The following is a 55795-nucleotide window of genomic DNA, read 5'->3' on the forward strand; positions in this document are numbered from 1 at the left end:
TTTTTATATTTTAAATTAGAACAATCTAAAACTTTTAAAAAAGAATTTTTAATGAATATATTCATATAGAAAAGAGTAAATTGTAAAAAATTTATATAAATTATAAATCATTATATATTAGTTATTTTTGAAGTTTTAGATAATAAGTGCAAATTATAAGAATATTTTACTGAATATGTTAAAAATAAGAAAATTTTAAGAAATTGTTAAGGGAAAGTTATATTAATTGGTCTACAATAAAGATATATGATTAAAAATATGTAACCTAGGGGGAATAGTAATGAAGTCGTTTTTAAAAAAGAGCATGATAATTACTTTTATAGCTTTAATAGTTATAAGTTTTTCTTTTACTAATATAACAGTAAATGCTAAAACTAGCGAATCAGAAGCTTATGAAATGAAAGTTAGTTATGGAATACAAGGTAAGTATAGAGCTATGAAATATATACCTGTAACTGTAGAAGTTAATAGCTTAGAAAGAGATTTTACAGGTGAAATAGAAATAAGAGTAGCTAGTTCAAATATGGGAACTTATGATGCTTATAGTAAAGAAGTTTCATTAACTAAAGGTGAGACAAGTAAAGTTATAATACCTGTAAAGGTATTAGAAAATTCAAGTAAAATGACAGTTAATATTGTTGAAAATGGAAAAGTTTTATCTCAAAAGAAAACATTAGTATCGAGTGGAAGAGTGACAGAAACAAATGTATTTACAGGAGTTTTAACTGATGATGCTACTTCTCTTGGATATATTGGTAATGTAAAGTTTGATTCAAGTAGAGGATTTGAAGGAACAATTGAAAACGTATATCTTGATGAAAACATAATAGGAGAAAATAATTTAAACATAGATGGATTAGATGCAATTATAATAAATAACTATAATATGTCTAATTTAAAAAAAGAGCAGTATGATGCAATAAATTCATGGATTAATAAAGGTGGAACTTTAATATTAGGTGCAGGTGCTAATGAATCAAAAACAATAGGAAGTATTGATAAAGACTTTTTACAAGTAAAATCTAATGGGGTTAAAGAAGAAAATTTAACTTTAGTAGAAGATAATTTAAAACTTATAACTTCTAATTTAGAAGTTAAAGATGCAAAAATTAAAAATGGGACATCAGAAAAGCCATTAGTTTATTCTATCGAAAAAGGTAGAGGTGAAATACTAATAACAACTTTTGATTTAGGGCTAGAACCATTAATATCATCAAAAGATGCAAGTAAATTCTTAAGTTTAATTCTTACAGATGCAGCAAATGGTATTTTTGATAAGAATATGAATGGTGGATATATGGGACAGGGGTATTACAGAGCAAGAGAGCTTATGCAAAGTATCCCGATAAATGAAATAGTAGGAACTAAGTCATTAATAGTAGTATTTGGTTTATATGCATTAATTATAGGTGTTGTACTTTATATAGTTTTAAAGAAGTTAAATAAAAGAGATTTAACTTGGATAGCTATTCCAGCAATATCAATTGTATTTGCCTTAGTTATTTATTTTATGGGTTCATCAACAAGAGTTAATGATGTAATTTTAAATCAAAACAATATAGTTTCAGTAGATAAAGAGGGAAAAGGAGTAGCTAAGGGATATATAGGAATAGGAACAAAATATAAGGAAGATGTAATTATAGAAAAGCCAGAAGATGTAACTATGAATTATATTACACAAGATACGCACTATTATGGTAATCCAGAAGAAGAAATAAAAGATAGATTAAGAGTAAAAACAACCTATAAGGGAAATAATTCTTATTTTACATTTGCTGATAGCGATGCATTAGATATGAAAACTTTTGAAGTTATAGGCAAGGAACAAGTTATTCCTAAGATTGATTCAAACTTTAATTTATCTGATGGGAATTTAAATGGATCTGTAAAAAACAATTTAGATAAAAACATAAATAAATTAATTTTAGTTGCCGGACAAAATGTATGGGATCTTGGAGAGTTACCTAAAGGTGAGGAAAAGGCTATAGAAGGAGCAGCTACATCTGGAGGTGCTGGGCTTCAAGCTTATTCAGATACCTTGAATCAAAAATATTATGATGCAAGATGGAATGATAAAGAAAAGTTAAAGACTGAAGAGTATAAAAATATTTTAAGAACATCAAGTTTATTAGCGTCAGTTTCTGATGAATTATATATAAATAAAGAAATAAAACTTATTGCCATTACTGATTTACCTATAGAATACGGAATAGATTTTGGTAAAAAGTCTATATCAAAATTTGATACAACGGCAATAATCCAAGATGTAGATATCGATTTTAAGAGTAAGGATGGTACTTTAAACTTCCCTGATGGATTCTTCTCATATAAAGTTGATTCAGTTAACTCATCTTCAAATGTTCATTTAGATGAATACAGTGGATATATATATGGTCAAGGTGATATTATATTTGATTATAAAATTGATGATAACATTAATGTAACAGAAGTTATAGTAAAATCTGGTGTTGATAGATATGGTTATAATGGTGGAGAAAATGGAGAGAAGTTTATATATAATTATAAAACTAGTGATTATGAAAAGATAACATTATCTCAAGGTTTTGAAAAGATAAAGGATATTGAAAACTATATTGAAAACAATACTGTGAAAATAAAGGTAACTGTTGATGAGATGAAAGGCCAATCAATGGTTCCAAGAATAACTGTTAAGGGGAGGGAAAAATAATGCTAGTTATAAAGAACCTTGAAAAATCTTATGGGAAGTTTAAAGCTTTAAATGGATTAAACTTAGAAATAGAAAAAGGTGAGATATTTGGATTTATAGGTCCAAATGGAGCAGGAAAAAGTACTACAATGAAAATAGTATCTGGACTTCTTTCCCCAGATAGTGGTGAAGTTTATGTAGATGGAATAGATGCAATAAAAAATAATAAGGAATTAAAAGATAAAATAGGATATATGCCAGATTTCTTTGGAGTTTATGATAATTTAAGAGCAATAGAATACCTAGAATTTTATGCTTCTATATATGGAATTGTTGGTGAAGAAGCAAGAAAATTATCTATGGATTTACTAGAACTTGTTAACCTGCAAGATAAGTGGGATGCAAATGTAGATGGTTTATCAAGAGGGATGAAACAAAGATTATGTTTAGCGAGATGTTTAGTTCATAATCCAGAATTATTAATATTAGATGAGCCAGCTTCAGGTATGGATCCAAGAGCAAGATTTGAAATGAAGGGAATATTAAAAAATCTTAAAGAAATGGGAAAGACAATTATAGTTTCTTCTCATATACTTTCTGAACTTGGAGAAATATGTACTAAAATCGGAATAATTAAAAATGGATCTATAGTATGTGAAGGAACTGTAGAAGAAGTTATGCTTAGAGCATCAGGGGCAGCCCCTATTAATATAACTGTTATGGAGGAGCCTGAAAAAGCAATACAAGTTCTAAAACAAATACCAGATGTTAAAGAGATTTCTTTAGATGGAAATAAAATTACAGCAAATGTAGCTGGAGGAGATAAGGAAGCTAAGGAAGTATTAAAAGACTTAGTTATACAAGATGTATCAGTTATAGGTTTTGCCAAAGCAGTAGGTAATTTAGAAGATGTATTTATACAAATAACAGAGGATGATAATTAGAGGGGGGAGTTAAAATGAGATTGAATCCAGTTTTAAGAAATGAAAGCAGATTAACTGTAAGAACACCTAGATTTACAATTATGTTGCTTATTTATATATCTATTTTATCAGCAGGGACATTATTATTTTACAATACTTATAGTAATGAGATTTATGCAAGTGGATTGAATATGCAAGGTTCAATAATACTTTATATAGGTATGGCAGTTGCTCAAGCTGTACTTTTAATGTTTATAGTACCATCATTAACAGCAACTTCAATATGTTCAGAAAGAGAAAAGCAAACATTAGATATACTGCTATCAACTAGATTAAGTCCATTTCAAATAATAATTGGTAAGCTATTAGCATCATCACTTAAGGTAATAATGTTAATAGTATGTACGATACCTTTATATGCAATTTGTGCTTTAATTGGTGGAGTGAAAATAAGTAATATATTAGTACTTATATTATCATTTATTATTAATACAATATTTGTTGGGGCAATAGGAGTATTTGTTTCAACATATGCTAAGACATCAAAAGTTGCAACAGCTTTAACCTATGCAATAGTATTATTTATATTTATAGGTACTATAGTTATAGCTTATGTAATTTGGATGATTACTATGTTGAGGTTAAGTGGAGGCCCAATTACTACACCTCCAACAATATCACCTATAGTATACTTAAGCCCAGCAGTTGGATTTTTAAGCATGCTTTCAAATCAAGTAGGACTTGGAAATGATTTTCTTTATATGCTTACAGAAATAGGAATTTCAAAATATGCTGAATATATTTCTATAGGAATTCAAGGAATATTAACTTTTATATTCTTATATTTAGCAGCTAGAAGGTTAAATCCACTAAATAGAAAAAGAAATAAGAAGGTAAAGATTAAGACAAAGAATAAAGTAAAGGAGTAAAGCTATGAATTCTTTAAATAATGAAATATTAACCTTTATAAAAAAGGCATCAAAAAGAATTAGGGCGAACTTCATAATAAACTTGAGCATAGTAGGTTTAAAATACCTACTATGCTTAATATTATGCTTATTATTAATATCTTTATTTATAACATTTCCATATGTAGAAGAAGTTTCTCTTAGCGTTTTAGCTTTAGGATTAATTTCAATAATAATATATGGTTTTGTAAAAGCACCTGATAAAAAAAGTGTTGCTTTAATAGTTGATTCAAAAGGGTTAAATGAAAGAGTTACAACTTCTTTAGAATTAATAAATGAAGAAGATAATATTTCAATTGCTCAAAAGAAAGATACTGTATCTTTTATTAAAAATTTTAGCATAAAAGATAATTTGAAAATAACTGTAGATAAAAAGCAAATATTTATGGCTTTAGGATTAATAATAATGTGTTCTATAACTTTATTTATAGATACTTCAGCTAAAAAGGAAGCTAATTCAATTAGAGAATTTAATAAATACCAGCAGGATTTTATTAAAAAGATTGAAGAAGAAAAGAAGTTAGTTGAGAAATCAAAAGAGTTAACTGAAGAAGAAAAAGAGGCTATAAAAAAGATATTAGAAGATGCCAAAAAGGAATTAAAGGAAAGCGAAAAGAAGCTTGATATAAATAAAACTTTAGAAAGAATGGAAAAAAAGCTAGAAGATAAAAAGAATGAAGCTAAAAATGATAAAAGTAAAGCTGCTATAGAAAAAACTCAAAAAAATTTATTAGATGAGTTTAATAAGGAGAAAGAAGAAGGAGCAAAGAAGGATTTAAATAAATTGACTAATGAGCTTATGAAAAAGAAGGAAGGGAAAGAGCTTGCAGATGCAATATTGTCTAAGGATAAGGAAAAATTAGAAAAGGCATTAGGAGACTTGAAAAAATCCCTGGGAAATATGAGCAGTAGTGAGTTAAATAATTTATCAAAAGCTCTTGCAAATGCTGCTAATAGTGTAAGCGATGAAAATCTTTCAGAAGCCTTAAGTGAAGCTTCAAATTCAGTTTTAGATGGAAAGCTTGATGCAGAAAGTTTAAAGGAGGCTATTCAAAATTCACAAAATAATAGTAGTGGAAAGAAGCCTGGAGATAAAGAAGGCGAAGGACAAGGCGAAGGACAAGGCGAAGGACAAGGCGAAGGACAAGGCGAAGGACAAGGCGAAGGAGAGGGCGAAGGACAAGGCGAAGGCGAAGGAAATGGATCAGGTAGTGGAAGTGGAAATGGAAGTGGAACTGGCTGGAATATGGGAAGTGATGAAGGCAAAGAAAATGATTTAGATAATAAAAAAGGAGAGCAAATATATATTCCAGGAAGAGAAGTTGGAAATGATGAAAATCTAACTGGAAATAAAAATCAAGAGGGAAATTCTCAAAGTATAGAAACTGAAAATGGATTCAATTTAGATGGAAATAAAATAAATTATGATAAGGTAATAGGAGATTATACTAACAGTGCATTAGAAGGTGCAAATAATAGTAATCTTCCAGAGAGTTTAAAGGATCTTATAAAAGATTATTTTGAAGGATTAAACTAAGAGGTGAGAAAGATGGAAATAAGTGAAAAAGAAATTATAGAAGTTTCAGGGAAAATAAGAATATGCGAAGAAGAAATATCAAAAGGGATAATAGGACAAAAGGATATAATCAGAAATGTTTTAATTGCTATTTTTGCAGATGGTAATGTGCTTTTAGAAGGTATGCCTGGAATGGGAAAAACTCAATTAGTAAAGACAATTGGAAAGGTATTAAACTTAAGTTTTTCTAGAATACAGTTTACACCAGACTTGATGCCAGCAGATGTAGTTGGAACAAATATAGTAGTTAAAGAAAATGATAAAACTTTATTTAAATTTGAAAAAGGACCTGTATTTACAAATTTACTATTAGCAGATGAAATAAATAGAGCAACTCCTAAAACTCAATCTGCTTTACTTGAAGCTATGGGAGAAAAAACAGTAACAGTTGGTAAGACAACTTATGAAATGGCAAAACCATTTATGGTGCTTGCAACTCAAAATCCAATAGAACAAGAAGGAACATATCCACTTCCAGAAGCACAATTAGATAGATTCTTATTTAAGTTAAATGTAGATTTTCCAAATCTTCAAGAGCTTAAAGAAATTATGGATTTAACATTAACTAATAATAAAGTTCAAATTGATGCTGTTCTTGAAGGCGATGAAATATTAAAGATAAGAGAAATAATTAGAGAAATAAAACTTGCAGAAGCAGTTAAGGAATTTGCATTAAAGCTTATTTTAGCAACACATCCAGAAATTCCAGAAGCTTCAGAGTTTATTAAGAGATATGTAGAAGCAGGAGCAAGTCCAAGAGCTGCACAAGGTATTATTAGTGGGGCAAAAGTAAGAGCAGTTATGGAAGGTAGATTAAATGTATCATTTGAGGATATTAAGGCTTTAGCTTATCCAGTTTTAAGGCACAGAATAATACTAAATTTTGATGCTATAACAGAAGGTTTAACAGAAGAAAGTATTATAGATAAGATACTAGAAGATTTAAAGGTTGTGTAAAAATGAGTGAAAGGATATTTAATGAGGACTTTTTTAAAAAGCTAAATAAAATAAATATGCATATAAATTTTAAGCTTTCCTCAGGAACACAAGGAGGAAGAAAGTCAAAAGCAAAAGGAGTTTCTGTAGAGTTTTCTGATTATAGAGAATATGCTCCAGGAGATGATTTTAGACGAATAGATTGGAATGCATATGGTAGATTTGATAAGTTTTTTATAAAGGTTTTTATGGAAGAAAGAGAAGGTGTTTTTAATTTCTTTGTTGATAAAAGTAAGTCAATGGATTATGGAAATGAAAACAAAAAAGATACAGCATTGAAAGTTGTTGCTGCTCTAAGCTATATTGCCTTAAATAATCTAGATAGAGTAAATATAAGTACTATGGATAATGGTGATATACAAAGTATAAAATCAGCAGCTGGAAACAAAGCCTTTCAGAGAATATTAAAAGAGTTAGAAAATATTGAATTTGATGGTAAAACAGATATTACAAGTAGTATAAAAAAGAGACCATTAACTCCTAGAGGTGTATCTGTAGTGGTATCTGATTTTTTAAATAATGATGGATTAAAAGATTTAGAAGATGCTCTTAAGTATTTAGCTTTTAAAAAGCAAGATATAATACTAGTTCAAATATTATCAAATGAAGAAATTGATCCAGAGTTTAATAATGAAATTACCTTTATAGATAGCGAAACAGGAGAAAATGTAAAAATGAGCTTAACTCCAAGTTTGATAAAAGAGTATAAAAATACTTTAAAATCTTATAAAAAATCTATTGAGGATATTACAAGAAAATATGGTGGTAAATTTATAAGTGTAAATTCATCTATGGAAATAGAAGAGATAATATTAGGTGAGTTTAGCAAGAAAAGAGTATTGTATTAGGAGGATTATGTTATGGGATTTACAAATTTATGGCCCTTATTCTTATTAATAACAATTCCTCTTTTAATAATGCTTTATATATTAAAAAGAAAGTATAAAGAAGAGGTTATATCTTCAACACTTTTGTGGAATGAAGTTTATAAAAATACTAGAGCAAATACTCCATGGGAAAAGCTAAGAAAAAATATTATGTTACTTTTACAAATAATAATATTACTTTTACTTATTTTTAGTTTAATGAGACCTTTTTTAAACTTTGGAGGTAAGAGTTATAAAAATATTATTTTAGTATTAGATAATACTGCAAGCATGAGTGCTGAATATGGAAATAATACTAGGCTTGATGAAAGCAAAGCCCTTGCTAAGGAGTTTTTACAATCAACAAAGGATGATACTAATACTTTTATAATAAGCTTTGATGGAAGTAGTAACTTACTTCAAAATGGAGATTTTAATAAAGAAGTTTCTAATGAAATAATTGATTCAATATCTCAAAGCTATAATACTGGAGATATAAATGATACTTTATCATTTATAAAGGCAATAGGCCAAGGAATTGAAGAAGAATATGAAGTTATAGCTTTTACAGATAAAGAACTTTCGTTAGGTGATGTAAATGGAAAGGTTGTATCATTAGCAAATTCAGGGGTAAATGCATCTGTAGACAATGTATCTCATAAATTCCTAGAGGATAAGGTAAGAGTTATAGCAACTATAACAAATAGAGGAACAGGAGTTTATGAAGGAGATTTTTCGCTTTATGATGGAGAAGAACTTGCTGCTATTGAAAGCTTGCAATTACAAGAAGGAGAAAATAAAACATTAACTTTTGATTTACCTAAAATAAATGGTGAAGTCTTAAAGGGAGAATTATCTAGAAAAGATATGATTTTAGGGGACAATACTTATAGCCATGTTGTAGGAAAGAAAAAGGTAAATAAGGTTCTTATAGTTACAGAACAAAATGTATTTTTAGAAAGAGCCTTTGGTAGTATTGAAAATACAGAAGTATATAAGACTAATGATGAATCAAACTTAACAAGTGCAGATGCATATGATTTATATGTATTTGATAATATTACTCCGGATATAATGCCATCGAAAGGAAGCATACTATTTATTAATCCAGCTTCAAATGAATTCTTTAATGTTGTTTCAGGTGGCGAAGGGGGAGAGGCTAAAGCTGTTATAGGAGAACTTTCAAAGTACTTAGAAGATACAACATTTACTGCTGCTAAGTATAATGCAATAGAAATTCCTTATTACGGAAGAGGTTTTTTAAATATAGATGATAATTATATAGGTTTTAAGGGAGAAGTTGATGGAAGAAAAATAGCTGCTTTATCTTTTGATCTTCACAATAGTGATTTTGCACTTAAAAAGGAATTTCCTGTATTAATGTATGAATTAGGAGAAAATTTAATATCAAGTGGAATGGTGTATAAAAGCAACTTTAAAGCTGGAGAAAAAATAATAGCTAAAGGTGTATCCTTAGATAATAATATTACTTTAACATATCCAAGTGGAAATACATTAGAAATAAAATCAGGTGATGAGATAAAAGAAGAGAGTGAACTTGGGATTTATAAGCTAAATGTTTTAGAAGAAAAAGAATTATTTTCAGTTAATTTTCCATCAGAAAAGGAAAGTAACACTAATATAAATAATATTGGTGAAAGTGAAAATATAAGTGATGCAAAGGCTGATTTGAAAAGAGGTTTAAATCTTTCTCCATTACTTGTAATATTAGCTATTTCAGTAGTAGCTTTTGAATGGATTATGTATAAGAGAGGAAATTAGGAGGCAAAGAAGAGATGAAAATAGAAATAGGAAATTTATACTTTTTAATATTGATTCCAATAATTTTTGCCTTTATGTATTATAGCTTTAAAAAATATAAACCATGGAGTAAAAATGAAATTGCAATATTTATAAGTAGAATAGTAGTTTTTACGCTTTTAATATTAGCATTTGGAAATATAACTATAAATTTAAAAGGTAGAAATATATCAACTGTATTCTTATTGGATGTATCAGAGAGTGCAAGTGACTTTGAAGAATCAGGGAAAGATTTTATATCTACAGCTATAGAGTCAATGCCAAGAGGAAATAAAGCAGGAGTAGTTTTGTTTGGAGATAATTCAAAAATTGATAAAGTTCTAAATAAGAAAAAGGAATATAAATCTATAGACGAAAAGCCAGTGGTTACAGCAACAAATATTCAAGAAGCAGTAGAAAGTGCTTTAGGATTATTTGAAAGAGGTGGGTCTAAAAGAATAGTCTTAATAACCGATGGTGAAGAAAATCAAGGTGATATATTAAAGTCTACACCATTAATAAATGAACAAAAAATAGATTTTAAAGTATATAAAATTACAGGAGAAAAAGGCGAAGAAATTTACGTTGATAATGTTAAGGTACCAGATAATATATCAGTAGGAGAGGAGTTTTCGGTTTCTATTGATATAAAATCAAATTATGCAACAAAGGCAAAGCTTACATTATTTTCAGGAAGAAATAAAGTAGGTGAGCAGCAGGTACAAATACAAAAAGGAAAGAACTCCTTTGTATTTAAAGATAAGCAAAGCTCAGGTGGATTTAAGGGCTATAGAGTTTTAGTAGAAGCAGAGGGAGATACAAATAAAGTTAATAATGAATTTAGTACTTTTACAAACGTAATGGATAAGCCTAATATTCTTCTTATTAATGGAGTTAAAGGCGATTCGGAAGCTTTAGAAGGAATATTATCAAATTCAGGTGCTAATATTAAAAAAATAGCTCCAAGTGCATCACCAAGTACTTTAAATGAATTATTAGAATATAAATCAATAGTTTTAAATGATGTCCATAGAGATGATTTGAGCAATGGCTTTATGGATAATATAGAAGCTTATGTAAAAGACTATGGTGGTGGATTAATAACCTTTGGCGGTGAAGATTCTTATGCTCTTGGAGGATATAAAGATACTTCACTTGAAAAAGTATTGCCTGTTTATATGGATAAGAGAGGAAAAAATGAAGTTCCTGCAATAAGTATCAACTTAATAATAGATAAATCAGGTAGTATGAGTGCTGAAGGTGGTGGAGTTAGTAAGTTAACTTTAGCTAAGGAAGCTGCAATGAAGGCATTAGAAAACTTAAGAGAAGTAGATGAAATATCAGTAATAGCCTTTGATGATACTTATGATGAGGTTGTACCATTGCAAAAGGTTGGAGATAAAGAAGCTATAAAGGAACTTATTTCAGGGATTCAAATAAGAGGAGGAACATCAATTTATCCTGCTCTTGAACAAGGTTATAATATGCAAATGCAAAGTAGTGCTAAAATAAAGCACACAATATTATTAACTGATGGTCAAGATGGATATGGATTAGATAATTATGCTACTCTTCTTCAAAACTTTATTGATAATAATATTACTCTTTCAACAGTGGCAGTTGGTGAAGGGGCTAATGCAGGTCTTTTAAATCAACTGGCTTCAATAGGAAAAGGAAGAAGTTATTATACAGATATATATACAGATATTCCTAGAATATTTGCAAAGGAAGTTCTTTTATCAGCAGGGACATATATAATAAATGAAGAATTTACTCCTAAGATATTAAGTAACCATGAAATATTAGCAGGAGTAAGAACATCAGATGGAATCCCAAGTTTACTTGGATATATAGGAACATCTATAAAAGAAAATGCAGTTGAAATATTAAGCTCTAATCATGACGAACCAATACTTGCAGCTATGCAATATGGAATAGGGAGAACAGTAAGTTTTACATCAGATGTTAGTGGACAATGGAGTAAAAACTATTTAGCTTGGGAGTATGGACCACAACTTATAAAAAATATGGTTTACTTTACTATTCCAAAGTATGGCGAAGAAGGAAAGCTTAATATTAGCCAAGAAGGAAATGAAGCAAAAGTAGAATTTTACAATGATAAGATATCTAAGGATGCAAAGGTTAAAGGGATATACAATGGAGAAAATGGCGAAGAAGGGGAATTCGAATTAAGCCAAGTTGAACCAGGAAAATTTGAAGCTAGTATTCCACTAGACTCATTAGGATTTTATAATTTTAGTATAAGAGAAGAGGAAAGTGGAGAGGTAAAAAATAATTATAAAGGAGCATTTGCTCTTCAATATTCAGATGAATATAAATTTAATACTAATGGAGAAAAGTTAGATGTAGTAGTTAAAGAAACAAAGGGAAGTTTTATAAACAAGCCAGAAGAAGTTTTTGAAGGAAAGCTTCAAAGAGAATATAAAAAGATAAATTTAACAACTCCATTAATAGTAATAAGTATTTTATTATTTATGCTTGATATAGCTTATAGAAGATTAAATATAGATTTAGTTAGATTCTTTAAGAAGAGAAAAGATAAAGTTAAAAAAGAAAAAATAGCTAAAAATACTAATTCTATAAAAAATAATGAAGTTAAGATAAAAGAAGAAAAGAAAGCTATTAAAGAAAATATCATATCACCAGAAAATAGTAAGGGAAAAAATAAAATTAACACTAAAATAAGTGTTGAGGCTGATGAGCAAAATTTAAATAAAGAAAATGAAAACAAAGGAAAAATAATTAAAGAAAAAGGAAGCAAAAGATCAAAGAAAAATCTAGAGAAAGAAGTTCCAAAGAAAGAATCATTAGATACAAGTGCTCTTCTTAAGAAAAAAAGCGATAGAAAGAAGATATAGTGATAAAGTAGCTATTGCATATTTAAAAATTTATATCTTATATTAAAGGAGCTGTCTACGACAGCTTCTTTATTTTATATATTAATGAAATTTATAAAATTATTGGGACGTGAGTTTTACTATAAAAGGTAATAATTATTTTTTACTAATGAGAATATTAAAGAAAAGTTAAAAAAATAGACGTTATTGAATTTAGTATTTTATTGTGATAGTATTTTTTCTTGTATGTAAAAAAGGAGAGGATGCTTATGAGAAAAAAAATAATAACAAACACAATAATATTTGTATCTATAATTTTATTTGTTACTATTTTTAAGTCTTTGTTTGGTGAAGGAAACACTTTAGTAGGAGTAACAATAATAACAACTGCATTAACATTTATGGAAAAAGATTTAACAGCAGCACCTTTTAAAAACTTTACAAAAATATTAACAGTAAATTTATTTACTTTGCTTTTTTCATTTTTAGCAATTCAAAATATATGGATAGGTATTTTGGTTAACTTCTTAGCACTTTTTATAATAGGATATTTGTTTAGCTATAATTTAAAAAGATCTCTAGTAGTACCATTTGGACTTCAATACTTTTTCATGTTATTTTATCCAGCAGAAGGAGAAGTACTATTTAATAGATTTTTATCATTAATTTTTGGCTCTGTTTTTATAATGTTGATTCAATTTATATTTAATAAGGATAAGGTGTTTAAAGCTGGTAGTAGAATATTAGATAGTATTAGTGACAATATTTTACTTAAAATTAAAGCAATACAAGAAGATAGGAATTTTGACGAGGAAAATATAAATATTATCGGGTTAATAAATTCATTAAAAGGTATAATATTTGATAAAAGAGTAGATGAATATTACTTAACTAATGATGCAACTATAAGCACTGATATATTATGGGCTTTAGAGAGAATTAATATCTTATTAGATTCTATAAATGAATTAGAAAATAAAGACATATATAAAGAGTTATTAGATGATGTATATAATGAAGTCATAATTATAAAAAATAGAGATTTTGAATCAAGTAATATAGAAATTCTTAAAAATCATATATACAATGATGAAATAGATAAAGCTTATATAAATGAATTTATAGATTTAATAAATATTCTTATAAGAGAAGTTAGAGAAATAAATATATTAAGCAAAAAAGAAAAGGATTATGTAAAAAAGGATTATGATATTCCACATCATTTTCATAAAATAACGGTTTTAAAAAGAAATTTCAATATAGATTCAGCAAAGGTTAGATATTCAATAAAACTTGGTATAGTCGGTGCATTTACAGTGTTTTTAGCACAATATCTTAATTTATCAGAAGGTAGGTGGATGAGCTTTACTATATTTTCATTAATACAACCTTATTCAGAAGTTTCTTATACAAGGGTTAAAGATAGAATTAAAGCAACATTAATTGGTGGATTAATAGTATTAATAGCTTTTGGATTAGTTAAGAATCAAACTGCCAGAAGTGCTATTATATTATTAGCAGGTTATTTAGATCCTTTTACAAAGAACTATAGAGGAAAAATGATTTGTGTTACAGTATCTGCCGTTGCCTCTGCAGCTATAGTTGGAGGAACTACTCATATGGTATTTAATAGAGTACTATTTGTTATTATAGGAGCGATACTAACACTTCTTGCCAATAAATATATATTGCCATATAAAATTAAAGACATGCATAAATACTTAGTTGAAATATATGATTCACTAATAAATCAAATGAAAGAAGATATTTCAAAAGAACATAATGATTATAGTATAAGAAATCTTTATTTAATAACTGGCTTTATTGAAGATAAGATGAAATTTTCAAGTAATGAAAATGATAGGATGCAAATAAGAGAGCTTTTTAATAGTAAAAGAAAAGAAGTAAATGAGCTGTATAATAGCTATATAAATTTCAGGGATAGAAGTAGATAAAAGTAAAGTATATTAATTAGTGAATTTAGACTTAGAAAAATATAAAAATGAGAACAACATCTATGTTAACTTAAAGATATAACATGGATGTTGTTCTTATTTTTTAGAATATTTAATTAATTAAATATTAAATTTTATATTTATGTAGCAAAACGCTATAGAGATAAATACTTATATAGTAACAATAATTTAATAGGAGAAAACCATATGCAAATGATGGATATGCTTTTTAGAGGGCTTATGGGAGGCGGAATGCCTAACATGGGTGGAGGTGGAAATCCACTAGGAGGGTTAGGTGGAGGAAATCCACTTATGAATATGCTATTAGGTTCTATGATGGGTGGACCTATGGGTGGCCAAAATCAAATGAATGGAGGCAATAATAACCCGTTATCTATGCTGATGAATGGAATGGGAGGCATGAATGGTGCCGGTAATGGAATGAATGGTCAGGGAAATGGTATGAACCAATTGTTAAGTATGCTTATGGGCGGAAATGGTATGAATATGCCAAATCAAAATATGGGCAACGCTAATAATAGAAATAATGGCAATAGTAGAAATAATAGTAATAATAGAAGTAATAATGCAAATGATCCTTTGGCATCGATTATGAATGGACTGGGAATGAATGGAGCAAATCCAGGTGCTCAGCAAGGGAACTCAGGTAATGGTAGTATAGATATGAACCAGTTAATGAGTATGTTAATGGGTGGAGGCAGTCAAACTAATGCTTCTTCAAATAATAATGCTAGCAATATGAATAATAATGGAAACTCACAAATGGATCCATTAGGTATGCTTTTTAATGCTATGAATGGTGGCGGTATGAATAATAATGTTAATTCAAATTCAAGCTCAAATAACGGTAGAAGACGTTCTTCAAGCAGTAAACGCCATAGAAGTAGAAGATAATTTAATATTTAAGCATTAAAGTAAGTATTAGCTCATCGAGTTAATACTTACTTTAATTTACTTAACATAATGTAAAAGTTTATAAAAGAAATATTTTATATAGAAAATTTAAAATGCTTTATAATTCTTAGGAAAGATGGTATCCTATATAATCGAGAATAAATTTATAGGAGATTAGTAAAGTTATGGCAAGAAATATGACAAAGGATATGACGACTGGAAATCCAGTTAAATTAATACTATTATTTTCAATACCACTACTTATAGGAAATATATTTCAACAATTTTATAGCATGGTAGATACTATCATAGTCGGTAGGTTTATAGGGGTAGATGCATTAGCAGCAGTTGGATCTACAGGGTCTATGTCATTTTTAATAAATGGTTTTGTTGTTGGCTTAACTAGTGGATTTGCTGTTTTAGTATCTCAAAAATTTGGAGCAAAAGATGAAGAAGGTTTGAAAAAGTCCGTAGCAAGTGCATTAGTGTTATCATTAATAGCAACAGGTGTAGTTACTTTAGTAAGTGTTTTATTAGCAAAGCCTATGCTTCATTTGATGAATACTCCAGATAATATAATAGATGATGCAAATGCTTATATAATAATAATTTATGCTGGAACTATAGCTACTGTAGTTTACAATATAATAGCAGGTATATTAAGAGCCCTAGGAGATAGTAAAACTCCTTTATATTTCTTAATAGTGGCTTCTATATTAAATATAGTTTTAGATATAATATTTATAGTTAATTTTTCAATGGGAGTAGCTGGAGCTGCATGGGCAACAATTATTTCCCAAGGAGTTTCAGGATTATTATGCATAATTTATACTTATAAAAAATATAAGATTTTAAGATTGAAAAAGGAAGACTTTAAAGTTAAGAGTAGAGTTTACAAAAAGCATTTAAAAATTGGAATACCAATGGCCCTACAATTTTCTATAACAGCTATTGGTATTATGACTGTTCAAGGAGCTTTAAATGTTTTTGGCTCTTCAGCAATCGCAGCATATACAGCAGCATCAAAAGTATTACAAATAGTAATGCAACCAGCTATAACATTTGGTGTTACTATGGCAACATATTGTGGACAAAACCTAGGAGCAAAAAATTACATACGTATTAAAGAAGGTGTAAAGAAATGTACTGAAATATCTGTAATTACAAGTATTATTGCAGGTATTATACTAGTATTTGGAGGTAAATTCTTCGTAGGATTATTTATTGAAAATCCAGATGCAAGCATTTTAGCATATGCTCAAGAATGTCTTAACTATTCTGCTATATTCTTTATACCATTAGGACTAATATTTATATATAGAAATGCACTTCAAGGTATGGGAGAATCTTTTGTGCCAATGATTGCAGGGGCTTTCGAGCTTATAGCAAGAGCAGTTGTTGCTTTCACATTACCTAGTTTTATAGGATATACAGGAATATGTTTAGCTGACCCAGTTGCATGGCTTTCAGCAGCAATTCCACTAGGAATTTATTATTTTAAGAAAATGAAGTCTATAGATATAATAAATTGAATTTTAAAAACTCCGTAAGGAGTTTTTTCCTTAATTGTCCATTATCAATTAAAAAAAGCTGTCTTACGACAGCTTTTTTTAGAAGCCTCTTTTTTTGGCTTCAACTCCACTTTCATTAAGAGCTGGTTCTTCAACTGTAAAGTTATATGAACTATTTGCTTGTTGATTTTGAGTTTTTGTACCATTTCTTAGAACATTTTCTTTTGAATGAGTTCTTTTATTATCATTTTTCATAAGTTTTTCCCTCCTAAAATAATATTACCTTTATAGTATTAGGAGATTAATAAAAATTATTAGTTCATTAAGATAAGAAGAAATAAATTTAATATTATCCATATTTTGATTTGCAAAGGGTATCACGTTTTGTTATATACTTTTAAATTATTGAATTTAATACGTTTGATAGATTTTGAAAGGAGATTTTTATCTATTACTTATATAGCAAAAAGCTAAAAAATATAAGATTTGTAATAAAAGTTTACAAAAAAAATAGATGATTCAATTGCTTTACTTTTCAAGTAAATATATGTAAGTTACGGCGAGCTACGTTGAAGGTGTAATTAAGGAGAACTTAATATATGCATTTTCCTATAAGAATTATTCCATATAATGTATAATGATTGTATATAAATTTTATTTTATACACGGAGGGAATATGATTAAGATATTATTTTTAGAAGATGAACCTAATATATTAGATGTTACAACTGAGTATATGAAGATGCAAGGATATGAAGTTACCTGTGTATGTAATGGTGAAGAAGCAATAGAGCAATTAAAGAAAGAGGATTTTAATTTAGCTATTTTAGATATAATGGTTCCTAAAGTTACTGGGCTAGAAGTACTTGAATATATAAATCAAAGCAAGAAGAATATAGCAACAATTATGTTAACAGCCCTTGGAGATGAACAAACACAACTTAAGGCTTTTAATTTGAAAACGGATGATTATGTTATTAAGCCTTTCTCACCTTTATTACTATTAAAGAGGATTGAAGCTGTTTTAAGAAGAAGCCTTACTGAGAAAATATCAGATAACTATAATAATGAATTTTATATAGATGATAAAACATACCAAGCCTATTATAATGGACAAAGTTTAAATTTAACTCTAAGTGAGTTTTTATTATTACAAACATTAATGAAAGAGCCTAATAGAGTCTTTAATAGAGAACAATTAATAATGAAAATATTTAATGAAGATTATATCTCAAATGACAGAATAATAGATGCTCATGTTAAAAACTTAAGAAAAAAGTTACCTCATAATTATATTAAAACTGTAATTGGTGTAGGGTATCAGTTTAATAAGGAGGTCGTTTGATGAATTTATCTAAAAAAACATTCATCTATAGTTTTATACTTTCAGGAGGAATTGTAACTTTAATAATAATTTATTTTGTAGTTATGTTACCTTCATTATATATTGATTATTTAAGTAAAAGTCATTATCAATCTATAAAAAAAATTCAAGAAAATTATATTAAGGATAAAAATTATAATAATATATATTCACCGAATCCTTCAGGAACAGTAAGTGTAAGAATACCATCAGATGGTAATAGTATATATGCATCAAATAGTTTTGGAACATCTAAAATCACTATAAAAGATATTGATTTAGTAAATCTATTAGATGATGTTAGATATTACACTAAAAATATTGATGAAGCCAAGGAAGTTGAAAAGTATGAAAGTAAATTTTTTGACACTATAAAGAAAAGTTTTAATAAAAATACTTTTATTAAAGAACTTCCTGTGGAATTTAAATTTATTGAAAGTAATAATAAGAATCCATTTAATGAGTCATCATACAAGATGAATGTTGTTTCTGATGATACTATTATATATGAGTTTAATAGTTTTGATGGTATAAATTATTATACATTTTATTCCGCTATAACAATTAGTAATGAAGACATTATTTTATCATTACTTTCTGTAATGACACCTAAAATAGAAGAAATCACATCAATAGTATTTCAAAGCTTACCTATGATAGTATCAGTTCTTATATTAATAATATTGGTTTCAACATATTATTTTTCAAGAAAAATAATAATTCCGATAAAGAAGCTAGCGAATCATGCTGAGTTTATGAAAAATAATAATATAAGTAATGTTTATCTTATTGAAATTAAGGGAGAAGATGAGATATCAGTTTTAGGTAATACATTAAATGAACTTTATATTAAATTGAATGAAAGTTTTAAAAGTTTAGAAGAAAAAAATAAATTATTAATTGCTGAAAATAAGAGACAAGATGTATTCTTAAGAGCATCTTCACATCAATTAAAGACACCAGTTGCAGCTTCACTTTTACTTATTGAAAGTATGATAGATGAAGTTGGTAAATATAAAAATACTAAAGAGCATTTACCTAAGGTTAAGGTTCAACTTCAAGCAATAAGGAAGATTATTGATGAAATACTAAATCTTAATAATAAAGATTTAAATAAAAAAATGATAGATATAAAGGATTTAATAGATGAAATAATAAATCAACATGAAATTCAAATAAAAGAAAAATTCATTAATGTAGAAAGCAAAATAAATAACATTACTTTAGATACAGATTATCATTTGATGTATAAAATTATAGATAACATGATTACTAATGCTATTAACTACACAAGTGAAAAAAATGATATAAAAATAATATTAAGTGATGACAGTTTAAAAATAATAAATTACGGATCACATATAGATGAAGAACTTTTACCTAATATATTTGATGCTTTTGTATCAAGTAATTCAGAAAGTAGGGGGAATGGGTTAGGGCTTTATATAGCATATTATTATTCAAACTTATTAGGATATAAGATAGAAATTAATAATATAAGTAATGGAGTAGAGGCTATATTAAGTTTTATCTAAATATGAATTAAAGCTACAGAAAATTTGCATATTAAATTCATAGGAAATTCATACCAGGATAATATACTTATAGTATAGAAGTTAGGAAAAAGAGGGAGCAATAATGATTACTATAAATAATTTAGAAGTTAAATATGGAAAAGAAGTAGCTTTATTAATAAAATCTCCTATTAAATTTGAAGCAGGGGATAGAATTGGAATAATAGGTTCAAATGGTGCTGGTAAGACTACTTTGGTAAAATCAATTTTAGGACTTATTAACTATAATGGATCTATTAATACAAATATAAAACCAGAGCAAATGTCTGCACATATGCAAAGTAATAATTATGTAGATACGATGGCAGTGAAGCATATAATAGAAGCTATTTTAGATACAAGAATTAAGAAGAATAAGAAGCTACAAGAATTAATCAATTTCTTTAATTTTAATGATTGTTTAAATAAAAAGTATAGTGTACTTTCTGGGGGACAAAAGCAAAGGCTTACAATAATACTAGTTTTAATTCAGGATACACCTTTAGCTTTCTTTGATGAAGTTACTTCTGGGCTTGATTTTGAAACAAGGCAACAATTAATGAGTAAAATTGAAGAATGGTATAGAAATAAAAACACAACAATTTGTATAGTATCTCATTATTATGAAGAGTTGGAGCAATTAACTAACAAAATATTAATATTAGAAAAGGGAAGAGTTATTGATTTTGGAAATAAAGAAGAATTATTTAAAAAGTATTGTGGGAAATCAATAATAATTTTAGCTAATACAAAAGAAAATGTTGAAATTACAAAAGGCTTTAGAAAAATAAAATCACCAAAGCACTTAATAGCGGTGTCTTGTTTAAGTATAGAGGAAGAAATAGAAGTATCGAAGATTCTAATTGAAAAAGATATAAGTTTTAAAAGAAGTAATTCTGATATAGAAATAATGAGTATTAACGCAAAGAATAAAAATGATATTTATAGAGAGGAAGGTGAAAAAGTTGAAAGTAAAATTAGTTAGGTATAATTTAGTGAAATATGAGTTTAGAAATTTAGTAGGAAATATATTTGCAGTAATATTTGGAGTTATATTTCCAATATTTATGTCTATTTTTTTAGGAAATATAATTGGTGGAAAAGCTCCAGAAGAATTTAGAGAAGTTATAATGACTAATATTTTTATAAGTAATAGTTTAATGATTCCATTAGCTACGGTATTTATAGGGTATTCAGCAACATTTTCACAAGAACTTGAAAAAAGTATTCCTCTTCGTTTTAGGTTATTTGGATATAGTGAAAAAACACTTATTGTTTCTAAAGTATTAGCCTATTTAATTTTTATGACAATAGCATTGGTTATTTATGTAATAGCATCATTTTCAGCATTAAAAGTACAAGTTCCATCCTTTAGTTCAGCTACGATTTTAATAGTTTCATTATATTTTCTTGCTACAATATTTTTTGCATTAGCTCATGGAATATCTTTATTTTTTAAAAAGTTTGGTCCAACCTATGCCATAACAATGACACTATATTTTGCAATAATGATACTAAGTGGAATGTTTGGAGTTCAAGCAAAGGATTTTCCAGAACCATTAATGAAGGTTGCATATTTATTTCCAACAACCTATATATGTGGAGAATTTATTGATTTTTGGAAAAGTGGGAGTTATAACTTTATGCCATATATACAATCTTTAATGCTATTTACTGCAATAGCATTTATAGTCTTATTTTTAGCTATAAATCATGATTCTAGATATAGTCATGGTGATAAAGTTTCAGTGAGTAAGTAGTGAAACTTTTTACAGATAATGACTATATTCCTATAGTAATATAAATATAGACTTATAAGAATTTACATTTATTCAACAGATATAAATACAAGTTATGTTAATAAAGTTTAAAAGGAGGTGGATAATTATTTTAATTATCTACTTTTTTATTTATGAATTCAATATTTAAATGCTAATTCTAGTAATATTATGTAAATCAATAAAATATGAAAAAATAAATGATTTAATTGCTTTAAAATGTTATAATCATTAGACGTAATGTTAATATTGATATGTAGAGGATAAATGCGAAGATTTCAAGTATCAATTGTCAATTTTAAAAAAGTGGGTGTTTAAATGTCAAATAACAGATTTTTACCAATCAGTAAAGAAGATATGCAAGAACGTGGATGGGAACAATGTGATTTCATTATAGTAACAGGGGATGCCTATATAGATCATCATAGTTTTGGAACAGCAATTATTTCAAGAGTATTAGAAGATGCAGGATATAAAGTTGGTATAATCCCACAGCCAGATTGGCATAGTACAGACGATTTTATGAAGCTTGGAAGACCAAGGCTTGCTTTCTTAGTTAATGGTGGGAATATGGACCCTATGGTTAACCACTATACTGTAAGCAAGAGAAGAAGGGAAAAAGATCTTTATACTCCTGGTGGAAAAATGGGAGCAAGACCAGATAGAGCCACAATAGTTTATTGTAATAAAATAAGAGAAGCTTATAAAAATATAAATATTGTTATAGGTGGACTTGAAGCAAGTTTAAGAAGATTAGCTCACTATGATTATTGGGATAATAATGTAAGAAATTCAATACTTATAGATAGTGGAGCAGATCTTATAACATATGGAATGAGTGAAAAGCAAATTGTAGAAGTTGCAAATGCTTTAAATGATGGATTTGAAGCAAAATACATAAGACATATAAATGGAACTACATATACTATAGATTCATTAGATGAAATTTATGGTGATTATAAGTTGTTACCTTCAAGAGAAGAAGTTACAAAAGATAAAATGAAATATGCAGAGGCTTTTAAAATACAATATGAAGAACAAGATCCTGTAAGAGGAAAAGTTTTAGTACAAAAGCATGGTGATAGATATGTAGTTTGTAATACTCCAGAAATGCCTCTTACAAGAGAAGAGTTAGATAAGGTTTATGGACTTCCATATACTAAAGAATGTCATCCTATATATGATGAATTTGGTGGAATTGCAGCTTTAGAAGAAGTAAAATTTAGTATAGTAAGCTCAAGAGGATGTTTTGGTAATTGTTCATTTTGTGCAATTACATTCCATCAAGGAAGAGCAGTTCAAAGTAGAAGTGAATCATCTATATTAGATGAAGCTGTTGAAATAACTAATCTTAAAGATTTTAAGGGATATATACATGATGTTGGAGGTCCAACTGCAAACTTTAGAAAACCAGCTTGTAAAACACAGCTTACTATAGGTGCATGTAAGAGTAAACAATGTTTAACTCCAAAGCCATGTAAAAACTTAATAGTAGATCATAGTGAATTCTTAGGATTACTTAGAAAAATAAGAAAGCTTCCTAAAGTAAAGAAAGCATTTGTTCGTTCAGGATTAAGATATGACTACATAATGGCGGACAAAGATGATACTTTCTTTAGAGAACTTGTTGAACATCATGTAAGTGGACAATTAAAAGTTGCTCCAGAGCATGTTGCAGCTAATACTTTAAAATATATGGGTAAGCCTTCAGGTGATACTTATGATAGATTTAGAGAAAAGTTCTTTAAGATTAACAAGCAATTAGGTAAGGAACAATACTTAATTCCATACCTAATGTCAAGCCATCCAGGTAGTGGATTAAATGAAGCTATAGAATTAGCTGAATATTTAAGAGATACAAAATATCAACCAGAGCAAGTTCAAGACTTTTATCCAACACCAGGAACATTATCAACAGCTATGTTCTATACAGGAGTAGACCCTATAACTGGTAAAGAAGTATATGTTCCAAAGACAAGAGAAGAAAAAGCTATGCAAAGAGCACTTCTTCAATTTAAAAATCCTAAGAATTACAATTTAGTTCATGATGCATTAGTTAAAGCAGGAAGAGAAGACTTAATAGGAAATGGTCCTAAGTGCTTAATAAAATCAAAAGCAGATAGGTATATAGCTAAGATGAAAAAGGAAGAAGCAATAGCTAGAGGTAGTTCTAATAGAGGTAAACAAGGATCTAAGTCAAAATCAGCTTCAAAAATGAATAATAAATCAAATTCAAAGTCTACAAATAACAAATGTGCGGCAAAAGAAAAATTTGGAGATTTTAAAGGTAAAGGACCAAAGTCAAGAAGTAGCAAGAGCAATAGTAGAAAAGGTAGATAAAATTAAACTACTACAATAATCCTATAGCCAAAGGGGAAGAAGTAAATGAAAAAGAGTTTTAGGATAGATGAATTCATATTAAAATATCCACAGGTAGAAGAGATAATAAAAGAAAATAATATAGACATCGAAGTTTTAAAAGATATTTATAATGATTTCGTAGATTATGAAGTTTCTTATGAGAATCAAGCAGACTTTATATCTAATATTTTACGTTCTCAGCCAATGATTCATTCAGTGAAATCAAGAATAAAAGATCCAGATAGATTAATTGAAAAAATCATAAGAAAAACTGAAGATAGAAAATTAAAATATGGTGAAGACTTTCAATTTACTTTAGATAATTATAAAAATGAAATAAATGATTTAATTGGAATTAGAGTTATACACATATTTAAAGATCAGTGGCAGGATATTCATGAATTTATCACTAAGACTTGGAAGGTTATAGAGGTTACTGCAAATGTTAGAGAAGGAGATAATACTAAGAAGTTTGAAGAATTAGATATTGAGGTTAGATCAAGAATATCAGGATATAGATCGGTCCATTACCTAGTTGAGTTTTATCCAACTAACGAAAAAGTTATAGCTGAAATTCAAGTTAGAACAATATTTGAAGAAGGTTATGGTGAAATAGATCATAGACTTAGATATTCTCACGTAGAAATACCAGAAATATTAAAGTCAAATCTCCTTTTATTTAATAGAATTGCAGGAAGTGCTGATGAAATGGCTTCTTTGATAAATGATTTAAGTAAAGAATGGTTTAATAAAGAAGAAGAATTTTTAAATGTAATAAAAAAGCAACAGGAAGAAATAGAAAGATTAAAAAGTTTAAAATAGAAAAGGGGCAGATTTAATAATTCAAATCTGCCTTTTTTGAAATAGAAGAAGATTTTTTTCTTAATTTTTTCATTCTTTCACCATTTTGCTTCGTAAAATATTACAGATTATATATTGACTAAACATAGATAATAATCTATATTTAAATGTGTTATAAATAGATAAGTATCTATATATTATATAAATTATATATAGATACTTGTCTATGTAAGGAGGGTGTAATGATTAAAAACTATGAGAAGAATATAAAAATATTTAAAGCACTAGGTGAAATAAATAGAGTTAAGATAGTAGATATGTTATCTACAGGGGAAAAATGTGCTTGTATAATCTTAGAAAATTTTCATTTTACCCAACCAACATTATCACATCATATGAAGGTTTTGATGGATTGTGGAGTAGTGAAATGTAGAAAAGAAGGAACATGGATGTATTATAGTTTGGATATAGAATCATGTGACGAACTTATGAGATTTTTGAATAGTATTTTAACTAATAATCAAAGATGTATATGTAGTTCAAAGTGCATTGATAAGAATGAATAATTTTTAATATGGAGAGAAATATGAAAAAGGTTGATTTAACTAAAGGTAATGTGTTAAAGGTATTAATAGCCTTAGCAATACCTATAATAGGTAGTTCTCTATTACAATTTACTTATAACTTAATAGATATGTTATGGGTAGGGGGATTAGGTAGTGATGCAGTAGCAAGTATAGGATCTTCTAGCTTTTTTATTGGACTTGGATATTCAATTAATGCTTTTGTTATCATAGGGACAGGAATAAAGGTTGCACACTCTATAGGGAAAAAAGATAATAAAGCGGTAGAAGAGTATATATCTAATGGAGTAATATTAAATGGAGCTGTCAGCTTAATATATTGTTTAGTATTAATCTTTTTTGGAAAGAACTTTATACAGTTTTTAAATTTAGGTAATACTATAGTTGAAAAACAAGCATATATTTATTTAGCTATAAGTTCGCCAATGCTTTTCTTTTCATTTTTCAATACATTATATATCAGAATTTTTAATAGTTTTGGTGTTAATAAAAGTGCTCTTAATATAAGTGCAGTAGGAGTAGTTATAAATATGATTCTAGATCCTCTATTTATATATGGTATTGATCTAGGAGTTACAGGTGCTGCTCTTGGAACATTAATAGCAAATGGAATTATGTTTATATTATTTATAATAAAGGCAAGGAACTTATTTAGTATTAATTTTAGAAATGGATTGGATTATAAGAAGATTAAAGAAATAACTATTTTAGGACTTCCTATGTCTTTTCAAAGAGTATTATTTACTTTAGTAAATATAATTTTAGCTAGATTAATAGGAGGATTTGGTTCAGATGCAATAGCAGCTCAAAAAATAGGTCTACAAATAGAATCTATAGTTTATATGGTTGTAGGTGGATTAAATGGAGCTATTGCTGGTTTTGTTGGACAAAATTACGGAGCTAAAAAGTATACCAGAATAAACAAAGGATATAATACTGCAATAGGAATAGGGATGATTTATGCTTTATTTGTAAGTATAATATTTATATTTGTTCCAGAGGTATTAGTAAAGATATTTATTAGAGAAAATAATACTATTGTAATTGCAAGTGATTATTTAAGAATAATAGGATTTTCACAAATATTTGCAACTATAGAAATGATATCTAACGGTGTGTTTACAGGGCTTGGAGTTCCTAAAATACCAGCGCTTATAAGTATAATTTTTACTATACTTAGAATTCCACTAGCATTAGTGCTTACAAGATATATAGGAGTAAGTGGAATATGGTGGGGAATATCAATATCAAGTATTTTAAAAGGTTCTACAGCCTATATCATTTATAAATTTAGCATATGGAAGGAGTATAAAGATGTTAGATGTGATTAAATCACTTGAATATAGAAATAAATTATTAAGAGGAAATTTTGGAGTCGAGCGTGAGACATTAAGAGTAAATGAAAATGGTGGATTAGCTTTAACTAAGCATCCAGAAGTATTTGAATGCAAGATAAGTCATCCATATATAACTACTGATTTTTCAGAAAGTCAAATTGAGCTTATAACACCAACTTTAAATACTTTAGAAGAGGTTTATAGCTTTTTAAACTCTCTTTATGATATTACAGCATTAGAACTTAAGGATGAATATCTTTGGCCACAATCTATGCCATGTGATATTCCAGATGATGATTTAATACCTGTTGCAGATTATGGAAAGTGTGATACTGGCAAGGGAGCAAGTGATTATAGAAAAAAACTTTTGAAAAAGTATGGTGGAAAAAAGCAATTAATATCTGGAATACATTATAATTTTTCATTTAATGAAGAATTAATAAAAGATTTATACAAAGTGATTGGCAAAGAAGAAAGTTATAGAGATTTTAGAGATAATATCTATTTAAAGGTAGTTAGAAATTATCTAAGATACAGGTGGTTACTTATATATCTTTTAGGTGGAACAACTATTATGCATAAGACATTTGGAGAAAAATGTGTAGTAGATTTAAATAAGATAACAAATGATAGTTTTACTAATGATGGAGCCATATCTTATAGAAATAGTGAATGTGGGTACAAGAATCCTATAGATTTATATCCAGAATATACTTCAGTTAAGGATTATGTTTCAAGCGTATATAGATTTATAGATGATAAGCTTATAGATAGTCATAAAGAGTTATATACACAAATAAGACTAAAAGCAATAGATAACACTAGATTTTTAGATTCATTATTAGATGATGGTATAAATTATCTTGAGATAAGAAGTATAGATATAAATCCATTTAATAAGGCTGGAATATCATTAGATGATTTAAACTTTATAAATATATTTACTATATACTTACTTGTTAAAGAAGAAAGTGATTATAAGAACTGGCAAGAAGAAGCTCAAAATAATCAAAATATAATTTCTATGTATGGACAAATGGATGTAACTTTATATAAAGATGGGAAAACTATATCTAAAAATGATTGGGCTATTCAAATATTAAATGAAATTAAAAATATGAATAATGAGCTATGCTTAGGAAAAGAAGAAATAATTAATAGCATGATAGAAAAAGTATTAGATCCTAAATTAACTTATGCGGCCAGAATTTCTGAAATGGTAAAGGAAGAAGGATTTATAGAAAGTCATTTAAAATTAGCTAAAGAATATCGAGAAGATGCTTATAAAAATAGATTTAAATTAGAAGGATTTGAAGACTTAGAGCTTTCAACTCAAATATTGATGAAGGAAGCTATGAAAAGAGGAATAAAGGTTGATGTAATAGATAGAAGTGAAAACTTTATTTCATTAAAGAAAGGTAATCATATTGAATATGTAAAGCAAGCAACTAAAACTTCAAAAGATAGCTATATAACAGTTTTAATGATGGAAAATAAAGTTGTTACAAAGGAAATTTTAAATAGAAATAATATAAAAGTTCCAAGTGGGTTTGAGTTCTTTTCTTTAGAAGATGCTATAGAAAATATTAAAAGATTTGTTGATAAACCTATAGTAGTAAAACCAAAGTCAACTAACTTCGGAATTGGTATATCAATATTTAAGGATGGAGCAAAGGAAGAAGATATCAAAGAGGCTTTTGAAATAGCTTTTGCAAGTGACAATACAGTTTTAGTTGAAGAATTTATTAAAGGAAAAGAATATAGATTTTTAGTAATAGGAGATAAAGTGCCTGGAATTCTTCATAGAGTGCCAGCAAATGTTATTGGAAATGGCAAAAGTACAATTAAAGAACTTGTTGAAGAAAAAAATAAAAGTTCACTTAGAGGAAAGGGCTATAAAACTCCATTAGAAAAAATAAATTTAGATGATCATGCAAAGTTATTCTTAAAACAAGAAGGAAAAGACTTTGACTATATTCCTAATGAAGATGAAATTGTATATCTAAGAGAAAACTCAAATATTAGTACAGGTGGAGATAGTATAGATTATACAGATTTAATACCACAAAGGTTTAAAGATATAGCTGTAGAATCAGCAAAATCAGTTGGTGCGAATATTTGTGGTGTTGATATGATGATAGAAGACTATAGTGATGAAAATTCAAGCTATGCAATAATTGAACTTAATTTTAATCCTGCAATTCATATACATTCATATCCTTATAAAGGAGAAGAAAGAGAAATTGCAAAGGAAATACTAAATACTCTTGAATTATTAAATAAATAGATATCAAATAAAAAGAACTTTTCTTAACTAAATTGTTGTAGAGAAGTTTTTTTATTTATTTTGGTACATTTACAAAAATATTAACTAGTTATTGTAGATTACTTTGACAACTGCAAAATATTTCATTAATGGATACATATAGATTGTTAGTCTTTGAGTAATGTATATAAGAATAGATATATTAAAGAATAATATTAAATAGATTAATGGTAATATTAGAAAGAGAAAGTATGTATAAATATTATATAAATATGGAAATACAATAAGAAAATATAGTAAAATAAACTGATAGAGAATATTTATTTTACTTTATATCTCCAAGGTTTAAATGATAGATTTAAGCGATATAAAAGGAATGAGGAGTGATAATGATGCAATATAGTATTAATAAAGAATACGTATTAAATACTGCTAAAAGAATATTGGAGTTTGATAGTCCAACAGGATTTTGTTTTGATATTATTAAGGTGATTGAGGAAATTTCAAAGAGTTTTGGATATAAGTTTGAAACAACGAACAAGGGATGTGGAATAATAACAATACCAGGAAAAAGTAATGATAAAGTTATAGGACTTGCAGCTCATGTAGATACATTAGGAGCAATGGTTAGGTCTATTACTAATAATGGAACACTAAAGTTCACTTTGTTAGGAGGTCCAATTCCCCCAACTTTAGATAGTGAATATTGTAAGATAAGAACTAGAGATGGAAGAATATATACAGGAACATTTTTAAGTACAAGTCCAGCAGCTCATGTTTATCCGGATAGTAAGGAAAAGAAACGTGATCCAGAAAATATGGAAGTTAGAATTGATGAAAAGGTGCTTTCAAAAAAGGATGTTGAAGAGCTTGGAATATGTCCTGGAGATTTTATTTTTATAGATCCTAAAACAACAATAACTGAAAGTGGATTTATAAAATCAAGATTTATAGATGATAAAGGTAGCGTAGCTGCATTAATGGGATTATTAGAAATCTTTAATAGAGAAAAAATAACTCCTAAGTACACAACAAAGTTATTTGTTTCTATATATGAGGAAGTTGGGCATGGAGCCTCATATATTCCAAAGGATATAACTGAAATGATAGCAGTAGATATGGGATGTATTGGAGATGATTTAAGTTGTACTGAATATGATGTATCAATTTGTGCGAAAGACTCCGGTGGACCTTATGATTATAATATGGTTACATCTCTTATAGAATTGGCTAAAGAAAATGATATAAAATATGCAGTAGACATTTATCCTATGTATGGATCAGATGTAGGAGCTGCCTTAAGAGGAGGAAATGATATAAGGGGAGCACTTATAGGACCAGGGGTTCATGCTTCACATGGAATGGAAAGAACACACTATGAAGGATTAGAAAATACAATAAAGTTACTTGTAGCATATTTAATGAACTAAATAATATAAAAGTATAATTAAGTAAAAATTAAGGAAAACAATATTTAATTTTAAGAAAGATAGGGTAAAATAAAAGTCATCAACATATATAGCTTGGAGTGTAGATGAAATGGATAATATTCAAATAGTAATAGAATATTTTGCAAGATATGGCTTAATATTTTTATTTATAATTATATTTTTAGAATACTTAAATTTTCCGGGATTAGGAGCTGCTATAATAATGCCAGCTATAGGGATAGCTGTGGCAAAGTCAGGAATTAACTTTTTTGTAGCATTAGCAATATCTGTTTTGGCAGGTGCGTTAGCAAGCTACGTTTTATTTGGTATATCTTATTGGTTTGGAAAACCAATATTAACTAAGGTATACAATAAGTTTCCAAAGGCTCGGAAATCTATTGATAAGGTATGCTTTTACATAGAAAATTATGGGGACAAGGGAGTTTTAATAACTAGACTAATTCCAGTAGGAAGAACGTTAATACCTTTCGTTGCTGGAATGTTTAGAATGAATATAATAAATTTTTCTATTTATTCAACTATTGGTATAGCAATATGGAATGCAGTATTCATATATGCAGGATACGCTTTTGGAAGTTGGTTTATGTAAAGAAATAAAAGGTTGCTATAAAAAGAACATTTTACATAAGAGTGAATATATTATATTATAAATTAGCTTAAGGAGTGAGATATATGGTTTCAAGCGAACCAAATGAAAAAGCTTCGAAAAATGAGCTAGAAGAAAATGCAGAAGATAAAGTAGAAGTAAAGTGTTGTAATGATAATATATGTTTTATAGTTAATCCTTCTGATCCATTTACAATTCCCAAATTCATAGATAAATTGCTGATTCCTGAAACAGCAAAGCCTATATATGATACTAATAATGAGTATAAAGATAATGAAAAACATTATCATATTACTATGAAAGAAGCAGAACATTATTTTTCATCATATTTTCCACCAACCAAGATATGGGGATATAATGGATTATATCCTGGTCCAACAATAGAGGCATTTAAGAATATAAGTACCAATGTATTATGGGATAATAAATTGCCTGATAAGCATTTTTTGCCCTATGATACAACCTTGCATGGAACAGTAGATGACCCAGAAGGTAAAACTGTTGTTCATTTACACGGCGCAAAGGTTGAAAGTAGTAGTGATGGACATCCAGAAGCTTGGTTCACTAATGGATTTAAAGTTACAGGACCTGAGTTTACTAGAAAAGTTTACGAATATACAAATTATCAATCAGGGACTACACTATGGTATCATGATCATGCCATGGGACAAACAAGATTAAATGTATATGCAGGTCTTGCAGGTTTTTATATCCTTAGAGATTTATTAGAAGAAAGATTAAATTTGCCTAAGGGGAAATATGAAGTTCCTCTTTTAGTACAAGATAAATCATTTACTGAAGAAGGAGAATTATTTTATCCAGCAGCTCCACCATTTCCAGTTAGTGTATTTCCGTCAATAGTACCTGGATTCTTTGGGGATACAATAGTAGTAAATGGTAAAGTTTGGCCGTATTTAGATGTTGAGCCTCGTAAGTATAGATTCAGAATTTTAAATGCTTCAAATAGACGTCAATATATTATGAGACTTTCTAATAATGAAGAATTTATTCAAATAGGTACTGATGGAGGATTAATAGAAGAACCTGTTAACCTAACATCATTTAAGTTAATGCCAGCTGAAAGAATTGATATTATAATAGATTTTTCACAACATGTTGGAGAAAGAATTATATTAATGAATGACGATACTAATGCTGATATATCAGGAACTAATATGATTATGAGATTTAATGTTGTAAAGCCATTACAAGGCGAAGATACAAGCGTTGTTCCAAGTACTCTTAGAGTGGTACACCCACTAAATAAAGATTTAGTAAGAAGAAAAAGAAAAGTATCTTTTGGAGCTATGACTGATCGTTATGGTAGGCCTATGCTTATGATTGATAATATGACTTGGAGTGATCCTGTTACTGAGAAACCTGAACTTGATAGTATTGAAATATGGAATTTAATAAATCCAATGCCTCTGCCTCATCCAATTCACATCCATTTAATTCAATTTAAAATTCTTTGGAGAAGACCTTTTGATGTTGAGGCTTATAATAATACAGGTGAAGTAATTTATACTGGACCAAAAGAAGAGCCTCATGATTATGAAAGAGGATTCAAAGATACAGTAGATTCTGAGGCAGGAAAAGTAACTAGAATTATAATGCAATTTAAAGGTTATGCAGGTAATTATGTATGGCATTGTCATTTCTTAGAGCATGAAGACTATGAAATGATGAGACCTTTAAAAGTTGTAGAATGTAATTGTGTAAAATGATATAATAATGTTATCTAAAATAATTGGACAGTAGGTAGAGTATCTATCTACTGTTTTTTATAAAGTAAAGATAATGGGAGGATATATGTATACGAATATAATTTTTGATATTGGAAATGTATTATTAAGTTTCAATCCAAAAGAATATTTAAAAGAAAAGATAACAGAGGAAAAAATAGAGGATTTATATAGGGAAATTTTTCAAAGTGAAGAATGGGTTATGTTAGATAGAGGTACTATAACAGAAAATGAAGCAATTAATAAAATAATTGATAGGAATAGTAAGTATGGAGATGATATTAAATTAGTTTTTGAAGATTGGTATAATATATTAAAACCTATTGAAGAAACTATAGAAATTCTAAAAGATTTAAAGAATAATGGATATAAGATATTTTATTTATCTAATTTTCATTATTTAGCTTTTAAAGATGTGAAAAGGAAAAATAATTTTTTTGAGTTATTTGATGGTGGAGTAGTATCTTACGAAGAAAAGTTGATTAAGCCTGAAGAAGAAATATATAAGCTAATATTAAAAAGATATAATTTAATAGCAGAAGAATCTATATTTATTGATGATACAAAATTAAACATAGAGGGAGCAGAGAAACTTAGTATTAATACTTTATTATTTGAAACTCCACAAAAACTGAGAAGTGATTTAAAGAATTTAAATATAAATATTTAATAGGAACGATAGAAACTATATTTAAAGTTATTTTTAAGAATAGTTTCTATTTTTTATTTCTTTAGTTTAAAGTAATTATATAAATTTACGTTTATTAGGAGAAAAGTAATGAAATAATAAAAACTATATGTACTTACTTTTTTTAGGTTGTTTTCAAAACATCTTATTATAAATAACTAGCATTGTTAAAATTAGTGCTATGGGGTAAAATAAATAATACTATTTAATAACAGTAAATAGGTTTATTAGGAAATATATTTAAATAACAGTATTAAAAAAAGTGAGGTATTTTAATGAAGATAGATAAATTTGAGAATATGAATTTAAGTGAAGAAATTCTTAAGGCATTAAAGAATTTAGGATTTGAAAAGCCATCTGAAGTTCAACAAGAAGTTATTCCATATATATTAGATAAAAAGGATTTAGTAGTAAAATCTCAAACAGGAAGTGGAAAAACAGCAAGCTTTGGTATTCCTTTATGTGAATTAGTAAATGTGGAAGAAAATAAGGTGAAAGCTTTAATATTAGTCCCAACAAGAGAACTTGCAATTCAAGTAAAAGAAGATATATCAAATATAGGGAGATTGAAAAAAGTTAGGTGTGCGGCCATTTTTGGAAAACAGCCTTTTAATGAACAAATAAGAGAGCTGAAGCAAAGAGTACATATAGTATGTGGAACTCCTGGAAGGGTTATAGATCATATTGAAAGAGGAAATTTAAATACAAATGATATAGATTTTGTAATAATAGATGAAGCTGATAAAATGCTAAATATGGGATTTATAGATCAAATTAGAGATGTATTAGATAAGCTACCACAATCAAAAAATACAGCATTATTTTCAGCTACAATTCCAAAGGAGATAGAGGGATTATATTCAAATTATATGAATAATCCAGCTGTACTTAATATAAAATCAAAGGTATTTAACAGAGATAAAATTTCTGAAAAATATTTAAATGTAGATAGAGAAGAAAAGTTTAAGTATTTATTAAAATCACTTTATGCATTTACAGATGAATCAGCAATAATTTTCTGTAATACTAAGGATTCAGTTAGAAATTTAAGTTCTTTATTGAAGAAAGAAAAAATTAGTGTTAAGGAACTACATGGAGATATGGATCAAAAAGATAGATTAGCAACTATGGAGAATTTCAAAAATAAAGAATTTAAAGTACTTGTAGCTACTGATGTTGCAGCAAGGGGAATACATATAAACCATATAACTAATGTATTCAATTATGAAGTTCCAATGGAAAAAGAAAGTTATGTACATAGAATAGGAAGAAGTGGAAGAGGTGATAAAAAAGGACTTGCAATATCTTTAGTATCTAAAGGAGAAAGAAGATTTTTAAATGAAATCGAAGAATATATAAATTACAGCATAGAAGAAGCTAATCTTCCCGAATATGAAGAAATAATAGAAGGAAGAAAAAGATTTTTTGAAAGTCAAAAAAATGATTATAATAATAAAACAAATGTTAAGAAGAATATTCACAATGAAGTTACTAAGATACATATAACAGCAGGAAAAAAGAAGAAAATAAGAAATATTGATATAGTAGGTGCCTTTAGTAATCTAGAAGAATTAACAGGAGAAGATATTGGAATAATAGATGTTCAAGAGGGGCATTCTTTTGTTGATATTTTAAATGGTAAAGGTAATTTAATATTAAAAAGATATAAGGAAATAAAATTAAAGGGAAAAGTTGCTAAGTTAAGCAAAGCTAAAAATTAAAAGATATAATTCTTAATATTTATGTATATAAGAGAATGATTTGTAAAAGTTTAAAAAGCCTTTACGAGTCATTCCTTTATTTTATATTAGAATCAATGGTATTTGTAATTTATTAAAAATCTAATATAGTTTTAATTAAATAAGTTGTATCTAATATCTTTAAATATAAATTTAAAAAACTTGAATGGTATACACGAAAAATTGTATAATTATAGTAAGAAAAAATAATGAATTGGGATGTGAACAAATTGAAGCTTTCGAGAAAAATAGCAACACTGTTATTCTATTCCACATTATTACTATCAATTATTATTAGTTCAATATTCATATTTATAGTTTATAAACTAAAGGAAAATTCAGCAGAAATAATTATAAATTATAGATTAACACTATTTTTAATATTATTCTTATTAACATTAATAAATATAGGACTTTATCTGTTTTTTAATAAAAACATAATAAAAAGATTAGAATTAATAGAAAAATCCATGGGAAAATTGATAAGAACAACAGATAAAAAAAATAATAATTTTAAAGATGATGAAATAAGTAAGTTGGATGATGAAATCAATATAGTATTAGATAAGCTTATAAATACAGAAATTCATTTGCAGGAAGAGGAAAAAAATTATACAAATATATTAAATGCAATGTCTAATTCATTTTTCCATTTAAAAGCAATAATGAATAATGAAGGAGAGTATATAGATGGAGTTATTATAGATGTTAATTTTGCTGGAACAGAGCTATTAGGTCTTTCACAGGAAGATATCATAAATAATAAATTATCTGTTATATATCAAAATTTTTCTAGAGATAAAGATAAAATATTAGAAATTCTAACAAGAATAAAGGATTCAAAATCAGAGTGTATTGCACAAGAGATAAACATAGTAGATGATAAGTGGGGAGTTGTATCGGTGTACTCACTTAATAAGGGATATTTTTCAATAATAGTAAACGATGTTACTCAGATAAAAAAATATGCTGAGGATATGACTTATTTAGCTAATTATGATACTTTGACAAATTTATTAAATAGGCATAACTTGCTTGAATATTTAATAGAGTTAATAAGTAGAGATGAGAAGTTCAGCATTTATTTTATAGACCTGGATGACTTTAAAAATATAAATGATACTTTAGGACATAATACAGGAGATGAGATTTTAAGGGTTATAGCTGATAGATTAACAGGTTTATATTCTGATGATATAACTGTTGGTAGACTAGGCGGAGATGAATTTATAGTGGTTAAAAGAGGAGAAAGTTATTTAGATAATATAAATGACATAGCAGAGGAGACATTAAAACTTTTAAATAAAAATATTCAATTTAATAAATATAATTTTAGTTTAAAAGCAAGTATAGGAATAAGCTGCTATCCAGATCATGCTGAAGATGTATTTACTTTATTAAAGTATGCTGACATATCTATGTATAAAGGAAAACAAGAAGGTGGAAATAAATATAAGATATTTTCAGAAGAAATGTTAGAAGATTTAAATCTCGAAAGTAGATTGAGTAAGGCTATAGACAATAATGAATTTGAAGTGTATTACCAACCAATATATGATGTTAAATCTAAAAAGATAGTAGGCGCTGAAGCTTTAAGTAGATGGATTAGTCCTACTGGAATAATTTCACCAACAAAATTTATACCATTAGCTAAAAAAAATGGGGATATAATTAGGATAGATGAATTTGTATTAAAAGAATCATGTGAATTTTGTGAAAAAATGAGAAGCTTAACTGAAGAAGATTTTAAAGTTTCGGTAAATATATCATATACTGCTTTAAAGCAAATTAACTTTTTAGAAAGAGTTATGAGTATAGTAAATGAAAGTAATGTAAATCCTAATTTCATAAAGATAGAAATTACTGAAGATGAAATAATAGATAATATTGAGTCTACTGTAAAGATATTAAATAAATTAAGAAAACTTGGCTTTAATATAGCTTTAGATGACTTTGGAGTAGGATATTCTTCTTTTAATTATATAAAAACTTTACCATTAGATACTCTAAAGATAGATAGAAGTTTACTGATAAGTGTAGAAAATGACAAAAAAACATTTGCTATTATTAAAACTCTAATTAACTTAGCACATACTTTAGGTTTAGATGTTGTTTGTGAAGGAGTTGAAATGAAAAACCAGTTTGAATTACTTAAAAATATAGAGTGTGATAAAATTCAAGGGTATTATATAAGTAAACCTTTGAATTTAAATGATTTTTATAAACTTATATCAAATATTAATAATATAGAAACTTGTTTTAAAGAGGTAGCAGTGACAAATTAAATTTAAGTTTTAATTAAGTTAAAATTAATTTATTATAGAAAGAAGGTTCTTTATGAATATAGTAAAAAAAGATGGAAGAATTGAAAAATTTAATATTAGAAAAGTTAAAACTAGTATAGAAAATGCTGCAAGAGATTCTGGAACAATGGTAAACGAATCAGATTTAAACATACTAGTAAATGATGTTGAAAAAGTATTATTAAAGGTTAGAAAAGATTCCTTAGTTACTTCTAGTTATGAAGTAATAGGTACAATTTTTGAAATTTTAAAAAGAGATGGTTTTAATTCTATTTTAAGGGCTTATGTTGAATTTGATAAATAAAATATAACAGAGAAGAATTTAAGATGAATATAATAAATTCATTTATAGTTATTGTTATGATATAATTCAATTAACTTTAATTATAAACGGAGGATTACAAATGTATAAGTTAGTAGCTATGGATATGGATGGAACTTTACTTAGAGAAGATAAAAGTATATCTGACAGAACTAAGAAAGCTATCCAAGAAGCAAGAGACAAGGGAGTTACAGTAGTTTTAGCAACTGGAAGACCAATAGAAGGTGTTTCAAGATATTTAGAAGAATTAGATATGTTAACAGAAAAAGATTATGTGCTTAGCTATAATGGAGCTCTAGTTCAAAAAACAAAAAATAAAGAAGCAATAAATAAAGTAGCATTAAATGGTTCTGATTTACATTACTTAAAAAATTTAAGTGATGAATTAGGTGTAAATATTCATGCTTTCTGGGAAAAGAAAGGATTAATTACTCCTAAGAGTAGCAAATATACAGAAGTAGAAGCTCAAATTAATAATATAGAAATTCATGAAATGAATATAGATTCTATAGCAGATGATGAAGTTATGATAAAAATCATGATGATAGATGAACCTGAGATATTAGGACCAGCTATAGAAAAATTACCAAAAGAAGTATATGAAAAATATACTGTTGTAAGAAGTACACCATACTTCCTAGAATTCTTAAACAAAGATGCTAATAAAGGCCTAGGTGTAGAATTATTAGCAAAACATCTAGGAATAAAGAGAGAAGAAATAATAACATTAGGCGATGCAGGAAACGATGTTCATATGATAGAATATGCAGGACTTGGTGTAGCTATGGGCAATTCCTTTGATGAACTAAAAAAAATTGCAGATTATATTACAGACACAAACGAAAATGATGGAGTTGCAAAAGTAATAGAAAAGTTCATACTAGAGAATAATTAAAGAATTAAAGAATGAAAAAATTGTTGAAATAATCTAGCGGTAGCTAGATTATAAAATAAGAAGATTCTTAGGATTTTATCCTAAGAATTTTTTGTTTCTTATAATTAAGCTTTGCTGAATTATTTCCTTAACTCTTTCATTCCTTCATTTTTTCATTCCTCATGTTCTTTCATTATTTCATTTTTCCTCCGTATTTTTAACGAACTATTGTAAAACATAATCATATAACTATATATAATAGACAAATACAGAAAGAAGGATGATTATGTGTGGAATAACAGGATTTGTGAATTTTAAGGAAAACATTAAAGAGAATATTGGAACCTTAAAGGCTATGACAGATACACTAATTCACAGGGGACCGAATGCTGGAGGTACTTATATATCCAATAATATAATGTTTGGACATAGAAGACTTATTGTAGTTGATCCAGAGGGTGGAAAGCAGCCTATGAAAAAGGTTGTTAATGGAAAAGAATATGTACTTGTGTATAATGGAGAACTATATAATACCGAAGATTTAAGAAAAGAATTAATAAATGATGGATATATTTTTGAAGGATATTCAGACACTGAGGTATTACTTACTTCATACATTAGATGGGGATTGGATTGTATTAAAAAATTTAATGGAATATTTGCATTTGCAATTTATGATGAAAATGAAAAGAGAGTTGTACTTGCAAGAGATGTTATGGGAGTTAAGCCATTATTTTATACAATGAAAAATGGCACATTTATATTTGGTTCAGAAATAAAAGCTTTATTTAAGCATCCATATGTGGAACCAGTAGTAGACAAAGATGGTTTAACAGAACTATTTGCACTTGGACCAGCGGTAATACCAGGAACAACAGTATATAAAAATATTGAAGAAGTTAAACCAGCACAATATATAATTGTAAATGAAGATGGAATTAAGAAAGATATGTATTGGGAATTAAAAGCTGAAGAATTTAATGAAAGTGAAGAAGAAGCAGTAGAACATGTTAGAAGTTTACTTATTGATTCAATTGATAGACAATTAGTTGGGGATGTTCCACTTTGTACTTTCTTATCAGGTGGCTTAGATTCCTCAGCTATATCAGCAATAGCTGCAAAGGAATATAAGAAGAGAAATAAAACACTTACAACTTATTCAATAGATTATGAAGATAATGAGAAGTACTTTAAATCATCATTATTCCAACCAACATCTGACCAGCATTTTGCAGAGGTGATGGCTGAGTATATTGGTAGTGACCATAGAACTGTTGTATTAAATCATAGAGATTTAGTAAATGCATTAGATGATGCAGTGTTTGGAAGAGACTTACCAGGAATGGCAGATGTGGATTCGTCTTTATATTTATTTTGTAAAGAAGTTAAAAAAGATTTTGTTATAGCCTTATCTGGAGAATGTGCTGATGAATTATTTGGAGGATATCCATGGTTTACAAATGAAGAGATGATAAATTCCAATACCTTCCCTTGGTCTAGATTTATAGGCGAAAGAAAAGCAATATTAAGTCCAGATTTAAAGAATTTAAAGATAGAAGAAGTTGCACAAACTGCTTATAATGACACTTTAAAAGAAGTTCCTCATTTGAGTGGAGAAAGTAAGTTAGAGCATAGAATGAGGGAACTATTTTACTTAAATTTAAGATGGTTTATGGTTAATTTATTAAATAGAAAAGATAGAATGAGTATGGCAAATAGTTTAGAAGTTAGAGTTCCTTTTGCGGATTATAGATTAGTAGAATATGCATTTAATATACCATCAAATATAAAATTATTAGAGGGTAGGGAAAAAGGTTTGTTAAGAAAATCATTAGAAGGAATATTACCTGAATCTATAATATATAGAAAGAAGAGTCCATATCCTAAGACTCATAATCCAATATATACAGAGATGGTTTGTAATAAAATGACTAAAATATTGAATGATAAATCTTCACCTATTTTAGATATAATAGATAAAACAAAGGTAAAAGAAATAGTTGATACGCAAGGATCATCATATAAGACACCTTGGTATGGACAATTAATGACAGGACCACAAATGATAGCATATTTAATACAAGTGAATAATTGGTTAAAATCTTATAATGTAAAATTAATGTAATTTTATAAGAAGCAAAGACTATTTTAGGTTACTTAACAAAGATTAGGCATAAAATTAATATGTTTCATTAGTAACCATATAAAAGATAGAATTTTTAAATAGCAATTTATATAACTTAAAGTAAGCATCTTCCAAATTTAGTGTTGGGAGATGCTTATTATTTTTTATCTTTAATATTCTTGGGTTTTTATTAATTATATAAACAATCTGAAATGTTACTTTTATATATTAATTTAGCGTTTATTAAATTAATATAGAAATATTTAATTTTTTTGTTTCTTTTTCTAATTTATTTATAAATATATACGTAGTAAAATTTAATAAGGAATAGAAGGGGGAGAGATAATGGATAAGAAATTGAATTTAATTTTAGAGGAAATAATAAGTGACTTCAAAGATATAAAAGAGGTAGCAGCAATAAGTTTTGCAGGTTCTTCCACAGCAAAAAGAAATGATAATTTATCAGATATAGATATTGATATATTTACTTATTCTGATATTCCAATTGAAATAAGAGAAAAAATAGTTAGTAAGTATGCAAGCTATAAAGAAGTTGGAAATGATTATTGGGGGCAAGGAGATGAATTTATATTAAGGTATAATAATATTCCAATAGATATAGCTTATTTTGGAATGCCTTGGATAGAAGATGTAATAAATAATATATTAGTTAAAAATAATGCATCTGTAGGATATAGTACTTGTTTTTGGCATAATATTAAAAATTCAAATATAATTTTTGATAGAGAGGGAAGATTAAGTAAATTAAAAGAAAGTACAAAGTGTAAATATCCTAGTAAGCTTAAAGAAAATATTATAGAAAAGAATTATCCTTTATTAAAAAACAATATATCTTCTTACTATAACCAAATAAGTAAGGCGATAAAAAGAGGGGATTTAAATAGCATTAATCATAGATTATCAGGATTTTTAGCAAGCTATTTTGATATAATATTTGCAATTAATGAAATTCCACATCCAGGAGAAAAACGGTTAATAAATATAATTAAAAATACATGTGATAAGATACCTAGAAATTTTGAAGAGGATATAAATAATATTTTAAAATTATCTGGAAGCATAGATAATGATTTATTATTGTATTTAGATTCACTTATAAATAATTTAGATAACATTATATAAGAATAAATAAATATACTTGATAAAAATAATATTGAATAATAGATTTTTATACACATTATAAAAAATACTTGGATAAACTAAATTAGGTATTCAAGTATTTTTTTGTATAAATTTGTATATGAATATAAAAATCAAGGAAATAATGAAATAAATATTAAAATATAGTTATAAAAATGTAAGTGAGGGCAAGATGAAAAACTTAAAATTTATATTTTTATTTATTATTCCATTTTTTACTTCTACAGCATGTGACGTAAAAATGAAAGAACTTGAAGAAATAGATATTTATTTCTTTAATGTTGGTAAGGCAGATAGTATTCTAATTAAAAGTAATGAAGTTAATATTTTAATTGATACAGCAAGAGATGAAAATGGAGAATATATAGTAAAAAGATTAAAGGATTTAGACGTTAAAAAATTAGATTATATGATAATAACACATATTGATAAAGATCATGTTGGTGGAGCAGATAAAATATTAGAAAAAATAGAAACAGAGAAAATTTATACATCTTATATAAATGAAGAAAAAAAACAGTATAGAGAAATGGTAAATGTGGCAAATAAAAAAAGTATAGAAATAAAAAAGGTTGAATTAGAAGAAAAAATATTTGATGGCGATTTAAAAGTAAAAGTTATAGCTCCAAAGAAGAATTATTTCAATGAAAATGATAACTCCATAGTTCTAAGTGTAAAGTATGGAAAAAATAAATTTCTATTTGCAGGTGACATAGAAGAAAGCTCTACAGAAGATCTACTAAATGATTCAGAAATTAAGAATTATGATTTATTAAAAATTCCTCATCATGGTAGAAATAATGATTTTATGGCTGATTTTTTAGCTAAAGTTAAGCCTAATACTTCTATAATAACAACTGATAATGTTGAGCATAAGCCGAGTAAAAAGCTTAAAGAATCATTAAAGAATATAAAAAGTAATGTGCTAATTACAGGAGATGGAGAAATTCATGTTAATAGTAATGGTATTAAAATAAATGTATATAAAGAGGAAAGGGACTGATTTTAAATAGTCCCTTTTACATTAAATATCTAATTCCTATAGTTTTGTAATCTTTTATATATATTCTTGGAGCTCTTCTACCAATAAGACAAAGCACTTCATAACTTATTGTATTTGTTAATTTAGCAATATCATCTGCATCAAATTTAACATTTCCATCAGAGCCTAGTAATATAACTTCATTTCCAAGGGGAACATTTTCTATATCAGTAATATCAACCATAAATTGATCCATACAAACATTACCTATAATAGGGGCTAGTTGACCGTTTATAATGACTTTTCCTTTATTAGAAAGCCCTCTAGAATAACCATCTGCATAACCAACTGGTAAAGTTGCAACTACAGTTTTTCTACTAGTTTTAAAAGTTTGGCCATAACCTATATATTCATTTTCTTCAACTTCTTTTATATGAATGATTTTAGTTTTCCATGTTAAAACATGCTTTATATCAAAATGATTTTTATCAACTTCATCTGAAGGATAATAACCATATTGAATTATTCCAGGTCTTACATAATCATAATGGCTTTCTGGTAAATCAATTATAGCAGCACTATTAGATAAATTCTTTTTATTTATATAAACCCCAGCTTCTTGAAGTTTATCCAAGAAAGTATTATATATTTCAAGTTGCCTCAAAGAATAACTTTTGTCTTTAGAATCAGCAGTAGAAAAATGAGAAAAAATACTTTCAATTTTGAGATTACTTAATTTAGAAATGTTTATTATATCTTCTAAACCTTTATCATTTTTTCTAAAACCAATTCTACCCATTCCAGAATCCATAGCTATATGAATATAAACAGTTTTATTTAAAGCTTTTGCTTTATTATTAAGATTCATAGCAAATTCATAAGTTGATATTGTTGGTTCAACATCATATTCAAGTAGTGCATCTATTGCATAATCTTCACTAATTCCAAGGAGCATTATAGGAGCTTTAATTTCATTTTCTCTAAGCTCAATTGCTTCAACTATATTAGCAACTGCAAGCCTATTAATGCCGTGATTAAGTAAAACTTTTGATATTTCTACTGCACCATGCCCATATGCATTTGCCTTTACGACTCCAATTATTTCACTATTACTAGATTTTTTCTTTATTTGATTTATGTTATATATTAAATTATTTAAATTAATTTCTGCCCAAATTGGATGTAATAAATTCATATCTAAATCCTCGCTATCATTGACTTATTAGTAATACCACTGATACTATTATATACATAAACTGATTCTTTGATAAGTGTCAGTTTAGATTAATTTAGCAAGGTCAGTTTTATAAATATAAAAGGAGATAATATGGAATTTATTAATATTAATTTAGATCAAAACAGTAGAGTTCCTTTATATATACAATTATATGATTTTATAAAAAAGGAAATTCAAAGTGGTAGGTTAGAATCAAATAGCAAGCTACCATCAAAGAGAAAGCTTTCTAAGCATTTAGAAATTAGCCAAAATACAATAGAATCAGCATATGAACAACTTATTACAGAAGGATATATAATATCAAAACCTAAAAGAGGATATTATGTATCAGAGCTTCAAGGAGTAATAAATATTAGCCAAATTAATGATAAAGATGATAATAAAAAAGTAGTTAGAAAAAAGTATAAATATGAGTTTTTTTCAAGTAGAGTGGATTTAGAAAGCTTTCCTTATGCAACATGGAGAAAAATAAATAAAGATATAATAAATGAGGAAAATAAAAATTTATTACAAATAGGCCATTCTCAAGGAGATAGAAATTTAAGGGAAGCTATTTCTAATTATTTAAGGTTTTCTAGGGGAGTTAATTCAACTGCTGATAATATAGTTATTGGAGCAGGAACAGAGTATTTAGTTCAAATATTAATAAATATTTTAGGTAGTGATAAGAGTTATGGTATGGAAGAGCCAGGTTATTATAAAATAAGAAAAATATTAAAGACACATAAAATAGAAGCTAACCCTATAAATATAGATGGTCAGGGTATAAGTATAGAAAATCTTAATAATAGCAATGTAGATATAATTCATATAACACCATCTCATCAATTTCCTACAGGAGCTATAATGCCAATAAGTAGAAGAATGCAACTTTTATCTTGGGCAAATGAAAAAAGTAATAGATATATAATTGAAGATGATTATGATAGTGAGTTTAGATTTGAAGGTAAACCAATACCTGCACTTCAAAGTTTAGATACTATGGAGAAGGTCATATATTTAGGAACTTTTTCTAAATGCTTTGCACCTTCAATTAGAATAGGATATATGGTTTTACCTAATGAATTAATTAAAATATATAGAAAGAATTTTAGTTTTCTTACTTGCACAGTTTCAAGGATAGATCAACAATCTTTATTTAGATTTATGGAGGATGGGTATTTTGAAAGACATCTAAACAAAATGAGAAATATATATAAGAAAAAAAGAGAGCTTTTAGTGTCATTAATAAAAAAATATCTTAAAGGAACTGAAATAATAGGTACTAACTCAGGTTTACATTTATTGTTAAAGGTTAATAATGGAATGACAGAAGAGCAATTAATTGAAAAAGCAGATAAGAAAGAAATAAAGATATTAGGTTTATCTAATTCATATTCTAATATGAAAATTAATACAAGTGTAGTTTTTTTAGGGTATGCTAGTTTAACTAATAAAGAAATAGAAGAAGCAGTAATATTATTAAAAGAAGCCTGGGAACTATAATAAATAAGTGATTAATAAAATAATATATAGACATAATAATATAAGCGGATAAAATACTCATTTGTAAGGAGCATGTATTATGTCTTATATTAATTTTAAAGAAGAAGTATATAAAGCTAAAATACAATTCGAAAATAGAACTAAAAATAATGAGAGATTATTTAATCAAATTAAGAAAGATAAAAATATATCTAGTAATTATATTCCAAATGAAAAGTATAGTTTTAAAGAGTTTAATAGCAGTATTTTAGGTGGAGGGCATCCTAAAAGTGAAGATGAATTTCAGGAGATAAGTTATACAGATATAATTTGTACAAAATTTATAAATTGCAAATTTTCCAATATAAAATTTAAGGGATGTAAGTTTATAGGATGCTATTTTATAAATTGCGACTTCATAGGTGGGGGTGCAGTTTTTGATGAATGTATTTTTATTAAGCAAGAAAGTGATACGACACCTAATCTAAATAAGGAAGATAATTTTTCGTGTGAATTTAATGAATGTAATGTATATGCAAAATTCTTAAACTGTGATATAGGACATATCATTTTTAATAAGTGCAATTTAAGAAATACTAATTTTGAATTAAATGATATGACAAGTGGAATGATATTTAATTGTGATTTAAAGAAAATAATAATAATAGATACTGATTTATCTGGTGCTAAAATAGTAAATTCATATATAGAAGACTTAGAATTTAGGGATAAATATAAAAGTAAGTTAGATGAAAAAACATTTATAGATAAAATAAAATTAAGAAAGAAAAATAGAGATGAATATGAAGGTATATATACAGTATATGAGAATATAGCAGATAAATTTAAGGAAAATAACTTAGTTAATAATTTTGGTGAGTATTATTTTTTGTGTAGAAAAACACAAAGAAAGGTTTTAAAACCTATCCCAAGAATAATGTCATTTTTAGGATTAGTAACTTGTGGATATGGAGAAAGACCATTATATGCAGCATATTTTTCACTTTTTGTAATATTTGTATTTTCGATTTTATATTTGATTTTTGGAATAAAAGTAGATGAACAAATTGTTAGATATTCATTTTTAGAAAATGGTCATACATTTAGAGAATTTTTAAGGGATTATAACGAAAGCTTAAATTTAAGTGTAGGTATGTTTGCAGCAGTAGGACTTAATGAGGCTCAACCAGCTCCGATTTCTTATATGCTAAGTAATATAGAAATGTTATTAGGAGTCTTAATGATGGGAATAGGAACTGGAGCATTAGTAAAAAAGATAGTAAGATAAATATAGTTATAAATATAAGGAATATTATAAAATATAAAAGCTAAGTAGTTACTAGAAATAAATTTAAAGTACCTACATAATTAAGAGTAAGTAAAATATTCGAATAACAAGAGGTGTTTTTAACACCTCTTTTAGTTTTAAATTGACAATTTAAATTATTATCTAATTCTCTAAGTATTAATTTTGTATATCTTAAGCTACATTATCTATAAAATTACACATTGATCTTTATGAATTATTTTTTTTATTTAATATAGTTTTTTTCTATAGAGTGAGTACTTTTTCTATACATAATTTAATGACAATTCCTATAAAATATTATGTAAAATCAATTTAAGAATATATAAAATTAAATAATAACATAAAATAAGGATATATTGTTTTTCGATAAAAAAAACTTGATAAACGATTCATTGAATGTTAATATATTTATTAGAAAAGGAGAGATTATTATGAATTTAAAAGACGAAAAGAATTTATCTAAGGTACTATCTATTATACTTAATATTACAATAGTTTTTGGAATAGCTCTTACTGGTGGAGTATTCTATATTACATTTTATAAAAGAGGAATACAAGATATTGTCATAAATAAAGGGATAGTTATAGTATTATTAGTTATTGGTATTAGCAGTTTATTTTATATAGTATTTCAGCTTAAAGGAATAATAAATACATTAATAATTGGAGATCCATTTGTCAGATCAAATGCAATTGCTTTCAAGAAAATATCATCATCATCATTAGTAATAGCTTTATGTTATTTTATTAATTTATTTATAAATTCAAATTTTAAAGAGTTTAAATTTATATATGTAGATAATATGGGGATTCATACAGATATGGAAGTATTTATATTTTTATTTGCATCAGCTTTTATATTTATATTAGCAAAGGTTTTTGATAAGGCAGTTACGTTCAAAGAAGAAAATGATTTAACTATATGATGAAGGAGAATAGTATGGGAATAATCGTAAATTTAGATGTTATGATGGCAAAAAGAAAAATTTCATTAAATGAGTTAGCAGAAAGAGTGGGTATAACTAATGCTAACCTTTCTATATTAAAAAATAATAAAGCAAAAGCAATTAGATTTTCTACTTTAGAAGCTATTTGTAGAGAACTTAATTGTCAACCAGGGGATATATTGGAATATATAAGTGAATAATGGAGGTGTAGAAAATATGGTCAATACTGTAGCTTTAGTTTTAGTGAAAGGAGAAAAAATCCTTTTATTAAAACGATCAAAAAATCGATTACCTATAATAGGCATGAAAAATGAAGAAACACCAGAAGAGTGCATTGAGAGATGGAAAGAAGGAAGAATAGAATTTGAAGATTCTCCAATTATTAATTATAACAAGAAGATTCATATAGAAGACTATAATGTTAGTTTAATGTTTATTGACGCTACTAATTCAGAAGTAAAATTAATAGATGAAAGTTTAGTATTTGAAGAATGTAGATGGGCAAATAACATTAATAAAGTGGAAAATGATCTTATTATAAATGTTTTAGATCAATGTAGAATAAATAATTATGAATCTTTAGCAGTTGACTCATTAAAAGAATTTATAAATATGAATAGTAAATATAAAATAAGAAATTCTAAAATAGATATTGAAAAACAAAAAATGGATACTAATAAAGCATTAATTCTTATAGCCTTCTCTTTAGGTGTTGGAATATTATTCTCAAAGTTTATTTTGGGATATTTAGGTATTTCAGTTGCTGTTTTAACAATTTTAATGACGATAATTTTTATGTTAATTGTAGGAGTAAAAAATAAAAGTTTTCTTGGGTATTTCTTTGTAGCATCTAGTATAATTTTATCATTTACTTATGGTATTTTTACAAATGAATTCTTCAGAGTGTTAAATTTATTGGTTATACCAATTTCGCTGTTTTCAGGATTTTTATTATTAACATTTAAAAATATTGAATTCAAGTTAATAGGTTTTGGAACATCATTTTTAGAAATAATTATAGGACAATCGCTAAGCAATTCAACTAAAATCCCTTCAGTATTAAGAGAAACATTAAAAAAAGGGAATATTAAAAAAGAAAATAATCATATTAAATCAATATTAATTGGATTACTTATATCAATACCTTTAATTATAATACTCGGTATCTTACTTGCAGGTGCAGATGAGATATTTAGTTATTATTTAGCAAATATATGGAGATATCTTAATATAGAAAATATTTATGACTTTATATTAAAAGCCATTATAGCAATAATAATAATGTTTTTAGTATTTGGGTTATACTATAGTTTAAATTGTACAGAGGTAAGAGATGTACAAAATAATTCAATAAAAAAAGATTTTAATTCAACAACAATAATTACTATATTAATTTCAATAACTATACTTTATTTAGTATTTACTAAAATACAAATTTCATATTTATATTTAAATAAGGCTTTACCAGCTGGATTTAATTTTGCTGACTATGCTAGAGATGGTTTCTTTCAACTAGTTGCATTAGTAATAGTAAATTTATCAATGATAACGATAATGAATTTTAAAACATCAGCAAATAATAGAAGAGTAAAAAATGTTTTGAATTCTTTATATAGCATAATAACAGTACTAACTATAAATATGGGGGCTTCTGCTATATATAAGATGAACTTATATATAGAGGAATTTGGATATACTAGATTAAGAATTTTAGTTCAAGCATTTACAGTTTTCTTATGTATTTCTTTAATTATATTACTTGCATTTATATGGAGAGGAAAGTATTTGTTTAAGCCAACAGCAATTGTGGGATTAACTATATATTTATGTTTGAATTATATTAATATAGATAATTATATAGTAAAGCAAAATATAAATATAATTAATACGAAACATGAAATAGATGATAGATATTTGACTAGATTATCCTTAGATGCTCAGGATGCAGTAAAAGAAGGCTATGATAAAGGTTTAATAGAAAGCAAGTATTATTACGATTGGTATAATAAAAGGGCTATTACTAAACACTGGTATGAATATAACTACTTTAATAATAGGATTTTTAAATAAAAAACTAATTATTTTAAATTAATGTAATAAGATTTAAGCTTGAATAAAAATTATTAGGAATTTATTCATAAGATATAAACAATAGAAAATGATAAAGGACCGCCTAAAAGAAACGATAATCTAAATAAGTTAAGGGGGGGATTTTATGCAGATTCAAAGAATAAATAATTGGGATAATCCAATATATAATAGTCTTAAAAAAGCTTCAGAAAATCAAAAGAAAGAAAAAGTTGAAGAGAGAAAAAGTGTAGCTGTAGAAAAAAGTTCAAATCAAATAATAAAAAACTTGCAGCGATTAAAAGAGGATTTTAAAGAACAAAAAATAGAACTTCAAGAAACTGAAATGGATCCTAAAGAAAAGAGAATGAAGCTTGAAGAGATAAATAAAAAAATTGCTGAAGTAGAATCTGAAATACAACAAATGAGACTGATAGAAAAAGAAAAAGAAGCTTTAGAAAAACAAAGTAAGTTGGAAGAAAATAATAAAAAGAAAGAAAGTATTAATTCTAAAAACAGAATAAACTTTAATGAAAATAGTGATGGAGTAATAGTTGAAGATAGTTTAAAGAAGTTAATTTCGGCTAGGCATAAATTAACAAGTGCGAATGAGTTTGGTAAAACTAAAGCAGTTATGGAAGTAGAAAAAGGATACTTACAACCTAATGGAAATGAAAATTCATTTGTTAATAAGCAATATACTAAATTAACTAAAGGAATAAAAGGAATAGAAAATAGAATTTTATATGAAGTAGGAAAAGTTAATAAAGAAGTTAATAATAATTATAAAGATAAAGAAGATTTTAAAGATGATAGTAGCGAGGAATAAAGTGTAAATTATTTACGAAGTTATTTTCTTCATTTTTAATTGGGCATATATAAGTTTGTGTTACTCTCAGGGAGAGATAAAATCAAACTTATATATGCTCAATTTTTTTGTTTATTACTTATAGTGATATGTCAGACTATAAGTTTAAAAATTATAAAGTTATCCTATTAAATTATCCCTAAATCAAATTTTAACTTAAGAATTCTTAATACAGACTCATTTATACGTTCTTCTTGAATTTCTCCAGCTCTTATAGATTCTAGCACAGATGGTATTTGCACATCAAAATCAGAGGCTATTATTAAGTCATTACCAGCAATTATGGCTAATACTGCAGATGTAGAATCACCAATATATTCTTTTATAGCACTCATTTGTAAATCATCAGTCATAATTACTCCATCAAATTTTAATTCATTTCTAATGATTTTATTAACACTCGGAGAAAGTGATGCAGGAAGATTTGCATCCATTGATTTTACGATATTATGAGATACTAATATACTACTAGCTCCTGCATCAATTCCAGCCTTAAAAGGTAGAAAATCAGAATTTTGAAAGCTTTCATAACTTCTTTCATCGATAGATATTCCAGTATGAGTATCTACATTGTTTCCATAACCAGGAAAGTGTTTTAATGCAGATCCTATTTTATTTTCATTCATAGTATTTACTACTATTTCAATATACTTAGATGTTTCTAAAGCATCCATGCCAAAAGTTCTAGGATAAATAAAATCATTTGGATTTACTGATACATCGCATACTGGTGCTAAATTCATATTAATTCCTATACTTTTTAGTAGTTCTGCTTTTTCCTTAGTATCGCTAGCTACTAATGGATATCCGCCTTCATTATATAGTTCTTGAGGTGAATAAAAAGGAACAGCCCTAAATTCAGGATACCAACTTAACCTATTAACGATTCCACCTTCTTCATCTATTCCGATTAGAAGTTTTATTTTTGAGTTGCTTTGATAATTTGATAATGTTTGAGTTAAAGATTCTTTAGTTTCATCCTTTATATTATTATCAAATAAAATAAATCCTCCAACCTTATAGTTTTGTAAATCTTCAAGTGCACTATCTTTCATACACCTAATAAAAAACATTTGTCCAACTTTTTCCTCTAATGTCATAGTAGACAATAATTCTTTTGCTTTTTTTAAGTTGATATCTTCATTAGGTAACTGGGTTTGATTATTATTTGAATTATTATCTGAGCCGTTATCTATAATTGAATCAGAGATTTCTTCTCCGTTTGTGTTTTCATTTGTTTTTTTAGAATTAAAATATTTATAACTTATAATAAAAGAAGCTATAAATAACAAAATGATAGAAATAACTAAAATTGATTTTTTCATATTATGTCTCCAATACTTTTAAAGTTTTTATACAAAATTGCAGTAATGATTTTAACTTTATTTTAACTATATCAAATTAATAATTTTTAATTAAAGTTACTTTTTTAGCAATTTGTATATTATTAATTATAACTACATTATATGGATATATACACAACTGGACAATTTTTATTAACTATTTATGGAGTTTATATTTTGAATTTTAATTCAAAATCATCTTTTCACCTAATTAAATTTAACTTATATAATAATATTGATAATAAATTTTTAGAAGTGAAATAAAATGAGTAGTTTAATAATTTATTTAGCAGCAGCTATATTATTTTTAATATCATATAGAAAAGATAAGGAAAAAACTAATAAGGCATTGTTAAAAGGATGGAAGTCAATAGAAAATATATTGCCTCAATTTTTAGGCATAATCTTAGTAGTTGGTTTAACCCTTGCAATATTAAAGCCAGAGACGATATCTAATATAATTGGAGGTAATAGTGGTATATTTGGAGTACTTTTGTCTGCAGTCTTAGGAAGTATTGCAATGATGCCTACATTTGTAGCATTTTCTACAGGAGATATGTTACTTAAAAATGGAGCAGGTATAGCCCAAGTTGCAGCTCTCATATCAACTCTTACTTTAATCGGGATAATTACAATTCCTTTAGAAGCTAAGCATATAGGAAAAAGGGCAGCAATTTATAGGAATATATTAGCTTTTGTTTTTTCGATAATAGTAGCATTTTTTGTTGAAATGGTGGTGACAATTATATGATAAAAGCTTTAGTTAAAAGATATTCTTTTTTTATTATATTACTTATAGTAACGGTAATAGTAACAGTTTTTAATAAAGAGTTAGGGATAAAGTCATTTGGTATAGCTTTCTCAAGTTTTAAACAAATGATTGAAGTAGTACCTCCAATAATGATAATTCTTGGTCTTATGGATGTTTGGATTCCAAGAGAAACTATGATGAAATATATGGGAGATAATTCAGGTATAAAAGGAATTTCTCTTGCTATGTTGATAGGATCAATAGCAGCAGGGCCAATGTATGCAGCTTTTCCATTTACAAAAGTTCTTATAAAAAAAGGAGTTAAATTTAGCAATATAATAATATTTATGAATGCGTGGTGTGTAACTAAAATATCTACATTAATGTTTGAGTTTTCTTCACTAGGATATAAATTTACTTTAGCAAGACTTTTGATTGATATACCTGGAGTAATAATAATGGGGTATTTAGTTCAAGTTTTAATGCCCCCAAATGAGTTAGATAGACTTTATAGTGATAATTTAGATTGAAAAATAATGTTATGAAATGAATAGTATAAAATTATTTACAAATGCTAAATGTATAGTTATAATGTTTATGATAAACTATAAATAATAAGCTATGAAAGAGAAAAGTAGATAGATAGTCATTTTACAGAGATTTAAGCAGGGGTGGAAGCTTAAAAATTGATGCTATTGAAGGAAGCTCTGGAGCTATAAACTGAAACAGCATATTAAAAAAATTGCCAGTAGGTTTATGGGATTCTCCCCTTAAAGAGAATGAGTGGATTAATTTTAACTAATTAATCAATTTAGGTGGTAACGCGGAATTTTGTCTTTCGTCCTAATATTTATAGGATGAAGGGCTTTTTTATTTATATAAAATTTTAAACTACGGAAGGAAGATGAATATGAGTTTTGAAAAATTAGCAGAATTAATATTTCCAAATGTTAATAAAACACCAGAAGATTATGTTGCAATGTATCCAAAAAGAAATTTAAAAGAAGGTGCAGTCGTTACAAGATATGCACCATCACCAACAGGCTTCCAACATATTGGAGGGGTTTTTGCAGCTTTAATAAATGAAAGATTAGCAAGCCAAAGTGAAGGTGTTTTCTTCTTAAGAATAGAAGATACTGACCAAAAAAGAGAAGTTGAGGGTGCTATAGAAGATACAATTCAAACAATGCACAATTTTGGAATGGACTTTAACGAAGGAATGACTGGAGATAAAACATCTAAAGGGGAATATGGTCCATATAGACAAAGCGAAAGAGCTGACATTTATAGAGCTTTTGCAAAAGATTTAATCAAAAAAGGATTAGCATATCCAGCATTTGATACACCAGAAGAATTAGCAGAGCTTAGAGAAAAGCAAACTGCAGCTAAAATAACACCAGGATATTATGGTGAATTTGCTAAGGATAGAAATTTAACTCCTGAAGAAGCAATGGAAAAAATAAATAATGGTGAAAGCTACATAATTAGATTTAAGTCACCAGGAAATATAGAAAATAGAGTAGAATTCCATGATTTAATAAAAGGGGATATAAGTTTCCCAGAAAATAATCAAGATATAGTTATAATAAAGGGAGATGGACTTCCAACTTATCATTTCGCACATGCTATAGATGATGCATTAATGAGAACTACTCATGTTATAAGAGGTGAAGAATGGCTTTCATCATTACCTATACACGTACAATTATTTGATACATTAGGTTTTGAAAGACCCAATTATGCTCATATACCAACAATAATGAAAAAGGATAATGGTTCAAAGAGAAAATTATCAAAGAGAAAAGATGCTGAAGCCGCAGTTTCATATTACAAAGAAGTTGGATATCCAATGGTATCAGTAATAGAGTACTTATTAAACATAATAAACTCTACATTTGAAGATTGGAGATCAGAAAATCCTAGCTTAGATTATCATGAATTTGAAGTTGCTTTAGATAAGATGAGTAAATCAGGAGCATTATTTGATATAGTTAAATTAAATGATGTAAGTAAAGAAGTTATTTGCAAAATGAAAGCAGATGTAGTTTATGATTACTATACAGCTTGGGCTAAAGAGTTCGATAAGGAAATGTACGATTTAGTAACATCTAATGAAAAGATGTCAAAAGAAATCTTCAATATAGATAAAGAAGGTCCAAAGCCAAGAAAAGACTTTGCTAAGTGGGATGAAGTAAGAGGAAAAGTGGATTACTTCTTTGATGAATTATTCAATAAGGAAACAGCAGAAAATGTTGAGCTTCCAAAGACTTTAAGCTTAGAAAATGCAAAAGAAATAATTAAAGTATATAAAGATAAATTCAATTTTAATTCAGGAAGCCAAGAAAATTGGTTTGAAGAATTAAAGGTTATTGGAGCAGAACTTGGATACTGTGCAAATAGAAAAGAATATAAAGCAAATCCAGATGCATTTAAGGGAATGATTTCTGATGTTGCTGGAGCTGTAAGAGCTGCTTTATCTCATAGAAGTAATACTCCAGATCTTTATACTATTATGCAAATATTAGGTGAAGATAAGGTAAGATCTAGATTTGAAAATTTTTTAAATCTATAGTAGGAATATTTGAAAAAGAATAAGAAAAATTTTGATTTATGATTATAATAAAAAGGGGGTCGCGTTATGGTCTGCCCCCTAAAAAGTAGACATTGTTAAAAAGGATATATCATTGTGAATTACAAAAATGGCTTCGATATTTAATTGGAGCCATATTTTTT

At 27.0% G+C, this 55795-nt stretch carries 43 protein-coding genes and 1 other annotated feature; of the genes, 40 read left to right on the forward strand and 3 right to left on the reverse strand.

What is annotated here, in order from left to right; genetic code table 11:
- Positions 1–280 precede the first annotated feature (280 nt).
- The 11 genes from J2Z25_RS16730 to J2Z25_RS16780 all read left to right on the forward strand — a co-directional run bounded on the left by J2Z25_RS16730 (position 281) and on the right by J2Z25_RS16780 (position 17057).
- Positions 281–2689, forward strand: a complete 2409-nt coding sequence (locus tag J2Z25_RS16730) for a hypothetical protein (protein WP_209741377.1) — start codon at positions 281–283, stop codon at positions 2687–2689.
- Positions 2689–3612 (forward strand): ABC transporter ATP-binding protein, encoded by a 924-nt coding sequence (locus J2Z25_RS16735; RefSeq protein WP_209741378.1) that lies wholly within the window; start codon positions 2689–2691, stop codon positions 3610–3612. Before J2Z25_RS16730 ends, J2Z25_RS16735 begins: the two co-directional genes overlap by 1 nt.
- 14 nt (positions 3613–3626) lie before the next feature.
- A complete protein-coding gene (locus tag J2Z25_RS16740; protein ID WP_209741379.1) occupies positions 3627–4520 on the forward strand; it encodes an ABC transporter permease in 894 nt (297 codons plus the stop codon).
- Between the two features lie 4 nt (positions 4521–4524).
- Positions 4525–6096 carry a pectinesterase gene (locus J2Z25_RS16745; RefSeq protein WP_209741380.1) on the forward strand — a complete coding sequence of 524 codons (1572 nt, stop codon included), beginning with the start codon at positions 4525–4527 and terminating at the stop codon, positions 6094–6096.
- Positions 6097–6108: 12 nt separating this feature from the next.
- Positions 6109–7092, forward strand: a complete 984-nt coding sequence (locus J2Z25_RS16750) for an AAA family ATPase (protein WP_209741381.1) — start codon at positions 6109–6111, stop codon at positions 7090–7092.
- 2 nt (positions 7093–7094) lie between these two features.
- Positions 7095–7979, forward strand: coding sequence for a DUF58 domain-containing protein (locus J2Z25_RS16755; RefSeq protein WP_209741382.1), 885 nt, complete (start codon positions 7095–7097; stop codon positions 7977–7979).
- A 12-nt stretch (positions 7980–7991) separates the two neighbouring features.
- Complete coding sequence (locus tag J2Z25_RS16760) at positions 7992–9779, forward strand: vWA domain-containing protein (RefSeq protein ID WP_209741383.1); 1788 nt, start codon at positions 7992–7994, stop codon at positions 9777–9779.
- Positions 9780–9793: 14 nt separating this feature from the next.
- Positions 9794–12676 (forward strand): VWA domain-containing protein, encoded by a 2883-nt coding sequence (locus J2Z25_RS16765; protein ID WP_209741384.1) that lies wholly within the window; start codon positions 9794–9796, stop codon positions 12674–12676.
- Positions 12677–12924: 248 nt separating this feature from the next.
- Positions 12925–14610, forward strand: a complete 1686-nt coding sequence (locus J2Z25_RS16770; RefSeq protein WP_209741385.1) for an FUSC family protein — start codon at positions 12925–12927, stop codon at positions 14608–14610.
- A gap of 207 nt (positions 14611–14817) precedes the next feature.
- Positions 14818–15525: a hypothetical protein gene (locus J2Z25_RS16775; RefSeq protein ID WP_209741386.1), complete on the forward strand. Its 708-nt coding sequence runs from the start codon at positions 14818–14820 to the stop codon at positions 15523–15525.
- A gap of 197 nt (positions 15526–15722) precedes the next feature.
- Positions 15723–17057 (forward strand): MATE family efflux transporter, encoded by a 1335-nt coding sequence (locus tag J2Z25_RS16780; RefSeq protein ID WP_209741411.1) that lies wholly within the window; start codon positions 15723–15725, stop codon positions 17055–17057.
- 78 nt (positions 17058–17135) lie between these two features.
- Here the strand turns inward: J2Z25_RS16780 and J2Z25_RS16785 are convergent, their stop codons facing one another.
- Positions 17136–17291, reverse strand: a complete 156-nt coding sequence (locus tag J2Z25_RS16785) for a hypothetical protein (protein WP_008677115.1) — start codon at positions 17289–17291, stop codon at positions 17136–17138.
- A 421-nt stretch (positions 17292–17712) separates the two neighbouring features.
- Between J2Z25_RS16785 and J2Z25_RS16790 the strand changes: the two genes are divergently transcribed.
- The 20 genes from J2Z25_RS16790 (at position 17713) to J2Z25_RS16885 (ending at position 43097) form a co-directional block, all read left to right on the forward strand.
- Positions 17713–18381 carry a response regulator transcription factor gene (locus J2Z25_RS16790; RefSeq protein WP_209741387.1) on the forward strand — a complete coding sequence of 223 codons (669 nt, stop codon included), beginning with the start codon at positions 17713–17715 and terminating at the stop codon, positions 18379–18381.
- Positions 18381–19934, forward strand: a complete 1554-nt coding sequence (locus J2Z25_RS16795) for a sensor histidine kinase (protein ID WP_209741388.1) — start codon at positions 18381–18383, stop codon at positions 19932–19934. The genes J2Z25_RS16790 and J2Z25_RS16795 overlap by 1 nt, the downstream gene beginning before the upstream one ends.
- Before the next feature lie 103 nt (positions 19935–20037).
- Positions 20038–20937, forward strand: a complete 900-nt coding sequence (locus J2Z25_RS16800) for an ATP-binding cassette domain-containing protein (protein ID WP_209741389.1) — start codon at positions 20038–20040, stop codon at positions 20935–20937.
- Entirely contained in the window at positions 20909–21712 is an 804-nt protein-coding gene (locus J2Z25_RS16805) for an ABC transporter permease (protein ID WP_209741390.1), read from the forward strand. The genes J2Z25_RS16800 and J2Z25_RS16805 overlap by 29 nt, the downstream gene beginning before the upstream one ends.
- 336 nt (positions 21713–22048) lie before the next feature.
- The gene (locus J2Z25_RS16810; RefSeq protein ID WP_209741391.1) at positions 22049–24070 is read left to right on the forward strand and encodes a YgiQ family radical SAM protein; all 2022 of its coding nucleotides are present in this window, start codon (positions 22049–22051) and stop codon (positions 24068–24070) included.
- Positions 24071–24115: 45 nt separating this feature from the next.
- Positions 24116–24913, forward strand: coding sequence for a RelA/SpoT domain-containing protein (locus J2Z25_RS16815; protein WP_008677122.1), 798 nt, complete (start codon positions 24116–24118; stop codon positions 24911–24913).
- A 221-nt stretch (positions 24914–25134) separates the two neighbouring features.
- Positions 25135–25458 carry an ArsR/SmtB family transcription factor gene (locus tag J2Z25_RS16820; RefSeq protein ID WP_209741392.1) on the forward strand — a complete coding sequence of 108 codons (324 nt, stop codon included), beginning with the start codon at positions 25135–25137 and terminating at the stop codon, positions 25456–25458.
- Positions 25459–25478: 20 nt separating this feature from the next.
- On the forward strand, positions 25479–26807 hold the full coding sequence (locus tag J2Z25_RS16825; RefSeq protein ID WP_209741393.1) for an MATE family efflux transporter: 1329 nt from the start codon (positions 25479–25481) through the stop codon (positions 26805–26807).
- A complete protein-coding gene (gene gshAB, locus J2Z25_RS16830; RefSeq protein WP_209741394.1) occupies positions 26791–29100 on the forward strand; it encodes a bifunctional glutamate--cysteine ligase GshA/glutathione synthetase GshB in 2310 nt (769 codons plus the stop codon). The genes J2Z25_RS16825 and gshAB overlap by 17 nt, the downstream gene beginning before the upstream one ends.
- A 371-nt stretch (positions 29101–29471) precedes the next feature.
- Positions 29472–30509 (forward strand): M42 family metallopeptidase, encoded by a 1038-nt coding sequence (locus J2Z25_RS16835; RefSeq protein WP_209741412.1) that lies wholly within the window; start codon positions 29472–29474, stop codon positions 30507–30509.
- Between the two features lie 109 nt (positions 30510–30618).
- Complete coding sequence (locus tag J2Z25_RS16840) at positions 30619–31119, forward strand: DedA family protein (protein WP_008677133.1); 501 nt, start codon at positions 30619–30621, stop codon at positions 31117–31119.
- A gap of 83 nt (positions 31120–31202) precedes the next feature.
- Entirely contained in the window at positions 31203–32864 is a 1662-nt protein-coding gene (locus J2Z25_RS16845; RefSeq protein WP_245173464.1) for a multicopper oxidase family protein, read from the forward strand.
- 85 nt (positions 32865–32949) lie between these two features.
- Complete coding sequence (locus tag J2Z25_RS16850) at positions 32950–33552, forward strand: HAD family hydrolase (protein ID WP_209741395.1); 603 nt, start codon at positions 32950–32952, stop codon at positions 33550–33552.
- 293 nt (positions 33553–33845) lie between these two features.
- Entirely contained in the window at positions 33846–35291 is a 1446-nt protein-coding gene (locus tag J2Z25_RS16855) for a DEAD/DEAH box helicase (RefSeq protein WP_209741396.1), read from the forward strand.
- A gap of 248 nt (positions 35292–35539) precedes the next feature.
- Positions 35540–37594, forward strand: coding sequence for a bifunctional diguanylate cyclase/phosphodiesterase (locus J2Z25_RS16860; protein WP_209741397.1), 2055 nt, complete (start codon positions 35540–35542; stop codon positions 37592–37594).
- A gap of 52 nt (positions 37595–37646) precedes the next feature.
- On the forward strand, positions 37647–37916 hold the full coding sequence (locus tag J2Z25_RS16865; RefSeq protein ID WP_008677140.1) for an ATP cone domain-containing protein: 270 nt from the start codon (positions 37647–37649) through the stop codon (positions 37914–37916).
- Positions 37917–38016: 100 nt separating this feature from the next.
- On the forward strand, positions 38017–38829 hold the full coding sequence (gene yidA / locus J2Z25_RS16870) for a sugar-phosphatase (protein WP_209741398.1): 813 nt from the start codon (positions 38017–38019) through the stop codon (positions 38827–38829).
- Positions 38830–39094: 265 nt separating this feature from the next.
- Positions 39095–40933, forward strand: coding sequence for an asparagine synthase (glutamine-hydrolyzing) (asnB, locus tag J2Z25_RS16875; RefSeq protein ID WP_209741399.1), 1839 nt, complete (start codon positions 39095–39097; stop codon positions 40931–40933).
- A gap of 345 nt (positions 40934–41278) precedes the next feature.
- Entirely contained in the window at positions 41279–42076 is a 798-nt protein-coding gene (locus J2Z25_RS16880) for a DUF4037 domain-containing protein (protein WP_209741400.1), read from the forward strand.
- Positions 42077–42266: 190 nt separating this feature from the next.
- Positions 42267–43097 (forward strand): ComEC/Rec2 family competence protein, encoded by an 831-nt coding sequence (locus tag J2Z25_RS16885; protein WP_209741401.1) that lies wholly within the window; start codon positions 42267–42269, stop codon positions 43095–43097.
- 16 nt (positions 43098–43113) lie between these two features.
- Here J2Z25_RS16885 and alr read toward each other — a convergent pair whose 3' ends face one another.
- Positions 43114–44271, reverse strand: a complete 1158-nt coding sequence (gene alr, locus J2Z25_RS16890) for an alanine racemase (RefSeq protein WP_209741402.1) — start codon at positions 44269–44271, stop codon at positions 43114–43116.
- 132 nt (positions 44272–44403) lie between these two features.
- On the opposite strand from alr, the gene pdxR reads away from it, so the two are divergent.
- The 6 genes from pdxR to J2Z25_RS16920 all read left to right on the forward strand — a co-directional run bounded on the left by pdxR (position 44404) and on the right by J2Z25_RS16920 (position 50929).
- On the forward strand, positions 44404–45798 hold the full coding sequence (gene pdxR, locus J2Z25_RS16895) for a MocR-like pyridoxine biosynthesis transcription factor PdxR (RefSeq protein WP_209741403.1): 1395 nt from the start codon (positions 44404–44406) through the stop codon (positions 45796–45798).
- 79 nt (positions 45799–45877) lie between these two features.
- Positions 45878–47065 carry a pentapeptide repeat-containing protein gene (locus J2Z25_RS16900; protein ID WP_209741404.1) on the forward strand — a complete coding sequence of 396 codons (1188 nt, stop codon included), beginning with the start codon at positions 45878–45880 and terminating at the stop codon, positions 47063–47065.
- Positions 47066–47517: 452 nt separating this feature from the next.
- Complete coding sequence (locus J2Z25_RS16905; RefSeq protein ID WP_008677149.1) at positions 47518–48012, forward strand: DUF2975 domain-containing protein; 495 nt, start codon at positions 47518–47520, stop codon at positions 48010–48012.
- Between the two features lie 14 nt (positions 48013–48026).
- Positions 48027–48233: a helix-turn-helix domain-containing protein gene (locus tag J2Z25_RS16910; RefSeq protein WP_008677151.1), complete on the forward strand. Its 207-nt coding sequence runs from the start codon at positions 48027–48029 to the stop codon at positions 48231–48233.
- Between the two features lie 16 nt (positions 48234–48249).
- Positions 48250–50103, forward strand: a complete 1854-nt coding sequence (locus J2Z25_RS16915) for a DUF4153 domain-containing protein (protein WP_209741405.1) — start codon at positions 48250–48252, stop codon at positions 50101–50103.
- A gap of 145 nt (positions 50104–50248) precedes the next feature.
- A complete protein-coding gene (locus tag J2Z25_RS16920) occupies positions 50249–50929 on the forward strand; it encodes a hypothetical protein (protein ID WP_209741406.1) in 681 nt (226 codons plus the stop codon).
- A 167-nt stretch (positions 50930–51096) separates the two neighbouring features.
- Here the strand turns inward: J2Z25_RS16920 and J2Z25_RS16925 are convergent, their stop codons facing one another.
- A complete protein-coding gene (locus J2Z25_RS16925; RefSeq protein ID WP_209741407.1) occupies positions 51097–52293 on the reverse strand; it encodes a glycoside hydrolase family 3 protein in 1197 nt (398 codons plus the stop codon).
- Positions 52294–52576: 283 nt separating this feature from the next.
- Between J2Z25_RS16925 and J2Z25_RS16930 the strand changes: the two genes are divergently transcribed.
- The 3 genes from J2Z25_RS16930 (at position 52577) to gltX (ending at position 55634) form a co-directional block, all read left to right on the forward strand.
- The gene (locus tag J2Z25_RS16930; protein ID WP_209741408.1) at positions 52577–53062 is read left to right on the forward strand and encodes a permease; all 486 of its coding nucleotides are present in this window, start codon (positions 52577–52579) and stop codon (positions 53060–53062) included.
- Entirely contained in the window at positions 53059–53592 is a 534-nt protein-coding gene (locus J2Z25_RS16935; RefSeq protein ID WP_209741409.1) for a permease, read from the forward strand. Before J2Z25_RS16930 ends, J2Z25_RS16935 begins: the two co-directional genes overlap by 4 nt.
- An 82-nt stretch (positions 53593–53674) precedes the next feature.
- Positions 53675–53911 (forward strand) — a binding site (T-box leader).
- A 61-nt stretch (positions 53912–53972) separates the two neighbouring features.
- A complete protein-coding gene (gene gltX / locus J2Z25_RS16940) occupies positions 53973–55634 on the forward strand; it encodes a glutamate--tRNA ligase (RefSeq protein ID WP_209741410.1) in 1662 nt (553 codons plus the stop codon).
- Positions 55635–55795: the final 161 nt, after the last annotated feature.

Source organism: Clostridium tertium (assembly GCF_017873245.1).
In the GTDB taxonomy this organism is placed as follows: Bacteria; Bacillota; Clostridia; order Clostridiales; family Clostridiaceae; genus Clostridium; species Clostridium tertium.

Coding starts and splice junctions, on each gene's coding strand:
- J2Z25_RS16855 (WP_209741396.1), top strand. CDS start 33,846: ATGAAGATAGATAAATTTGAGAATATGAATTTAAGTGAAGAAATTCTT.
- J2Z25_RS16930 (WP_209741408.1), top strand. CDS start 52,577: ATGAGTAGTTTAATAATTTATTTAGCAGCAGCTATATTATTTTTAATA.
- J2Z25_RS16780 (WP_209741411.1), top strand. CDS start 15,723: ATGACAAAGGATATGACGACTGGAAATCCAGTTAAATTAATACTATTA.
- J2Z25_RS16785 (WP_008677115.1), bottom strand. CDS start 17,291: ATGAAAAATGATAATAAAAGAACTCATTCAAAAGAAAATGTTCTAAGA.
- J2Z25_RS16730 (WP_209741377.1), top strand. CDS start 281: ATGAAGTCGTTTTTAAAAAAGAGCATGATAATTACTTTTATAGCTTTA.
- J2Z25_RS16835 (WP_209741412.1), top strand. CDS start 29,472: ATGCAATATAGTATTAATAAAGAATACGTATTAAATACTGCTAAAAGA.
- gltX (WP_209741410.1), top strand. CDS start 53,973: ATGAGTTTTGAAAAATTAGCAGAATTAATATTTCCAAATGTTAATAAA.
- J2Z25_RS16920 (WP_209741406.1), top strand. CDS start 50,249: ATGCAGATTCAAAGAATAAATAATTGGGATAATCCAATATATAATAGT.
- J2Z25_RS16840 (WP_008677133.1), top strand. CDS start 30,619: ATGGATAATATTCAAATAGTAATAGAATATTTTGCAAGATATGGCTTA.
- J2Z25_RS16905 (WP_008677149.1), top strand. CDS start 47,518: ATGAATTTAAAAGACGAAAAGAATTTATCTAAGGTACTATCTATTATA.
- asnB (WP_209741399.1), top strand. CDS start 39,095: ATGTGTGGAATAACAGGATTTGTGAATTTTAAGGAAAACATTAAAGAG.
- alr (WP_209741402.1), bottom strand. CDS start 44,271: ATGAATTTATTACATCCAATTTGGGCAGAAATTAATTTAAATAATTTA.
- J2Z25_RS16850 (WP_209741395.1), top strand. CDS start 32,950: ATGTATACGAATATAATTTTTGATATTGGAAATGTATTATTAAGTTTC.
- J2Z25_RS16915 (WP_209741405.1), top strand. CDS start 48,250: ATGGTCAATACTGTAGCTTTAGTTTTAGTGAAAGGAGAAAAAATCCTT.
- J2Z25_RS16845 (WP_245173464.1), top strand. CDS start 31,203: ATGGTTTCAAGCGAACCAAATGAAAAAGCTTCGAAAAATGAGCTAGAA.
- J2Z25_RS16815 (WP_008677122.1), top strand. CDS start 24,116: ATGAAAAAGAGTTTTAGGATAGATGAATTCATATTAAAATATCCACAG.
- J2Z25_RS16910 (WP_008677151.1), top strand. CDS start 48,027: ATGGGAATAATCGTAAATTTAGATGTTATGATGGCAAAAAGAAAAATT.
- J2Z25_RS16810 (WP_209741391.1), top strand. CDS start 22,049: ATGTCAAATAACAGATTTTTACCAATCAGTAAAGAAGATATGCAAGAA.
- J2Z25_RS16775 (WP_209741386.1), top strand. CDS start 14,818: ATGCAAATGATGGATATGCTTTTTAGAGGGCTTATGGGAGGCGGAATG.
- J2Z25_RS16800 (WP_209741389.1), top strand. CDS start 20,038: ATGATTACTATAAATAATTTAGAAGTTAAATATGGAAAAGAAGTAGCT.
- J2Z25_RS16740 (WP_209741379.1), top strand. CDS start 3,627: ATGAGATTGAATCCAGTTTTAAGAAATGAAAGCAGATTAACTGTAAGA.
- J2Z25_RS16900 (WP_209741404.1), top strand. CDS start 45,878: ATGTCTTATATTAATTTTAAAGAAGAAGTATATAAAGCTAAAATACAA.
- gshAB (WP_209741394.1), top strand. CDS start 26,791: ATGTTAGATGTGATTAAATCACTTGAATATAGAAATAAATTATTAAGA.
- J2Z25_RS16885 (WP_209741401.1), top strand. CDS start 42,267: ATGAAAAACTTAAAATTTATATTTTTATTTATTATTCCATTTTTTACT.
- J2Z25_RS16750 (WP_209741381.1), top strand. CDS start 6,109: ATGGAAATAAGTGAAAAAGAAATTATAGAAGTTTCAGGGAAAATAAGA.
- J2Z25_RS16795 (WP_209741388.1), top strand. CDS start 18,381: ATGAATTTATCTAAAAAAACATTCATCTATAGTTTTATACTTTCAGGA.
- J2Z25_RS16735 (WP_209741378.1), top strand. CDS start 2,689: ATGCTAGTTATAAAGAACCTTGAAAAATCTTATGGGAAGTTTAAAGCT.
- J2Z25_RS16765 (WP_209741384.1), top strand. CDS start 9,794: ATGAAAATAGAAATAGGAAATTTATACTTTTTAATATTGATTCCAATA.
- J2Z25_RS16925 (WP_209741407.1), bottom strand. CDS start 52,293: ATGAAAAAATCAATTTTAGTTATTTCTATCATTTTGTTATTTATAGCT.
- J2Z25_RS16760 (WP_209741383.1), top strand. CDS start 7,992: ATGGGATTTACAAATTTATGGCCCTTATTCTTATTAATAACAATTCCT.
- J2Z25_RS16755 (WP_209741382.1), top strand. CDS start 7,095: ATGAGTGAAAGGATATTTAATGAGGACTTTTTTAAAAAGCTAAATAAA.
- J2Z25_RS16820 (WP_209741392.1), top strand. CDS start 25,135: ATGATTAAAAACTATGAGAAGAATATAAAAATATTTAAAGCACTAGGT.
- J2Z25_RS16745 (WP_209741380.1), top strand. CDS start 4,525: ATGAATTCTTTAAATAATGAAATATTAACCTTTATAAAAAAGGCATCA.
- J2Z25_RS16790 (WP_209741387.1), top strand. CDS start 17,713: ATGATTAAGATATTATTTTTAGAAGATGAACCTAATATATTAGATGTT.
- J2Z25_RS16865 (WP_008677140.1), top strand. CDS start 37,647: ATGAATATAGTAAAAAAAGATGGAAGAATTGAAAAATTTAATATTAGA.
- yidA (WP_209741398.1), top strand. CDS start 38,017: ATGTATAAGTTAGTAGCTATGGATATGGATGGAACTTTACTTAGAGAA.
- J2Z25_RS16935 (WP_209741409.1), top strand. CDS start 53,059: ATGATAAAAGCTTTAGTTAAAAGATATTCTTTTTTTATTATATTACTT.
- pdxR (WP_209741403.1), top strand. CDS start 44,404: ATGGAATTTATTAATATTAATTTAGATCAAAACAGTAGAGTTCCTTTA.
- J2Z25_RS16825 (WP_209741393.1), top strand. CDS start 25,479: ATGAAAAAGGTTGATTTAACTAAAGGTAATGTGTTAAAGGTATTAATA.
- J2Z25_RS16880 (WP_209741400.1), top strand. CDS start 41,279: ATGGATAAGAAATTGAATTTAATTTTAGAGGAAATAATAAGTGACTTC.
- J2Z25_RS16770 (WP_209741385.1), top strand. CDS start 12,925: ATGAGAAAAAAAATAATAACAAACACAATAATATTTGTATCTATAATT.